At 63.2% G+C, this 57325-nt stretch carries 52 protein-coding genes, 2 tRNA genes and 1 pseudogene; 41 read left to right on the top strand and 14 right to left on the bottom strand.

Going from position 1 to position 57325, the window contains the following annotated elements:
* Positions 1–89: 89 nt before the first annotated feature.
* From NCR39_RS08585 to NCR39_RS08570, 4 genes are all read left to right on the top strand, one after another.
* Positions 90–1061 carry an acetyl-CoA carboxylase carboxyltransferase subunit alpha gene (locus NCR39_RS08585; protein ID WP_040051546.1) on the top strand — a complete coding sequence of 324 codons (972 nt, stop codon included), beginning with the start codon at positions 90–92 and terminating at the stop codon, positions 1059–1061.
* Positions 1062–1088: 27 nt separating this feature from the next.
* Entirely contained in the window at positions 1089–2513 is a 1425-nt protein-coding gene (tilS, locus tag NCR39_RS08580; RefSeq protein WP_250451807.1) for a tRNA lysidine(34) synthetase TilS, read from the top strand.
* A 333-nt stretch (positions 2514–2846) separates the two neighbouring features.
* Positions 2847–4097 (top strand): aspartate kinase, encoded by a 1251-nt coding sequence (locus NCR39_RS08575; protein ID WP_250451806.1) that lies wholly within the window; start codon positions 2847–2849, stop codon positions 4095–4097.
* Positions 4098–4242: 145 nt separating this feature from the next.
* Positions 4243–4335, top strand: a tRNA-Ser gene (locus NCR39_RS08570).
* A gap of 184 nt (positions 4336–4519) precedes the next feature.
* Here the strand turns inward: NCR39_RS08570 and loiP are convergent.
* A complete protein-coding gene (loiP, locus tag NCR39_RS08565) occupies positions 4520–5290 on the bottom strand; it encodes a metalloprotease LoiP (protein WP_250451805.1) in 771 nt (256 codons plus the stop codon).
* Between the two features lie 340 nt (positions 5291–5630).
* On the opposite strand from loiP, the gene NCR39_RS08560 reads away from it, so the two are divergent.
* Positions 5631–5990: a hypothetical protein gene (locus tag NCR39_RS08560; protein ID WP_250451804.1), complete on the top strand. Its 360-nt coding sequence runs from the start codon at positions 5631–5633 to the stop codon at positions 5988–5990.
* A 233-nt stretch (positions 5991–6223) separates the two neighbouring features.
* Positions 6224–6592 (top strand): hypothetical protein, encoded by a 369-nt coding sequence (locus NCR39_RS08555; RefSeq protein ID WP_250451803.1) that lies wholly within the window; start codon positions 6224–6226, stop codon positions 6590–6592.
* Positions 6593–6667: 75 nt separating this feature from the next.
* Here NCR39_RS08555 and fabI read toward each other — a convergent pair whose 3' ends face one another.
* Complete coding sequence (gene fabI / locus NCR39_RS08550) at positions 6668–7459, bottom strand: enoyl-ACP reductase FabI (RefSeq protein WP_040051554.1); 792 nt, start codon at positions 7457–7459, stop codon at positions 6668–6670.
* A gap of 325 nt (positions 7460–7784) precedes the next feature.
* Here fabI and NCR39_RS08545 point away from each other — a divergent pair, with 325 nt between their 5' ends.
* From NCR39_RS08545 to NCR39_RS08520, 6 genes are all read left to right on the top strand, one after another.
* A complete protein-coding gene (locus NCR39_RS08545; RefSeq protein ID WP_250452036.1) occupies positions 7785–9608 on the top strand; it encodes an extracellular solute-binding protein in 1824 nt (607 codons plus the stop codon).
* A 10-nt stretch (positions 9609–9618) separates the two neighbouring features.
* Positions 9619–10659, top strand: a complete 1041-nt coding sequence (locus NCR39_RS08540; protein WP_250451802.1) for a microcin C ABC transporter permease YejB — start codon at positions 9619–9621, stop codon at positions 10657–10659.
* A 2-nt stretch (positions 10660–10661) separates the two neighbouring features.
* Positions 10662–11774 carry an ABC transporter permease gene (locus NCR39_RS08535; protein ID WP_502800191.1) on the top strand — a complete coding sequence of 371 codons (1113 nt, stop codon included), beginning with the start codon at positions 10662–10664 and terminating at the stop codon, positions 11772–11774.
* Positions 11771–13369, top strand: coding sequence for an ABC transporter ATP-binding protein (locus NCR39_RS08530; RefSeq protein WP_250451801.1), 1599 nt, complete (start codon positions 11771–11773; stop codon positions 13367–13369). Before NCR39_RS08535 ends, NCR39_RS08530 begins: the two co-directional genes overlap by 4 nt.
* 147 nt (positions 13370–13516) lie before the next feature.
* Entirely contained in the window at positions 13517–14179 is a 663-nt protein-coding gene (locus tag NCR39_RS08525) for a C40 family peptidase (RefSeq protein WP_250451800.1), read from the top strand.
* Positions 14180–14557: 378 nt separating this feature from the next.
* Complete coding sequence (locus NCR39_RS08520) at positions 14558–16102, top strand: 2-isopropylmalate synthase (protein WP_250451799.1); 1545 nt, start codon at positions 14558–14560, stop codon at positions 16100–16102.
* Between the two features lie 66 nt (positions 16103–16168).
* Here NCR39_RS08520 and NCR39_RS08515 read toward each other — a convergent pair whose 3' ends face one another.
* Positions 16169–16684: a hypothetical protein gene (locus NCR39_RS08515; RefSeq protein ID WP_250451798.1), complete on the bottom strand. Its 516-nt coding sequence runs from the start codon at positions 16682–16684 to the stop codon at positions 16169–16171.
* Between the two features lie 155 nt (positions 16685–16839).
* On the opposite strand from NCR39_RS08515, the gene NCR39_RS08510 reads away from it, so the two are divergent.
* The 27 genes from NCR39_RS08510 (at position 16840) to NCR39_RS08380 (ending at position 43630) form a co-directional block, all read left to right on the top strand.
* Entirely contained in the window at positions 16840–18120 is a 1281-nt protein-coding gene (locus NCR39_RS08510) for a branched-chain amino acid ABC transporter substrate-binding protein (RefSeq protein ID WP_502800190.1), read from the top strand.
* 183 nt (positions 18121–18303) lie between these two features.
* Positions 18304–18573, top strand: a complete 270-nt coding sequence (gene rpsO / locus NCR39_RS08505) for a 30S ribosomal protein S15 (RefSeq protein ID WP_040051561.1) — start codon at positions 18304–18306, stop codon at positions 18571–18573.
* Between the two features lie 364 nt (positions 18574–18937).
* On the top strand, positions 18938–21073 hold the full coding sequence (pnp, locus tag NCR39_RS08500; RefSeq protein WP_250451797.1) for a polyribonucleotide nucleotidyltransferase: 2136 nt from the start codon (positions 18938–18940) through the stop codon (positions 21071–21073).
* A gap of 209 nt (positions 21074–21282) precedes the next feature.
* Positions 21283–22299 (top strand): NAD(P)H-quinone oxidoreductase, encoded by a 1017-nt coding sequence (locus NCR39_RS08495; protein WP_250451796.1) that lies wholly within the window; start codon positions 21283–21285, stop codon positions 22297–22299.
* Between the two features lie 187 nt (positions 22300–22486).
* Positions 22487–23260: a triose-phosphate isomerase gene (tpiA, locus tag NCR39_RS08490; RefSeq protein ID WP_250451795.1), complete on the top strand. Its 774-nt coding sequence runs from the start codon at positions 22487–22489 to the stop codon at positions 23258–23260.
* 80 nt (positions 23261–23340) lie between these two features.
* A complete protein-coding gene (gene secG / locus NCR39_RS08485; RefSeq protein ID WP_250451794.1) occupies positions 23341–23709 on the top strand; it encodes a preprotein translocase subunit SecG in 369 nt (122 codons plus the stop codon).
* 127 nt (positions 23710–23836) lie between these two features.
* Positions 23837–23921: transfer RNA gene (locus NCR39_RS08480), tRNA-Leu, on the top strand.
* A 176-nt stretch (positions 23922–24097) separates the two neighbouring features.
* Entirely contained in the window at positions 24098–24457 is a 360-nt protein-coding gene (locus NCR39_RS08475; protein ID WP_040051564.1) for an NADH-quinone oxidoreductase subunit A, read from the top strand.
* Between the two features lie 61 nt (positions 24458–24518).
* Positions 24519–24998 carry a NuoB/complex I 20 kDa subunit family protein gene (locus NCR39_RS08470; RefSeq protein WP_006052903.1) on the top strand — a complete coding sequence of 160 codons (480 nt, stop codon included), beginning with the start codon at positions 24519–24521 and terminating at the stop codon, positions 24996–24998.
* A gap of 20 nt (positions 24999–25018) precedes the next feature.
* Positions 25019–25621, top strand: a complete 603-nt coding sequence (locus NCR39_RS08465) for an NADH-quinone oxidoreductase subunit C (RefSeq protein WP_250451793.1) — start codon at positions 25019–25021, stop codon at positions 25619–25621.
* 9 nt (positions 25622–25630) lie between these two features.
* On the top strand, positions 25631–26884 hold the full coding sequence (locus NCR39_RS08460; RefSeq protein ID WP_250451792.1) for an NADH-quinone oxidoreductase subunit D: 1254 nt from the start codon (positions 25631–25633) through the stop codon (positions 26882–26884).
* A gap of 167 nt (positions 26885–27051) precedes the next feature.
* Positions 27052–27537, top strand: a complete 486-nt coding sequence (gene nuoE / locus NCR39_RS08455; protein ID WP_040051567.1) for an NADH-quinone oxidoreductase subunit NuoE — start codon at positions 27052–27054, stop codon at positions 27535–27537.
* The gene (gene nuoF / locus NCR39_RS08450; protein WP_250451791.1) at positions 27534–28856 is read left to right on the top strand and encodes an NADH-quinone oxidoreductase subunit NuoF; all 1323 of its coding nucleotides are present in this window, start codon (positions 27534–27536) and stop codon (positions 28854–28856) included. Before nuoE ends, nuoF begins: the two co-directional genes overlap by 4 nt.
* 49 nt (positions 28857–28905) lie before the next feature.
* Positions 28906–31242, top strand: a complete 2337-nt coding sequence (nuoG, locus tag NCR39_RS08445) for an NADH-quinone oxidoreductase subunit NuoG (RefSeq protein WP_250451790.1) — start codon at positions 28906–28908, stop codon at positions 31240–31242.
* Complete coding sequence (gene nuoH / locus NCR39_RS08440; protein WP_250451789.1) at positions 31242–32306, top strand: NADH-quinone oxidoreductase subunit NuoH; 1065 nt, start codon at positions 31242–31244, stop codon at positions 32304–32306. Before nuoG ends, nuoH begins: the two co-directional genes overlap by 1 nt.
* A 26-nt stretch (positions 32307–32332) precedes the next feature.
* Positions 32333–32821 (top strand): NADH-quinone oxidoreductase subunit NuoI, encoded by a 489-nt coding sequence (nuoI, locus tag NCR39_RS08435; protein ID WP_040051571.1) that lies wholly within the window; start codon positions 32333–32335, stop codon positions 32819–32821.
* A 208-nt stretch (positions 32822–33029) separates the two neighbouring features.
* Positions 33030–33728 (top strand): NADH-quinone oxidoreductase subunit J, encoded by a 699-nt coding sequence (locus NCR39_RS08430; protein ID WP_040051572.1) that lies wholly within the window; start codon positions 33030–33032, stop codon positions 33726–33728.
* A gap of 21 nt (positions 33729–33749) precedes the next feature.
* Positions 33750–34055 (top strand): NADH-quinone oxidoreductase subunit NuoK, encoded by a 306-nt coding sequence (nuoK, locus tag NCR39_RS08425; RefSeq protein WP_007588140.1) that lies wholly within the window; start codon positions 33750–33752, stop codon positions 34053–34055.
* Between the two features lie 17 nt (positions 34056–34072).
* Positions 34073–36142, top strand: coding sequence for an NADH-quinone oxidoreductase subunit L (gene nuoL / locus NCR39_RS08420; protein WP_250451788.1), 2070 nt, complete (start codon positions 34073–34075; stop codon positions 36140–36142).
* A gap of 13 nt (positions 36143–36155) precedes the next feature.
* Entirely contained in the window at positions 36156–37646 is a 1491-nt protein-coding gene (locus NCR39_RS08415; RefSeq protein WP_040051574.1) for an NADH-quinone oxidoreductase subunit M, read from the top strand.
* A 25-nt stretch (positions 37647–37671) separates the two neighbouring features.
* Positions 37672–39144, top strand: a complete 1473-nt coding sequence (gene nuoN, locus NCR39_RS08410; RefSeq protein WP_250451787.1) for an NADH-quinone oxidoreductase subunit NuoN — start codon at positions 37672–37674, stop codon at positions 39142–39144.
* Complete coding sequence (locus NCR39_RS08405; RefSeq protein WP_250451786.1) at positions 39144–39464, top strand: DUF2818 family protein; 321 nt, start codon at positions 39144–39146, stop codon at positions 39462–39464. The genes nuoN and NCR39_RS08405 overlap by 1 nt, the downstream gene beginning before the upstream one ends.
* A 46-nt stretch (positions 39465–39510) precedes the next feature.
* Positions 39511–40104, top strand: a complete 594-nt coding sequence (locus tag NCR39_RS08400) for an NUDIX domain-containing protein (protein ID WP_250451785.1) — start codon at positions 39511–39513, stop codon at positions 40102–40104.
* A gap of 205 nt (positions 40105–40309) precedes the next feature.
* Positions 40310–40759: a DUF1178 family protein gene (locus NCR39_RS08395; protein WP_250451784.1), complete on the top strand. Its 450-nt coding sequence runs from the start codon at positions 40310–40312 to the stop codon at positions 40757–40759.
* A gap of 52 nt (positions 40760–40811) precedes the next feature.
* Entirely contained in the window at positions 40812–42008 is a 1197-nt protein-coding gene (locus NCR39_RS08390; protein ID WP_250451783.1) for an acyl-CoA dehydrogenase family protein, read from the top strand.
* A gap of 10 nt (positions 42009–42018) precedes the next feature.
* The gene (locus tag NCR39_RS08385; protein ID WP_250451782.1) at positions 42019–43149 is read left to right on the top strand and encodes an acyl-CoA dehydrogenase family protein; all 1131 of its coding nucleotides are present in this window, start codon (positions 42019–42021) and stop codon (positions 43147–43149) included.
* A gap of 19 nt (positions 43150–43168) precedes the next feature.
* Positions 43169–43630 carry a MaoC family dehydratase gene (locus tag NCR39_RS08380; protein ID WP_250451781.1) on the top strand — a complete coding sequence of 154 codons (462 nt, stop codon included), beginning with the start codon at positions 43169–43171 and terminating at the stop codon, positions 43628–43630.
* Here NCR39_RS08380 and NCR39_RS08375 read toward each other — a convergent pair.
* The 7 genes from NCR39_RS08375 to NCR39_RS08345 all read right to left on the bottom strand — a co-directional run bounded on the left by NCR39_RS08375 (position 43619) and on the right by NCR39_RS08345 (position 50864).
* Positions 43619–44842 (bottom strand): acyl-CoA dehydrogenase family protein, encoded by a 1224-nt coding sequence (locus NCR39_RS08375; protein WP_250451780.1) that lies wholly within the window; start codon positions 44840–44842, stop codon positions 43619–43621. The two genes, NCR39_RS08380 and NCR39_RS08375, sit on opposite strands and share 12 nt — an antisense overlap.
* A gap of 22 nt (positions 44843–44864) precedes the next feature.
* Positions 44865–45962, bottom strand: a complete 1098-nt coding sequence (locus NCR39_RS08370; protein ID WP_250451779.1) for a phosphotransferase — start codon at positions 45960–45962, stop codon at positions 44865–44867.
* Between the two features lie 29 nt (positions 45963–45991).
* Positions 45992–46717: a histidine phosphatase family protein gene (locus NCR39_RS08365; RefSeq protein WP_250451778.1), complete on the bottom strand. Its 726-nt coding sequence runs from the start codon at positions 46715–46717 to the stop codon at positions 45992–45994.
* Positions 46718–46720: 3 nt separating this feature from the next.
* The gene (locus NCR39_RS08360; protein WP_250451777.1) at positions 46721–47509 is read right to left on the bottom strand and encodes an oxepin-CoA hydrolase, alternative type; all 789 of its coding nucleotides are present in this window, start codon (positions 47507–47509) and stop codon (positions 46721–46723) included.
* Positions 47506–49047 (bottom strand): 3-hydroxyacyl-CoA dehydrogenase, encoded by a 1542-nt coding sequence (locus NCR39_RS08355; RefSeq protein WP_250451776.1) that lies wholly within the window; start codon positions 49045–49047, stop codon positions 47506–47508. Before NCR39_RS08355 ends, NCR39_RS08360 begins: the two co-directional genes overlap by 4 nt.
* Before the next feature lie 61 nt (positions 49048–49108).
* Positions 49109–50290 (bottom strand): pyridoxal phosphate-dependent aminotransferase, encoded by a 1182-nt coding sequence (locus NCR39_RS08350; protein ID WP_250451775.1) that lies wholly within the window; start codon positions 50288–50290, stop codon positions 49109–49111.
* An 88-nt stretch (positions 50291–50378) separates the two neighbouring features.
* The gene (locus NCR39_RS08345) at positions 50379–50864 is read right to left on the bottom strand and encodes a putative toxin-antitoxin system toxin component, PIN family (protein WP_250451774.1); all 486 of its coding nucleotides are present in this window, start codon (positions 50862–50864) and stop codon (positions 50379–50381) included.
* Positions 50865–50920: 56 nt separating this feature from the next.
* Here NCR39_RS08345 and yaaA point away from each other — a divergent pair, with 56 nt between their 5' ends.
* A complete protein-coding gene (gene yaaA / locus NCR39_RS08340; protein WP_250451773.1) occupies positions 50921–51700 on the top strand; it encodes a peroxide stress protein YaaA in 780 nt (259 codons plus the stop codon).
* Between the two features lie 38 nt (positions 51701–51738).
* On the top strand, positions 51739–52914 hold the full coding sequence (locus NCR39_RS08335) for a M14 family metallopeptidase (RefSeq protein ID WP_250451772.1): 1176 nt from the start codon (positions 51739–51741) through the stop codon (positions 52912–52914).
* 97 nt (positions 52915–53011) lie between these two features.
* Here the strand turns inward: NCR39_RS08335 and NCR39_RS08330 are convergent.
* From NCR39_RS08330 to NCR39_RS08315, 4 genes and pseudogenes are all read right to left on the bottom strand, one after another.
* A pseudogene (locus NCR39_RS08330) lies at positions 53012–53635 on the bottom strand (BspC domain-containing protein); the annotation flags it as partial.
* A 138-nt stretch (positions 53636–53773) separates the two neighbouring features.
* The gene (locus NCR39_RS08325) at positions 53774–54448 is read right to left on the bottom strand and encodes an energy-coupling factor ABC transporter permease (RefSeq protein ID WP_250452033.1); all 675 of its coding nucleotides are present in this window, start codon (positions 54446–54448) and stop codon (positions 53774–53776) included.
* Positions 54449–54516: 68 nt separating this feature from the next.
* A complete protein-coding gene (locus NCR39_RS08320) occupies positions 54517–55326 on the bottom strand; it encodes a helix-turn-helix transcriptional regulator (protein ID WP_250451771.1) in 810 nt (269 codons plus the stop codon).
* 189 nt (positions 55327–55515) lie between these two features.
* Positions 55516–56727, bottom strand: coding sequence for a DUF2863 family protein (locus NCR39_RS08315; protein WP_250451770.1), 1212 nt, complete (start codon positions 56725–56727; stop codon positions 55516–55518).
* Positions 56728–57325: the final 598 nt, after the last annotated feature.

Here is a 57325-nt window from a genome sequence, read left to right as displayed (position 1 = left end):
ATCGATAGCTTCCGCGCGTATTTATCAGGGACGGACGCGGTTAGAATAAACGCCCTTGCGCCCCGCCCGTTGTTCTAGGACTCGAACACATGAAGACCACGTTTCTGGATTTCGAGCAGCCGATCGCTGAACTCGAAGCGAAGATCGAAGAACTCCGCTTCGTTCAGGACGATTCCGCTGTCGATATCTCGGAAGAAATCGAGCGGCTGTCGAAGAAAAGCCAGCAGCTCACGAAGGATCTGTACGCAAACCTGTCGCCGTGGCAGGTTTCGCAAATCGCGCGTCATCCGCAGCGTCCGTACACGCTCGACTACGTGAGCGAGCTGTTCACCGACTTCCACGAACTGCACGGCGACCGCGCTTATGCGGATGACCTCGCGATCGTCGGCGGTTTCGCGCGTTTCAACGGCCAGCCGTGCATGGTGATCGGCCATCAGAAGGGTCGCGATACCAAGGAACGCGCGCTGCGCAACTTCGGCATGCCGCGTCCGGAAGGCTATCGCAAGGCCGAGCGGCTCATGCGCCTCGCCGAGAAGTTCGGCATGCCCATCTTCACGTTCGTCGATACGCCGGGCGCATATCCGGGCATCGGCGCGGAAGAGCGCGGCCAGTCGGAAGCCATCGGGCGCAATCTCTACGTGATGGCCGAGTTGAAGACGCCGATCATCACGACGATCATCGGCGAGGGCGGTTCGGGCGGCGCGCTGGCAATCGCCGTCGCCGATACGGTCATGATGCTGCAGTTCTCCACGTACTCCGTGATCTCGCCGGAAGGCTGCGCGTCGATCCTGTGGAAGAGCGCGGCGAAGGCGCCGGAAGCGGCCGAAGCGCTCGGTCTGACGGCGCATCGCCTGAAGGCGCTGGGACTCATCGACAAGATCGTGAACGAGCCGCTCGGCGGCGCGCATCGCGATCCGAAGGGCATGGCCGCCATGCTGCGCCGTGCGCTCGCCGACTCGCTGCGTCAGTTCCAGGGCCTGAGCGTGCAGGAATTGCGCGATCGCCGCTTCGACAAGCTGATGGCCTACGGCAAGTTCAAGGAATCGCTGCCCGGCGCTTGAGCGGGCTTTCTCTCCTCACGATTTCTCGTGATCTCCGATACCGAAACCCCGGCCAGCCGCCTCGTGCTCGAGGCGGTGCGCGCGTCGGTTTCGGACGCCGCGCTCGCATCCCATGCGCGCTTGGCCGTCGCGTTGAGCGGCGGTCTCGATTCCACCGTTTTGCTCGATGCCGCCGTGCGCTGTCTCGGCGCGGCGCGCGTCGTCGCGCTTCATGTGCATCACGGGCTGAGTCCCAACGCCGATGCGTGGGCTGCGCATTGCGCGGCGTTCGCGGCATCGCTCGACGTGCAGTACGCGTCGCGTCATGTCGACGTGATGCGCGCGGGCGGCGAAAGCCTCGAAGCCGCCGCACGCGATGCGCGTTATCGCGCGCTCGACGAAATGTGCGACGAGCACGGCGCGGCCGCGCTCCTGATCGCGCATCACGCCGACGATCAGGCCGAGACGGTGCTGCTGCAATTGCTGCGCGGCGCGGGCGTCGCGGGCCTGGCGGCGATGGCGCCGCAGCGCATCGATGGCGCGACGCCGCGTCTGCGTCCGCTGTTGCGACTGCTGCGCGCGCAACTCGAGCAATACGCGCACGAGCGCGATCTGACCTGGATCGACGACGAATCCAACGCCGATACGCGCTACGCGCGCAATGCGCTGCGGCATGACCTGCTGCCGGTGCTCGCGGTGCATTTCCCCGGCTTTCGCGATGCGCTCGCGCGCACGGCGTCGCATGCGGCATCGGCGCAGCGGCTGCTGGACGAACTCGCGAAGATCGACATGGAAACCGCGCGCGGCGACGAAGCGGGCGCGCTCGCGCTCGACGCGTTGCTCGCACTCGACGACGAACGCGCCATCAACCTGTTGCGCTACTGGATGCGCGCGTGCGGCCTGCCGGCGGCATCGAGCGCGCGCATTGCGGACATGCTGCGTCAGCTTCGGCACGCGGCGCGCGCACGCGACGGTCACGCGCTGCGCGTCGATCATGCGGGTCAGTGCTTGCGCGTGTATCGCAATGCGTTGTTCTGGGAGCAGGGCGATAGCGCCGATCCGCCCGATCTCGACGACGGCGCGGCCATCGCCCGCGCACCGAGCGAGTTGCGCTGGCAAGGCGACGAAGTCTGGCGGCTGCCGCAGTGGCGCGGATCGTTCGTGTTCGAACCCGTCGATGCGCCCGGCGCGGATGTGATCGCCGAAGGCTTGTTGCGCGCGGCGCCGCTCGTCGCGCGATCGCGTGGCGGCGGCGAGCGCATGCGCCTCGCCACCGATGCGCCGAGCCGCACGCTGAAGAACCTCTTTCAGGAGCGCGGCGTGCCGGCGTGGAAGCGCGACGTGCCGCTGCTCTTCATGCGCGATGCGCTGCTGTTCGTGCCGCTCATCGGCGTGAACCGCGATGTCGCGCCGGACACCGCGCATGCTCCGCTACGCCGCATCGTGTGGCGGCCGGATTTGCTGCTCGCCTGACGCGGCACCGTTGCGTCCAAGCCGGTAAAATTACGTCTGCAAGCGCACAATCTTGTAATTTCGGCCTCGATCGGGTACCGTAGCCTGCTTGCCCGCTACGCGCTTTTGCGCGGCATCTCCGTTCAAAAGACGCGAATTTCGCCTGCAAACGCGCGCCATTGCCCTTGACGTACCTCTTGAGCACACTTGCGTGAGTTTCGACCGCAAGGCGGGCATGCAGCGGCATCCCGCGTATCGTTGCTGGCTTCACCCATCCCCGAAGCCGTCGAGCGCAACGCACAGCATCTTGCATTGAGCGCGTCAGCGCGGTTTTCCCTTCTGTTCAAAACGACAATGGCACTCATCGTACACAAATACGGCGGCACTTCGATGGGCTCGGTCGAGCGCATCAAGAACGTCGCCAAGCGCGTCGCCAAATGGCACAAGGCTGGCCACAAGATGGTCGTCGTGCCGTCGGCGATGTCCGGCGAAACCAACCGCCTGCTCGGTCTCGCGAAAGACATCACGGCGAACCCGGACCCGCGCGAACTCGACATGATTGCCTCCACGGGCGAGCAGGTCAGCGTGGGGCTGCTCGCCATCGCGCTGCACGCCGAAGGCCTCGACGCCGTGAGTTATGCCGGCTGGCAAGTGCCGATCAAGACGGACAGCGCGTTCACGAAGGCGCGCATCAGCGAGATCGACGGCGAGCGCGTGCTGAACGATCTCGACGCGGGCAAGGTCGTGGTCATCACGGGCTTCCAGGGCGTCGATCCGGACGGCCACATCGCCACGCTCGGACGCGGCGGCTCGGACACGTCGGCTGTCGCGATCGCGGCGGCGCTGAAGGCGGACGAATGCCTGATCTACACGGACGTCGATGGCGTCTACACGACCGATCCGCGCGTCGTCGACGATGCGCGCCGGCTCGATCGCGTGACTTTCGAGGAAATGCTGGAAATGGCGAGCCTGGGCTCGAAGGTTCTGCAGATCCGCTCGGTGGAGTTTGCCGGCAAGTATCAGGTGAAGACGCGCGTGCTCTCCAGCCTGACCGACCCGCTGATGGCACTCGATGAAGAGATGCACTCGGGCACCCTGATTACTTTTGAAGAAGACGAGAACATGGAAAAGGCAGTTATTTCTGGCATCGCGTTCCAGCGCGACGAAGCGCGCATCGCGGTCATGGGCGTGCCCGACAAGCCGGGCGTCGCGTATCAGATTCTCGGGCCGGTGGCCGATGCGAACATCGACATCGACATGATCATCCAGAACCAGAGCGTGAACGGCAAGACGGATTTCACGTTCACGGTCGGCCGCGGCGATTACCACCGCGCGCTCGAAATTCTGAACGGCCAGGTGAAGGGCCACGTTCAGGCGGAAACCGTGCTGGGCGATCCGAAGGTGTCGAAGGTGTCGGTGGTGGGCGTGGGCATGCGTTCGCACGTGGGCATCGCGAGCACCATGTTCCGCACGTTGTCGGAAGAGGGCATCAACATCCAGATGATCTCGACTTCCGAAATCAAGATTTCCGTGCTGATCGACGAGAAGTACACCGAGCTGGCCGTGCGCGCGCTGCACAAGGCGTTCGAGCTGGATCGCGCTTGATTGCGTTTGATTACGCTGGCTGGCGGCGGGGACAATCGAAGTCGATCGATTGGAAAAAAATCGTCATGTGAATTTGACCGCTGCCGGCGAACACGCTATTATCTCGATCTCGTTGCACTGCACTCCCGGTGCAACGAAAAGTTTGGGAGACGTGGCCGAGAGGTCGAAGGCACTCCCCTGCTAAGGGAGCATCTGGCTAAAAACTGGATCGAGGGTTCGAATCCCTCCGTCTCCGCCAGTGGTAGGAAGAAAGCCCCGTAAGTCGAAAGACTTGCGGGGCTTTTTGTTTCTGGTCGCACAAGAAAACGATTCGTTGTGCTTCTTTTTCGACGTGCGTATCTGACCTGCGATCACGAACCGCGAGCAACCTCCGCCCGCGCCATCGAGAACCGGCGGCATGGCAACCGCCGGCTCTATCGCTTTTACTTACTCGAAGCGATCCGCTCTTCGATATGCTTCGCGCGCGAAGGCGACGACGGGTGCGAGCTGAGCATGCTCGACTTGCCGCCATCCAGCGCCGCCAGTTTCTGGAACGCCGTCACGAGACCGGCCGGGTTGTAGCCCTTCTTCTTCTGCTGATCGAACGAGTAATCGTCGGCGGCGCTTTCCTGCGACTGCGAGAACTGCGCGTTGATGAACTTCTCCGACAGATCGCCAAGCTGCGAGGACGACAGGCTGCCGACCACGCCGCCAGCCTGCGACGCCACCGAGCGCGCCGCCGACGTCGCGTAGGCGAGCTGCATCGCCTTCTTCGTGTGGCCGAGCGCCACGTGGCCCATCTCGTGACCGACGACGCCGCGCACTTCGTCGTCGTTCATCATGTCCATCAGGCCGCTGTAGACGCGCACGCAGCCGTTCGCCATCGCCCACGCATTGACGTCCTTCGTGATGTAGACCTTGTAGTTGACCGGCACGCCGTTGATGTTGTCGCCGAGTTGCTTCGAAATGCGGTTCAGGCGCTGCGCGTACTGGCTCGATGCCGGCGCGATCTTGCTTTCGGCGTCCATCTGCGCGCAGGACTTGTCGGAGAGCGCGCGGACGTCGCCATCGCTGAGCGAGAACGCCTTGGTGGCCATCTGGCCCGACTGGAGCAGCGCGTCGGGGTTCATATTGGCGACGCTGCCGCACGATGCGAGCGTCACCACGGCCGCTGCGATAGCGGAAGCGCCCAATGCCAAGCGAGAAAATTTCATGGTCTACCTTGTGATCTGTTGTGATTGTCGGTCCGCAAGCGTTCGCGGACGGGCGCAATGCTCGTTGGGCGCCGCGTCGTAAGCTATCCGAAAATTCTTATTTTGCTGACGAAGGCAGATGGAAAGCCAGTCGTGATGTGAATCAGTGGCGCGTGGGAGGCGAATCAGTCGGCGGCAGGGAAATTCGATGCGCGGTGAGGTCCGCGACTTTCGGATAAATCCTTGCGTTTTCGTAAGTTCCGAGGCGGTAATAGGACGTTACTAAGTCAAACACTCGCCGCGCCATTCTTCGCTATAGTCGGTTCGACACAACAAACAACCCATCGAGGTAAGGCATCACATGAACAAGGTTTCGAAGGCTTCCATGGCCTACGCGCTCGTCATCGGCGGTCTGACGCTGTCCGGTGCGGCGATGGCGGGAGTTTCCGTGGGCGTGAACATCGGGGTTCCCGCGCCTGTGTATGTCGCGCCGGCGCCGGTCTACGCGCCGCCTCCGCCGCCCGTCGTGTATGCGCCCGCGCCGGTGTACGCGCAACCGGCCATCGTGATCGGCTGGCACGGCGATCGTTACTGGGACGGCCGCCGTTATTGGGATCGGGACGACTGGTATCGCCACAACGGACGCGGCCACGCGTACGGGCACGAGGAACACGGGGACCACGGCGACCACGGGGATCACGGGCACCACGGCTGGCACTGAGCCGCCAACGCTCCGGTCAATGAGAAAACCACCCGCGCGGGTGGTTTTTTGTTTCCGGCCGCCGATTACCGCGCCTCACACCGTTGGTCTGTGGCGACAGAATGTAACAAAAGGTAAGCTTTCCTCTGACATTACGTTCTGCGGCAAAGCAACTTACAAAGCTGAAATATCGCGCTGAAAGCTTGCCGTTATATTGAGTCGCACGCGAAAACCGGAATACGAGGACAAAAAACATGAAAGCCAAACTGACGGGGCGAATCTTCACGAGCGCGTCGATTGTCGCGGCATGCGCGGCGACCGCCGGCCTGGCCCACGCCGCCGATGTCCACGTGGGCGTCAACATCGGCGTGCCCGCGCCGGTGTACGTCGCGCCGACGCCGGTGTACGCGCCGCCTCCGCCGCCTGTCGTGTATGCGCCGCGGCCCGCGCCGATATATGCGCAACCGGCCATCGTGATCGGCTGGCACGGCGATCGTTACTGGGACGGCCGGCGCTATTGGAGCCGCGGCGACTGGGATCGGCATCACGGTCACGGGCGCGGGCACGACAAGCATGGCCACGGCCACGGAAACGGTCACGGCAACGGCCACGGGCGCCACTGAACGGCAAAAGGGCCGCTTCCAGACGAAAGCAGCCCTTTTTGCATGATCCGGACGGAGCGGCAAATGCCGCGAGCGTTACTCGCCGATGCCCGCCATTCCGCCGACGACCGCGTGGAAGCCGGAATCGACGTGCACGATTTCCGCGCTCACGCCGCTCGCCAGTTCCGACAGCAGGAACGCCGCGACGTTGCCCACTTGCTCGATCGTCACGTTGCGCTTGAGCGGCGCGTTGTCTTCGACGAAATCGAGAATCTTGCCGAAGCTCTTGATGCCGCTTGCCGCGAGCGTCTTGATCGGGCCGGCTGAAATGCCGTTCACGCGCACGCCCTTGCTTCCGAGCGATGCCGCGAGATAGCGCACGCTCGCCTCGAGCGATGCCTTCGCGAGACCCATCGTGTTGTAGTTCGGAATCGCGCGCTCGGCGCCGAGATAGCTCAGCGTGAGGAGCGACGCGTTGTCCGACAGCATCGACTGCGCGGCCTTGGCGAGCGCCGGGAAGCTGTATGCGGAGATGTCATGGGCGATGCGGAAGTTCTCGCGCGTCATGCCTTCGAGGAAGTCGCCCGCGATCGCTTCGCGCGGCGCGAAGCCGATGGAATGCACGATGCCGTCGAGCGTGCCCCAGCGTTCCTTCAGCGCGGCGAAGAGGGCGTCGATCTCCGCGTCGCTGCCCACGTCGCACGGATAGATCATGTCGCTGCCGAATTCCGTCGCGAATTCGGTGATGCGGTCCTTGAAGCGCTCGCCGACATACGTGAACGCCAGTTCCGCGCCTTCGCGCTTGCAGGCCTGCGCGATGCCGTATGCGATCGAGCGGTTCGACAGCAAGCCCGTCAGCAGAATTCGTTTTCCAGCGAGAAAGCCCATGAATGCTCCTTGAATGTCAGTGTCACGCGAGGCGCGCGGCGGGTCGCCGTTCATTGCGAGTGCGCGCTTCGCGTCGGGTGCAGGGCGCATCGGTTCGGCGAGGCGGGCAGGCATCGTGCTAAAGGGCCAGCCATGCGCCGAAACCGGATGGCGTTTTGATTGGGTAGAATTCTCTCACATCGACACTGCGGTCCGGCCTGTCTCACGGCTTCGCACGCTGCGTTATTCATCGTGCCGGGGCCATCATTCATCTCGCAAGGAGCCTATGACCGGGCTGACGACGACCGCCAAGCCGATCCCATCATCGCCCGCATGGGGCAAGTGCATGGCGCTCGCGCTCGCGGCATGGATCGCGTCGAGTTCGGGCATTCCGGCGCACGCCGCGCACGCCATCGCGCAATACGGCGAGCCGAAATATCCGCCCGGCTTCAGGCACTTCGATTACGTCAATCCCGACGCCCCGCGCGACGGCACGCTCGTGCTCGCGAATCCGAACCGCCTCACGAGCTTCGACAAGTTCAATCCGTTCACGCTGCGCGGCAATCCCGCGCCGGGTCTCGGGCTGATGTTCGAAAGCCTGACGACGGGCAGTTCCGACGAAGTGGCGAGCGCGTATTGCCTGCTTGCCGACGACATCGCCGTCGCGCCCGATGGCCTTTCGGCGACCTTCCACATCAATCCGAAAGCGCGCTTCACCAATGGCGATCCCGTCACGGCCGACGACGTCAAGTTCTCGTTCGAGACGCTGAAAAGCCCGAAGGCCGCGCCGCAGTTTTCCGTGTACTTCGGGCAGATCGCGCGCGCGGTCGTCGTGGACCGGTTGACGATCCGCTTCGAATTCAAGGTCGCGACGCGCGAAATGCCGCTGCTCGCGGGCGGCATGCCGGTGTTTTCGCGCAAGTGGGGCATGCGGGCGGACGGCACGCGCATTCCGTTCGATCAACTCGCGTTCGAGAAGCCGATCGCGAGCGGCGATTACGTCATCGACAGCTTCGACAACGGCCGCACGATCACCTACAAGCGCGATCCGAACTACTGGGGCAAGTCGCTGCCGGTGCGCATCGGCACGCACAACTTCGCGCGCATCGATTACAAGCTGTATTCGGACGCCACCGCGCGGCTCGAAGCGTTCAAGGCGGGCGAATACGACGTGCTCGTCGAGAATGTCGCGCGAAGCTGGGTGCGGCGCGACATCGGCAAGCGCTTCGACAGCGGCGAACTCATCAAGCGCGAGTTCGCGCATCACAACGGCACCGGCATGCAGGGCTTCTTCATGAACCTGCGCAGGCCGCTCTTCAAGGACGTGCGCGTGCGGCAGGCGCTGGATCTCGCGCTCGACTTCGAATGGCTCAATCGCCAGTTGTTCTTCAATCAGTACAAGCGCACGGACAGTTTCTTCGTCAATACGGATCTGCAGGCGAAAGGCACGCCGAGCGAAGGCGAGCTCGCCATTCTCGAACCGCTGCGCAAGAAGCTCGATCCCGCCGTGTTCGGCGAAATGCCGAAGCAGCCGGATACCGATCCGCCCGGCTCGCTGCGCGCCAATCTGATCAAGGCGCGCGAGTTGCTGGCGCAGGCCGGATGGACGTATCGCGATGGCGCGCTGCGCAACGCAAAGGGTCAGCCGTTCGTCTTCGAGATACTGGACGATACGGGCGGCGGGGCGTCGATGGAGCCGGTCGCCGCCGCGTTCGGGCGCAATCTGCAGAAGCTCGGCATCACGATGAACTTTCGCACCGTCGATTACGCGCTGATCCAGAAGCGCCTCGACGCGTTCGACTTCGACATGACGAGCGTGCGTCTGCCCGACGTGCAGGTGCCCGGCACCGAGCAGGTGTCGCGCTTCGCCAGCCGATACGCCGACGAGCAGGGTTCCGACAATCTAGCGGGCGTGAAGTCGCCGGCCATCGATGCGATCCTGCAAAAGGTCGTCGGCGCGCAGACGCGCGAGCAGCTCGTGGACGCCACGCACGCGCTCGATCGCGTGCTGATGAACGGCTACTACGTGGTGCCGCACTGGTACTCGGCGACGCATCGCGTCGCGTATCGCAACACGCTTGGCTATCCGGCGACGCTGCCGCTCTATTACACGGCGGACGAATGGGTGCTGTCGACGTGGTGGAAAAAGCCCGCCGGCGCTTCGAAATAAAGGACGAGCCATGTGGAGCTACATCGCCAAACGCATTCTGTTGATGATCCCGACGCTCATCGGCGTGCTCACGCTCACGTTCGTCGTGATCCAGTTCGTGCCGGGCGGCCCGGTCGAGCAGGCCGTGCACGACTTGCGGCGCGGCAACGCGGAAGGCGGCGCGGGCTTCGGGATGCGCGCGCATACCGGCGTCGATGCGCAGCAGATCGCGCAACTCAAGGCGCTCTACGGCTTCGACAAGCCGCCGCTCGAACGCTATCTCTCGATGCTCGGCAAGTTCGCGCGCTTCGATCTCGGCGACAGCTATTTCCGGCATCAGAGCGTGTGGTCGCTGATCGTGTCCAAGCTGCCGGTATCGATCAGCATCGGCTTATGGACGTTCTTCATCACGTATCTGATATCGGTGCCGCTCGGCATCGCGAAGGCGGTGAAAAACGGCTCGCGCTTCGATGTCGCCACGAGTCTGATCGTGCTCATCGGCTTCGCGATTCCCGGCTTCGTGCTGGGCGTGCTTTTGCTCGTGCTGTTCGGCGGCGGATCGTTCCTGCAGCTTTTCCCGCTGCGCAACCTGACTTCCGATAACTGGGCGACGCTCTCGCTCGGCGGGAAGATCGTCGATTATCTGTGGCACATCACGTTGCCCGTGGTGGCGTCGGTGGTGGGGAGCTTCGCCATCGTCACGATGCTCACGAAGAACGCGTTCCTCGACGAAATTCGCAAGCAGTACGTGCTGACCGCGCGCGCCAAGGGGCTTTCCGAGCGGCGGGTGCTGTGGAAGCACGTGTTCCGCAACGCGCTTTTGCCGCTGATCGTCGGCTTTCCGGCGGCGTTCATCGGCGCGTTCTTCACGGGCAGTCTGCTGATCGAAACGCTCTTTTCGCTCGACGGGCTCGGGCTGCTTTCCTACGAATCCGTGGTGCGGCGCGACTATCCGGTCGTGCTCGGCACGCTGTATCTTTTCACGCTGATCGGGCTCGCGACGAAGCTCATCTCGGACCTTTGCTATGTCTGGGTCGATCCGCGCATTCAATTCGAGCAACTGGAGCGCTGATCTTGAATCGAGCCGCATCGTCGCGCCGCGCCGCGACCGCCAGCGACGCCCAGCCGCTTTCGAACGAAGTCTCGATGACGCCCGGGCGGCGCGTGTGGCTGCGCTTCAGGCGCAATCGGCTGGGCTACTGGAGTCTCGTCGTGTTCGTCGCGGCGTTCGTGCTCAGTCTCGCCGGGCCGCTGTGGTCGAACGACAAGCCGCTCGTCGTGCGCTATCAGGGGCAGCTCTATTTTCCGCTCGTGAAGACGTACGCCGAGACGACGTTCGGCGGCGACTTCCCGACGCCAGCCGATTATCTCGATCCCTTCGTGCGCGACCGCTTCAACGCGCCGGGCAACTTCGCGGTGTATCCGCCGAATCACTATTACTACGACACGCTCAACTATTTCTCGAAGGGCTCGAATCCCGCGCCGCCATCGCGCGAAAACTGGCTCGGCACCGACGATCGCGGCCGCGATGTCTTCGCGCGGCTGCTTTACGGCTTTCGCGTGTCGGTGCTCTTCGCGCTGGTGCTGACCGCCATCGGCACGGTGCTCGGCGTGGTGGCGGGCGCGGTGCAGGGCTACTTCGGCGGAAGGACCGATATCGTCGGGCAGCGGCTCATCGAAATCTGGAGCGCGCTGCCGGAGCTTTACCTGCTCATCATCTTCGCGTCGATCTTCGAGCCGAGTCTCGTGCTGCTGATCGTGCTGTTGTCGCTGTTCGGCTGGATCGGCCTGTCGGATTACGTGCGCGCGGAATTCCTGCGCAATCGCACGCAGGACTACGTGCGCGCCGCCCGCGCGATGGGGCTCTCCAACTGGCAGATCATCTGGCGCCACGTGTTGCCCAATAGCCTGACTCCTGTGATCACGTTCCTGCCGTTTCGCATGAGCGGCGCGATTCTCGCGCTTACGAGCCTCGATTTTCTCGGCCTGGGCGTGCCGTCGCCGACGCCTTCGCTCGGCGAACTGCTCGCGCAGGGCAAGGCCAATCTCGACGCGTGGTGGATCTCGCTATCGACTTTCGGCGTGCTCGTCGCGACGCTGCTCCTGCTCACGTTCATGGGCGACGCGCTGCGCAACGCGCTCGACACGCGCATCGCGGATGCGGTGAAAGCGGGAGGCGGGCAGTGAACGAGCCTTTGCTTTCGATCAAGGACCTGCGCGTGCGCTTCGGCGACACGCTCGCCGTCGACGGCGTGAGCCTCGACATCCGCGCGGGCGAACGTGTCGCGCTCGTCGGCGAATCCGGTTCGGGCAAGAGCGTGACGGCGCTGTCGATCCTGCGCCTCATCCGCGACGCCGACGTGACCGGCTCGATCCGCTTCGCCGGCGAAGAGCTGCTCACGAAAAGCGAGCACGCGATGCGGGGCTTGCGTGGCTCCGACATCGCGATGATCTTTCAGGAGCCGATGACGGCGCTCAATCCGCTCTACACGGTGGGCGACCAGATCGGCGAAACGATCCAGCTTCACGACGGCGCGACGCCCCGCGAGGCGCGCGCGCGGGCGATCGCGCTGCTCGCGCGCACGGGCATCACGGAGCCGGAGCGGCGTGTGGACAGCTATCCGCATCAGCTTTCGGGCGGGCAGCGTCAGCGCGTGATGATCGCGATGGCGCTCGCGTGCCGTCCGCGTCTCCTGCTCGCCGACGAACCGACGACCGCGCTCGATGTGACCATCCGCGCGCAGATCGTCGAATTGCTGCTGGAGTTGCAGCGCGATGAAGCCGAGAAGCGCGGCCTGGCGGTGCTGCTCATCACGCACGATCTGAATCTCGTGCGGCGCTTCGCCGAGCGCGTCGCGGTGATGGAAAAGGGCGTGCTCGTCGAAAGCGGCGCGGTGGACACGCTCTTCGAGGCGCCGCAGCATCCGTACACGCAACGCCTGTTGCAGAGCCGGCCGAAGCGCAGCGTGCTGCCGGTGCTGCCGATCGCGCCCGTGCTGCTCGACGCGAAAGACGTCCGCGTGGAATATCCGACGCGGCTTCCGGGCGTCGCGGGATGGTTCAAGCGCGGCCGCTTCAAGGCGGTCGACGACGTCACGCTCTCGGTGCGTCAGGGCGAAACGCTCGGGATCGTCGGGGAATCGGGTTCGGGCAAGTCGACGCTCGCGATGGCTTTGCTCGGCCTGCAGCGCATCTCGCACGGCAGCGTGGAATTCCAGGGCAAGCCGCTCGGCGATTTTCGCGGACGCGAAAAAACCGTGCTGCGTTCGAATCTGCAGGTCGTGTTTCAGGATCCGTTCAGCTCGCTGTCGCCGCGGCAGACCGTGGAGCGGATCGTCGGGGAAGGGCTCGCGCTGCATCGGCCGGAACTGGACGCGGCGGCCCGGCGCGCGAAAGTCATCGCCGTGTTGCGCGAGGTCGGACTGGACCGCACCGCGCTCACTCGCTATCCGCACGAGTTCTCCGGCGGCCAACGCCAGCGCATTGCCATCGCGCGCGCGCTCGTGCTCGAGCCGAGTATTTTGATTCTCGACGAACCGACGAGCGCACTCGATGTCTCAATCCAGACTCAAGTTCTGGCGCTGCTCGCCGATATACAGCGAAAGCACAACCTTGGGTACGTGTTCATTAGCCACGATCTGCAGGTGATCGGCGCGATGGCGCACCGGGTGGCGGTGATGCGAGATGGAAATGTCGTCGAAGCGGGTGACGTAGAGAAGATTTTTGCGAAACCGTCCGACGAATACACACGAAAGCTGCTGGCGGCAGCCCTGAATTCCTAAAAATCTTTCTTTTTCGCCAATTGCGTGTGCGTGTCCATTGTATTTTTCTATTTCTTTTGACAGTTAAATACTTTGTGGCTAGTATGCGTTCAACTTTTCGCATATCTCACTGATTTTTCAGTCTTTAATTGTAAATCCTACCGACCGATGCAGCCACTAACGTTGACTCAGACATGCGCGCGCGCGGCCGCCGGCATGTTGATCGGCCTCCTGATGAGCACCACTTCCGTCGCGTTCGCCGACGAAGTCAGCAATAACAGCCAAAATGCCGGCAACGGCAGTTTCACCGCTTCCAAAGCCATCGATGTGGCAGCCACGCCGGACACGGCGAGCGCGCCCGGCGGCGCGAAGGCGTTTCTTTCCGGCATGGCGAGCAAGGCGGGCGACGTCGTCGTCGGCGCGCTCAACATGATCGGCGTGCGTTATCGCTGGGGCGGCAACACGCCGGACTCCGGTCTCGATTGCAGCGGCTTCGTGCGTTACGTCTTCCAGGACACGCTCGGCATGACGCTGCCGCGCCGCGCCGAAGAAATGAGCCGCGTCGGCGAAAAGGTCCGCGTGTCGGATCTGAAGCCGGGCGATCTCGTCTTTTTCAACACGATGCGCCGCTCGTTCTCGCACGTGGGCATTTATATCGGCGACAACAAATTCGTGCATTCGCCGTCGACGGGCAGCACCATCCGCGTCGACGACATGGAAAGCGGCTACTGGGAACAGCGTTTCCAGGGCGCGCGCCGTATCGAGAATGCGCAGATCGGCGACGGCAGCGAATTGCGTCAGCGCGTGAGCGCAACGCTCGGCGGATACTGATCGCCGCTCGCGTCGGATCAAGAAAAGCCTGCTTCCTCGTGAACGCAGGCTTTTTTTTCGCGCATGCGTTTTGTCCCAAGCGCGTTTGGCGCAAGCGCGCTGCCTATGGACGCCATCGGAAAGCCTCATTGCACGCGCTTCTAAAAGCCGTTATAGTTTTCGAATGAACTTTTCTTCGTTCCCCCTCTCGTCTTTCCTGGCTGGTGCGTCGCTACGCGCACTATCGCTACTAGCGCCGCTCGCGCGCTGATTCTTCTCGCCTCCCGTCTGCTCGTTCAAGGTTTTCGACGCCAGCGGTGGCGCGAACACCCGGATTCCGTTTTGTCGTTTCATCCCGATATTCCCGACAATCAATAAATCTCCCCACAGGAGCCGAACATGGCAGCAGACAAGTTGATCATCTTCGATACGACCTTGCGCGACGGCGAGCAGTCCCCCGGCGCTTCGATGACGAAGGACGAGAAGATCCGCATCGCGAAGCAACTGGAGCGCATGAAGGTCGACGTGATCGAAGCGGGTTTCGCCGCCAGCTCGAACGGCGACTTCGACGCGATCCACACGATCGCATCGCTCGTGAAGGACAGCACGGTTTGCTCGCTCGCCCGCGCCAACGACAAGGACATCCAGCGCGCCGCCGATGCGCTCAAGCCCGCCAACCAGTTCCGCATCCACACGTTCATCGCCACTTCGCCGCTGCATATGGAGAAGAAGCTGCGCATGTCGCCGGAGCAGGTTTATGAGCAGGCGCGGCTCGCGGTGCGTTTCGCGCGCAAGTTCACCGACGACGTCGAGTTCTCGCCGGAAGACGGCAGCCGCTCGAATATCGACTTTCTGTGTCGCGTGCTGGAAGCGGTGATCGATGAAGGCGCGCGCACCATCAATATCACCGATACGGTCGGCTACGGAGTTCCGGAGCATTACGGCAATCTCGTCAGGACGCTGCGCGAGCGCGTGTCCAATTCCGACAAGGCCATCTGGTCGGTTCACTGCCATGACGATCTCGGTCTCGCGGTCGCCAACTCGCTCGCGGGCGTGCAGATCGGCGGCGCGCGTCAGGTCGAATGCACGATCAACGGCCTCGGCGAGCGCGCAGGCAATACGTCGCTCGAAGAAATCGTGATGGCGGTGAAGACGCGCAAGGACTACTTCGGCCTCGATGTCGGCATCGATACGACGCAGATCGTGCCGACGTCGAAGCTCGTGTCACAGATCACCGGCTTCGTCGTACAGCCGAACAAGGCGGTGGTCGGCGCGAACGCGTTTGCGCACGCATCGGGCATCCATCAGGACGGCGTGCTGAAGGCGCGCGACACGTACGAAATCATGCGCGCGGAAGACGTGGGCTGGAGCGCGAACAAGATCGTGCTCGGCAAGCTGTCCGGCCGCAACGCGTTCAAGCAGCGTCTGGAAGAACTCGGCGTGGCGCTCGAATCCGAAGCCGACGTGAACGCCGCGTTCGCGCGCTTCAAGGATCTCGCCGACCGCAAGGCCGAAATCTTCGACGAAGACATCATGCAGATCGTCTCCGAGGAATCGGCGGAAGCGCAGGCCAAGGAACACTTCCGCTTCGTCTCGATGAAGCAGCATTCGGAGACCGGCGAGCAGCCGCAAGCGAAGGTCGTGTTCGCGGTCGAAGGCGCGGAAGTGACCGGCGAAGCGCGCGGCAACGGTCCCGTCGATGCGACGCTGCACGCGATCGAATCGAAGGTGGACAGCGGCGCCGAACTGGTGCTGTACTCGGTCAACGCGATCACCACCGGCACGCAGGCGCAGGGCGAAGTGACGGTGCGTCTGTCGAAGAGCGGGCGGATCGTGAACGGCGTCGGCACGGATCCGGATATCGTCGCTGCGTCCGCGAAGGCGTATATCGCGGCGCTCAACAAGCTGCACTCGAAGGTCGAGAAGCTCAATCCGCAGCTTTGATGCGCGAGCGTCCGGCCTGAAGCAAAAAGCCCTCTGAACGAGGGCTTTTTTGCGTTTCGGGCGATGTCAGAAGAGACTGCGACGGTCGGGATCGTGCAGCGGATCGGGCGTTTTCTGCGTGAGCCGCAGGATGCCCTGGTCGTCGAAATAGAAGCTGTACATCATGTACCAGAAGTTCGCCTCCATATACCGGTACGTCCAGACTTCGCGCTTCATCAGCGGAAAGTACGACGTCTCCACGGGCCGGCCGAAGTTCACGAGCACGTCGTTCTTCGTCCACGTGCCGATCTGCGCCTTGTAGAACTCGTTGTCGTCGAGCACCTGACGCACGCTGACGATCCTGCCGGCGGCGTCGACATCGGCGGCGGTCGTGAATTCGCCGAGCGGCTGCGTCGGCCACATCAGGCGTTTGCCGCCGTTGGGCAGATCGTAGACTTCGCGCGGCGGGCCGAGTCGCGCGGTGATGGTCGATGCATCCGCGCCCGGCTGATAGTTCTGCCACGGCTGCGCGCAAGCCGACAGCAGAAGCGCCGCGCCCGCGCACAGAAGCGCGCCGCGCAGGCGGTTGAAAGAGTGCAGCATTGCAGCCTCCACGTGCTGGTTCTTCGCGACGGCGAAGATCATCGTTCATGTTTTCCCGTGATTTTGACACGCGACACGCGAACCATGCGCCGTGCGCCTTGCATCGTGGATGCGCGCCGGCCTATGATCCGCGCTTTCTTCTTTCGAAAAGTCCGATGGCAAGCGTTCAATTCAAGACGGCTTTGCGATGGCTCGCCGCATGCGTCGCGTCGATCTGCATGCAGGCGAGCGCCGCCGATCTGCCGCCGATCAAGCTCGCGATGATCGAAGGCATGTCCGGCCCGTTCGCGAACGCGGGCGCGGCGGTCGAGCGCAATCTGCGCTTCGGCGTCGAGCGCGTGAATGCGAAGGGCGGCGTCAGGCTCGCCGATGGCATGCATCCGCTGCAGCTCGTCGTGCTCGACGGCAAGGGCAGCAGCGAAGCGAGTCTCGTGCAGTTGCGCGCGGCGATCGACGAGAAAATCGGCTTCGTCATGCAGGGCAACAGCTCGGCGGTGGCGGCGGCGCTCGTCGCGGCCATCGACAAGCAGAACGCGCGCGAGCCGGATCATCGCGTCTTGTTCCTCAATTATTCCGCCGACGATCCCGCGCTCACCAACGACGCCTGCAGCTTCTGGCATTTCCGCTTCGACGCGCACGCCGGCATGCGCATGGACGCGCTCGCCGATGCGCTCGCCCGCGACCGCGCCGTGAAGAAGGTCTATCTGCTGAACCAGGACTACAGCTTCGGCCACGACGTCAGCCGCGAGGCGCGTCGCGCGTTGCAGGAGAAGCGGCCGGACGTCGCGATCGCGGGCGACGAATTTCATCCGATCGGGCGCGTGAAGGACTTCGCGCCGTACATTGCGAAGATTCGGGCGAGCGGCGCGGACGCGGTCATCACCGGAAACTGGGGCAACGACCTGACGCTGCTCGTGAAGGCAGCCCGCGAGCAGGGCTTGGACACGAAGTTCTACACGTTCTACGGCAACAGTCTCGGCGCACCCGCCGCGCTGGGCGATGCCGGCGTGAAGCGCGTGATCGCCGTCGCCGACTGGCATCCGAACGCGGGCGGCGCGGCGTCGGATTCGTACTATCGGGCGTTCCGGGCGCGCTTTCCGGCCGCATCGGACGATTACCTCGTGCTACGCATGCCGCTCATGATCGACATGCTCGCCACCGCCATGACGCGCGCCGGCAGCGCCGACCCGCTTGCCGTGGCGCGCGCGCTCGAAGGCATGCGCTTCGACGGCTACGGCTTCCATCCGTCGACGATGCGCGCGTCCGATCATCAGCTCATCCAGCCCCTTTACGTGATGGAGATGGACAAGGCGGGCGCGCCGGGCGTCCAGTTCGACAACGAAGGCTCCGGCTACGGCTTTCGCACGCTGCTCGCCGTTCCCGCGGATGCGACCGCGCCGGCGACCACGTGCAAAATGACGCGGCCCGCGCGATAGGCGCCGGAACCGTCCGCGTGACGAAGCGCGCTGTGCTATACTCTGCGCTTCGTTTTTGGCTCCCTGAGCGCTTCATGCGCCAGGAGCGAATCCGAAAGGAGACGGGCTCGGTCGAGTCCGTCGATGCAACCCACGGCACGGCCTTTCTTCCGTGACCGCCTGTCTGTTTCAAAGGAAAAGCAAATGTCCGTAGCAGAAATCAAGAAGTCCGACGTCGTCGCCGAGTACGCGCGCGGCGCCAACGATACCGGCTCCCCCGAAGTGCAAGTCGCACTGCTCACGAGCCGCATCAACGAACTGACCGTCCACTTCAAGGCCCACACGAAGGATCACCACAGCCGCCGCGGTCTGCTGCGCATGGTGAGCCGCCGTCGCAAGCTGCTCGACTACCTGAAGGGCAAGGATGCGGATCGTTATCGCTCGCTGATCGAAAAGCTGGGTCTGCGCAAGTAATTGGCCCATAACGTGGCTTCGCGGCCAGCGTTCTAACGAAGTGCCTGTGTCAGTTCGCTGATGCAGGCATTTTGTTTTTGCGCGATCCGCTCGCGAAGTGGTGCCCGATCGCAGATTTATCGTCGGCACGCGCAGTTTGCTTTTGCAGTTTTCGCTTTACCCGGATGAGTCATCCGGTTCGATACCCGGTCCAGCCTCGCGGCAGAGCTTTGTGTCATTCCAGCGCGGCACCGCGCCGCTTTTCGCGCGTCGCGCTGGAATGGCATAACACACCTCTCAAGCGTGGCTCGGGGCCGCCCAGCCCAGCGCCGCTTGAGCCTCATGCGCTCGATCGAAGGCGCGGCGCAACATAGAAGGAGTCGCAATGTTCAATAAGATCGTCAAAGAATTTAAGTGGGGACAACACAACGTCCGCCTCGAAACCGGTGAAATCGCGCGTCAGGCGAGCGGTGCGGTCATCGTCGACGTGGAAGACACCGTCGTGCTGGCGACCGTCGTCGGCGCGAAGACGGCGAAGCCGGGTCAGGACTTCTTCCCGCTGACCGTCGACTATCTCGAAAAGACCTACGCAGCAGGCAAGATCCCCGGCGGCTTCTTCCGTCGCGAAGGCCGTCCGTCGGAAGGCGAGACGCTCATCTCGCGCCTGATCGACCGTCCGCTGCGTCCGCTGTTTCCGGAAGGCTTCTATAACGAAGTGCAGGTCGTGATTCACGTCCTGTCGCTGAATCCGGACATCCCGGCTGACATTCCCGCGCTGATCGGCGCGTCCGCCGCGCTCGCCGTGTCCGGCCTGCCGTTCAACGGCCCGGTCGGCGCCGCGCGCGTCGCTTACATCAACAACGAGTACGTGCTGAACCCGACGCGCGCGCAGATGAAGGAATCGGCGCTCGATCTCGTCGTCGCCGGTACGGAGCGCGCGGTGCTGATGGTGGAATCCGAAGCGCAGCAGCTGTCGGAAGAAGTCATGCTCGGCGCGGTTGTGTTCGGCCACGACCAGATGCAAACCGCCATCGACGCGATCCACGAACTCGTGCGTGACGGCGGCAAGCCGGAATGGGACTGGCAGCCGGCCCCGAAGAACGAAGCGCTGATCGCGCGCGTGACGGAAATCGCGAAGCCGGAACTCGAAGCCGCTTACCAGTTGCGCAACAAGACGGCGCGTTCGACGAAGCTGAAGGAAGTCTACGCAGCGACGTCGGCGAAGCTGGAAGAAGAAGCCGCTGCGAGCGGCACGGCCGCCGCCGACAAGGCGACCGTCGGCAACGTGCTGTTCGACATCGAAGCGAAGATCGTCCGCACGCAGATCTTGAACGGCGAGCCGCGTATCGACGGCCGCGACACGCGCACGGTTCGTCCGATCGAAATCCGTACCGGCGTGCTGCCGCGTACGCACGGTTCGGCGCTCTTCACGCGCGGCGAGACGCAGGCGCTGGTCGTCGCCACGCTCGGCACGAAGGGCGACGAGCAAAGCATCGACGCGCTCGAAGGCGAATACCGCGAGCGCTTCATGCTCCACTACAACATGCCCCCGTTCGCGACGGGCGAAACCGGCCGCGTCGGTTCGCCGAAGCGTCGTGAAATCGGTCACGGGCGTCTGGCCAAGCGCGCGCTGGTCGCGTGCCTGCCGAGCGCCGACGAATTCGGCTACTCGATCCGCGTTGTCTCGGAAATCACCGAGTCGAACGGTTCGTCGTCGATGGCTTCGGTCTGCGGCGGCTGTCTCGCGCTGATGGACGCCGGCGTGCCGATGAAGGCGCACGTCGCGGGCATCGCGATGGGCCTGATCCTCGAAGGCAACAAGTTCGCGGTTCTGACGGACATCCTCGGCGATGAAGATCACCTGGGCGACATGGACTTCAAGGTGGCCGGCACCGCGCAAGGCGTGACCGCGCTGCAGATGGACATCAAGATCCAGGGCATCACGAAGGAAATCATGCAGGTCGCGCTCGCGCAGGCGAAGGAAGGCCGCATGCACATTCTCGGCAAGATGACGACCGCCGTGCCGGGCACGAACACGGAACTGTCCGACTACGCGCCGCGCATGATCACCATCAAGATCAATCCGGAGAAGATCCGCGACGTGATCGGCAAGGGCGGTTCGGTGATCCGCGCGCTGACGGAAGAAACCAACACGACCATCGACATTTCGGACGACGGCGTGGTGACCATCGCGAGCACGAGCGCCGAAGGCATGGCCGAGGCGAAGAAGCGCATCGAGAACATCACGGCCGAAGTGGAAGTGGGCCAGGTCTACGAAGGTCCGGTGCTCAAGCTGCTGGATTTCGGCGCGATCGTGAACATCCTGCCGGGCAAGGACGGTCTGCTGCACATCTCGGAAATCGTCAACGAGCGTGTGAAGGACATCAACGACTATCTGAAGGAAGGCCAGATCGTGAAGGTCAAGGTCATCCAGACGGACGAGAAGGGCCGCGTGCGCTTGTCGGCCAAGGCGTTGCTGAACGAAGCCGCGCAGGCGGAGCCGACGCAGCCGCAGCAGTAATGCGGTAAGGTGTCGACGGGCGGCTCGCTGCTGCGAGCCGGCCGTTTTCATGTACGAGGGCGATCGGGCTATGCATTGTCCGATGCGTCATCGGACTCGATGGCAGTGTGGAGCGCGGATTGCTTTTCGCGTGCGCACTGCCATCCGGTTCGAGCCGTTTCCATCGCCGTTTCCATCGATCCAACTTGCCACGCGTTCAGGGGAAAGCTATGAAGGCCATCGAAATCACTGAGTTCGGCGCACCCGAAGTGCTGAAACCGGGCGAGCGGCCGATGCCCGAAGCGGGCAAATGCGAAGTGCTGATCAAGGTGTCGGCTTCGGGCGTTAACCGGCCGGACGTCTTTCAGCGCAAGGGCGCCTATGCGCCGCCGCCAGGCGCGTCGGATCTGCCGGGGCTGGAAGTGGCGGGGGAAATCGTCGATGGCGACTTCGATCCGAAGCACAACCCGTTCGGTCTCAAGAAGGGCGATCGCGTGTGCGCGCTGCTCGCGGGCGGCGGTTATGCGGAATACGCGGTCGCGCCGCTCGAGCAATGTCTGCCCGTCCCGGCGGGTCTTTCCGATGTCGAAGCCGCGTCGTTGCCCGAGACGTTCTTCACCGTGTGGAGCAACGTGTTCGAGCGCGCGCATCTGGGCGCGGGCGAAAACGGCGAGGAAGAGACGCTGCTGGTGCAGGGCGGATCGAGCGGCATCGGCGTGACGGCGATCCAGATCGCGCGCGCGCTCGGCTTTCGCGTGTTCGCCACCGCCGGCAGCGATGAAAAGTGCCGCGCGTGCGAGGCGCTCGGCGCGGAACGCGCGATCAACTACAAGACGGAAGATTTCGTCGAAGTGGTGAAGTCGCTGACGAACGATCGCGGCGTCGACGTCATTCTCGACATGGTCGCCGGCGACTATCTGCCGCGCGAGCTGAAGGCGCTGGCCGATGGCGGTCGCATCTGCGTGATCGCGCTGCTCGGCGGTGCGAAGGCCGAAATCAATCTGAACGACATCCTGCGCCGCCGGCTCGTCATTACCGGCTCGACGCTGCGTCCGCGTCCCGTCGCATTCAAGGCGAAGATCGCGGCGAAGCTGAAAGAGCGCGTGTGGCCGGAGATCGAAGCCGGGCGCATCAAGCCGGTGATCCACCAGGTTTTTCCGGCGCGCGAAGCAGCCGCTGCGCACGCACTGATGGAAAGCAGCACGCATGTCGGCAAGATCGTGCTCGACTGGCGCGAGGACGCCTAGCGGAGCCTCAGCGAAACCGACGGTTTTGGCGGTTTGACCGGTTTCGCCGTATCACAGTAAAATCGCCTGTTTTGTGAGCAGTTTGCAGTTCGTAGCGCTTCATTCCAATAACAAGGCGGCCAAGCGGCAAACAGGCCGTCTGATCGATAACAGGGGCGGCTCTCGCAAGCCGTCGAGCGACGAGACAATGTCCAGAGAACGAGCAAAACTGGTGGTGGGCAACTGGAAGATGCATGGTCGCATCAAGGACAACGCGGCCCTGCTGACCGAAGTCGCCGCGGGCGCATCGGCTTTGCAGAACGAAGTGAGCGTCGGCGTGTGCGTGCCGTGTCCGTATCTCGCGCAATCGCAGGCGCTTCTCGCAGGTTCGGTGGTGCGGTGGGGCGTGCAGGACGTGTCGGCGCATGCGCAAGGCGCGTACACCGGAGAAGTCGCCGCGGAAATGGCGGCCGACTTCGGCGTGACGTATGCGATCGTCGGACATTCGGAGCGGCGCGCGTATCATCGCGAGTCGCCCGAACTCGTCGCGGCGAAGGCGCGTCGCGCGCTGGATGCGGGGCTCACGCCCATCGTGTGTATCGGCGAAACGCTCGACGAGCGGGAATCCGATGCGACGGAGCAGGTCATCGGCGCGCAGCTCGACGCCGTGCTTCTCGTGATGAGCGAGGAAGAAGCGGCACGCATCGTCATCGCCTATGAACCGGTGTGGGCGATCGGCACGGGCAAGAGCGCAACCGCCGAGCAGGCGCAGAGCGTTCACGCGTTCGTGCGGGCGAAGCTGGTCGAGAAGGGCGCGGCTGCGGCGAGCGTGCCGGTGTTGTATGGCGGCAGCGTGAAGCCCGAGAACGCGCAGGAATTGTTCGGGCAACGGGACATCGACGGCGGGCTGATTGGCGGCGCGTCGCTGAAGTCGAAAGATTTTCTCGCGATCTGCCAGGCGGCGCGAACCGCGTTGCAGTGAGCGGTCGAGAGCAGGGCAGTAAATAGAGTACGTCGCGACACGTGAGTGTCACGGAAACATCAAGATCCAGGTGAGTTGAAATGCTGTATTTGAAGACATTGATTATCGTCGTCCAGTTGCTGTCGGCGCTTGGCGTAATCGGGCTCGTGCTGTTGCAACACGGCAAGGGCGCGGACATGGGCGCGGCGTTCGGCAGCGGCGCCTCGGGCAGTCTGTTCGGCGCGACCGGATCGGCAAACTTTCTTTCGCGCACCACCGCCGTTCTCGCAGCGATCTTCTTCATCACGACGCTCGCGCTGACGTACATCGGAAGCTACAAGCCGCAGGCCTCGGCAGGCGTGCTGGGCGGCGCGGCTCCGGTGCCCGCATCGGCTCCTGCGGCGGGTGCTTCGGCTCCGGCGGCATCGGCGCCTGTTGCGTCCGCGCCGGGCGCTGATGTGCCGAAATAACGTCCGGAACATTTTTTCGCGAATTTCGTGTTTTATGCGTTGAACAATTCTTGAGGCCTAGTTATAATTCAAGTCTTGAAGCGATTCGCGGCAATTAAGAAGTTGTTTTCCCGGATTGCAGTACAGTGCCGACGTGGTGAAATTGGTAGACACGCTATCTTGAGGGGGTAGTGGCGAAAGCTGTGCGAGTTCGAGTCTCGCCGTCGGCACCAAAAGTTATCCAATGCCAGCCGCTTGCATCGCTTCGGCTGGCATTGTCACTTCTGGAGTACCCTTACGTTACCGCGTGTATCGTGAGCGGTCCCAAGTGAATCCCACCGCCGGGTGGTCCGTCCCGGCAGATGTATCCAATCATCGACTGACCGAATCAACCAATCTGAGGATAGCCTTGAACCTCGCACCCTATTACCCCGTCTTCTTGTTTCTTCTGGTGGGCCTTGGTTTAGGTATAGCGTTGGTCAGCATTGGCAAGATTCTCGGTCCCAACAAGCCCGATACCGAAAAGAACGCGCCTTACGAGTGCGGCTTCGAAGCGTTCGAAGACGCGCGTATGAAGTTCGATGTGCGTTACTATCTCGTCGCAATTCTCTTCATCATTTTCGACCTTGAGACGGCGTTCCTGTTCCCGTGGGGCGTAGCGCTGCGCGACATCGGCTGGCCCGGCTTCATGGCCATGATGATCTTTCTGCTCGAATTCCTGCTCGGCTTCGCCTACATCTGGAGAAAAGGCGGGCTGGACTGGGAGTAACGGGTAGATCACCGGATTCATGGGCGGCTTTGGCTGGCTGCTCATCTGGAGTGGAAATCAAATGAGTATCGAAGGGGTCTTGAAGGAAGGCTTTGTCACCACCACGGCTGACAAGCTGATCAACTGGACGCGCACCGGCTCGCTGTGGCCGATGACGTTCGGTCTCGCGTGCTGCGCGGTCGAGATGATGCATGCGGGCGCCGCCCGTTACGACCTGGACCGCTTCGGCGTGGTGTTTCGCCCGAGTCCGCGTCAGTCGGACGTCATGATCGTGGCCGGCACGCTGTGCAACAAGATGGCGCCTGCACTTCGTAAGGTGTACGACCAGATGGCCGAGCCGCGCTGGGTCATCTCCATGGGTTCGTGCGCGAACGGTGGTGGCTACTACCACTATTCGTACTCTGTCGTGCGCGGCTGCGACCGGATCGTTCCGGTCGACGTCTACGTTCCCGGCTGTCCCCCGACGGCCGAAGCGCTGGTCTACGGCGTGATCCAGTTGCAGGCGAAGATTCGCCGCACCAACACCATCGCCCGTCAATAAAGGCCCAAGCCTCCCCAATTATGGCAAGCAAACTCGAGACCCTGAAGGCGAACCTCGAGGCGGCATTTGGCGGCCGTCTCCAGAGCATCACCGAGTCGCTGGGTCAGTTGACGGTCGTCGTCAAGGCGGCCGATTACCTCGAAGTAGCAACGAAGCTGCGTGACGATCGCTCGCTCGGCTTCGAGCAACTCATGGACCTCGCCGGCGTCGACTATTCGACGTATGGCGACGGCGCTTACGAAGGCCCGCGCTTTGCGGCCGTTCTGCATCTTCTTTCCGTTTCGAACAACTGGCGTGTGCGCGTGCGCGTGTTCGCACCGGACGACGACGTGCCCATCGTCCCGTCGGTGGTCGACGTATGGTCGTCGGCGAACTGGTACGAGCGCGAAGCGTTCGACCTCTACGGCATCGTGTTCGAAGGTCATCCGGATCTGCGCCGCATTCTCACGGACTATGGCTTCATCGGCCATCCGTTCCGCAAGGACTTCCCGGTGACCGGCTTCGTCGAAATGCGCTACGACCCGGAAGAGAAGCGCGTCGTGTATCAGCCCGTGACGATCGAGCCGCGCGAAATCACGCCGCGCGTGATCCGCGAAGATCGCTACGGTGGCCTGAAACATTAAGAGAGCGTCATGGCAGAGATCAAGAACTACACGCTGAATTTTGGCCCGCAGCACCCTGCCGCGCACGGGGTGTTGCGCCTCGTGCTGGAACTCGACGGCGAAGTCATTCAGCGCGCGGACCCGCATATCGGTCTGCTGCATCGCGCGACCGAAAAGCTCGCGGAAAGCAAGACCTTCCTTCAGTCCGTGCCGTACATGGACCGTCTCGACTATGTGTCGATGATGTGTAACGAGCACGCTTACGTGCTCGCCATCGAAAAGCTGCTCGGCATCGACGTGCCGGTTCGCGCGAAGTACATCCGCGTGCTGTTCGACGAAATCACGCGCGTCCTGAACCACCTGATGTGGATCGGTTCGCACGCGCTCGACGTCGGCGCGATGGCGGTGTTCCTCTACGCGTTCCGTGAGCGCGAAGACCTGATGGACGTCTACGAGGCGGTGTCGGGCGCGCGCATGCACGCGGCTTACTATCGTCCGGGCGGCGTGTATCGCGATCTGCCGGACGCGATGCCGCAATACAAGGTCTCGAAGATTCGCAATGCGAAGGCGCTCGAGAGAATGAACGAGAACCGCCAGGGTTCGCTGCTCGACTTCATCGACGACTTCTTCACGCGTTTCCCCGGTTATGTCGACGAGTATGAAACGCTGCTCACCGACAACCGTATCTGGAAGCAGCGTCTCGTCGGTATCGGCGTGGTGAGTCCGGAGCGTGCGTTGCAACTCGGCATGAGCGGCGCGATGCTGCGCGGCTCGGGCATCGAGTGGGATCTGCGCAAGAAGCAGCCGTACGAAGTCTATGACCAGTTGGACTTCGACATTCCGGTCGGCGTGAACGGCGACTGCTACGACCGCTATCTGGTGCGGGTCGAGGAAATGCGTCAATCCACGCGCATCGCCAAACAGTGCATTGCCTGGCTGCGCGCGAATCCCGGCCCTGTGATGATCGATAATCACAAGGTTGCGCCGCCGTCGCGCGTCGGCATGAAGAGCAACATGGAAGAGCTGATTCACCATTTCAAGCTCTTCACCGAAGGCTTCCACGTGCCCGAAGGCGAGACGTACGCCACGATCGAGCATCCGAAGGGCGAGTTCGGCATCTATCTGATTTCGGACGGCGCGAACAAGCCGTATCGCCTGAAGATCCGCGCGCCCGGTTATGCGCACCTCGCCTCGCTCGACGAGATGGCGCGAGGCCACATGATCGCCGACGCCGTGACGATCATCGGTACGCAGGACATCGTGTTCGGCGAGATCGATCGCTGATCCATCGCCCGCTGGCAGCACGGCGCGCTCGTCGGGCCGCCGTCGCCGGAAGTCGAAGCGGGAAGCGTAGAAGCAATTACAGGAAACCGCAGGACGCCAGGTCTGCCGCAATACGATGCTCGCGGCAGGTTTTCGTTCGGTAGGAATTGAAAGAGTCGTGTCTGAAAATGATCTCAGCTGAAGGCCTGAAAGAAATCGATCGTGCGATCGCCAAGTATCCCGCCGAGCAAAAGCAGTCGGCGGTGATGGCGGCGCTCGCTGTCGCTCAGGAGGAGCACGGATGGCTGTCGCCGGAACTGATGAAGTTCGTCGCCGACTATCTGAGCATGCCGCCTGTCGCGGTGCAGGAAGTCGCCACGTTCTACACGATGTACGAGCTCGCGCCGGTCGGTAAGCACAAGATCACGCTCTGCACGAACCTGCCTTGCCAGCTGGGTCCGGACGGCGGTTCCGACAGCGCGGCGGAATATCTGAAGCAGAAGCTCGGTATCGACTTCGGCGAGACCACGCCCGACGGCAAATTCACGCTGAAAGAAGGCGAGTGTTTCGGTTCGTGCGGCGATGCGCCCGTGATGCTGGTGAACAATCACCGCATGTGCAGCTTCATGAGCCGCGAGAAGATCGACCAGTTGATCGAGGAACTTTCGAAATGACGTCACTCCACGATCGTCACATCAAGCCGCTGATCCTCGCCGGCCTCAACGGCGAGAACTGGCATCTCGAAGATTACGTCGCGCGCGGCGGCTACAAGCAACTGCGTCGCATTCTCGAAGAAAAGATTCCGCCCGAGCAGGTGATCGCCGACGTCAAGGCGTCGGGTCTGCGCGGCCGTGGCGGTGCGGGCTTCCCGACCGGTCTGAAGTGGAGCTTCATGCCGCGTCAGTTTCCGGGGCAGAAGTATCTCGTCTGCAACTCGGACGAGGGCGAGCCGGGCACGTTCAAGGACCGCGACATCCTGCGCTGGAATCCGCATTCGCTGATCGAAGGCATGGCCATCGGCGCGTACGCGATGGGCATCACCGTCGGCTACAACTACATCCACGGCGAGATTTTCGAGGTCTATCGCGTGTTCGAAGCGGCGCTGGAAGAAGCGCGCGCGGCCGGCTATCTCGGCGCGAACATCCTCGGCTCCGGCTTCTCGTTCGAACTGTATGCGCACCACGGTTACGGCGCGTACATTTGCGGCGAGGAAACGGCGCTGCTCGAATCGCTCGAAGGCAAGAAGGGCCAGCCGCGCTTCAAGCCGCCGTTCCCGGCGAGCTTCGGCGTGTACGGCAAGCCGACCACGATCAATAACACCGAAACGTTCGCGGCGGTGCCGTTCCTGCTGGAAATCGGCCCGCAGAATTATCTGGAACTCGGCAAGCCGAACAATGGCGGCACGAAGATTTTCTCGGTGTCGGGCGACGTGAATCTTCCGGGCAACTACGAAGTTCCGCTCGGCACGCCGTTTTCGACGCTGCTGGAACTCGCGGGCGGCGTGCGCGGCGAATCGGTGAAGGCGGTGATCCCGGGCGGATCGTCCGCGCCGGTCGTGCCGGGCGCGGCCATGCTCGCCACCGACATGGACTACGATGCGATCGCCAAGCAGGGCTCGATGCTCGGCTCGGGCGCGGTCATCGTCATGAACGAGACGCGCTGCATGGTGCGTTCGCTGCTGCGCCTGTCGTACTTCTATTACGAAGAGTCGTGCGGTCAGTGCACGCCGTGCCGTGAGGGCACGGGCTGGCTGTATCGCGTGGTGCATCGCATCGAGCATGGTCTCGGGCGCAAGGAAGACCTGGATCTTCTGAACTCGGTCGCCGAAAACATCATGGGCCGCACGATCTGCGCGCTCGGCGATGCGGCGGCCATGCCCGTGCGCGGCATGCTGAAGCACTTCTGGAACGAATTCGAATATCACGTCGAGCACAAGCAGTGTCTCGTCGGCGGGCACGCGCATCATGCGGCGTCCGAAGCGCTTACCGCGTAATCAGGCGCACAGTCAGTTGCGCGAAAGAGGTTGAGGACCATTCCCCATCATGGTTGAACTAGAAATTGACGGCAAGACGGTCGAGGTGCCTGAAGGCAGCATGGTGATCCAGGCTGCGCATAAGGTCGATACGTACATCCCTCACTTCTGCTATCACAAGAAGCTGTCGATCGCGGCGAACTGCCGGATGTGCCTCGTCGAAGTCGAGAAGATGCCGAAGGCCGTCCCCGCGTGCGCGACGCCCGTTTCGGCGGGCATGGTCGTGCGCACCACGTCCGACAAGGCCGTGAAGGCCCAGCAGTCGGTGATGGAATTCCTGCTGATCAACCACCCGCTGGATTGCCCGATCTGCGATCAGGGCGGCGAGTGCCAGCTGCAGGACCTGGCCGTCGGTTACGGCAAGTCGCAATCGCGCTATAGCGAAGAAAAGCGCGTGGTGTTCCACAAGAACGTCGGTCCGCTCATCTCGATGGAAGAGATGACGCGCTGCATCCACTGCACGCGCTGCGTGCGCTTCGGCCAGGAAGTCGCCGGCGTGATGGAGCTCGGCATGCTGGGTCGCGGCGAGCATTCGGAAATCACGTCGTTCGTCGGCAAGACGGTGGATTCGGAACTGTCGGGCAACATGATCGACCTGTGCCCGGTCGGCGCGCTCACGAGCAAGCCGTTCCGCTACAGCGCGCGGACGTGGGAACTGTCGCGCCGCAAGTCGGTGAGTCCGCACGATTCCGTCGGCGCGAACCTGGTCGTTCAGGTGAAGAACAACCGCGTGATGCGCGTTCTGCCGATGGAAAACGAAGCCATCAACGAATGCTGGATCTCGGACAAGGACCGCTTCTCGTACGAAGGCCTGAACAGCGACGAGCGTCTCACCACGCCGATGCTGAAGCAGGGCGGCAACTGGATCGAAACCGACTGGCAGACCGCGCTCGAATACGTGGCGAAGGGCATCAAGGGCATCAAGGCGGATCATGGCGCGAACGCCATCGCCGCGCTCGCCACGCCGCACAGCACGGTCGAGGAACTGCATCTGCTGAAGGCGCTGGCTGAAGGCGTGGGCACGCCGAACGTCGATTTCCGTCTGCGCCAGAGCGATTTCTCCGCGCCGGTCGGTGCGGGCGCGCCGTGGCTCGGCGTGAAGATAGCGGACCTGTCGAACATCGACACGGCGTTCGTGATCGGCTCGTTCCTGCGTCGCGATCATCCGCTGTTTGCCGCGCGTCTGCGCCAGGCGGCGAAGAACGGCGCGAAGCTTACGTTCCTGAACGCAAGCAACGACGATTCGCTGATCCCGACCGCGCATCGCCTGGTGGCGGCGCCGTCGGCGTGGCTCGACCAGCTGGCCGGCATTGCGGCGGCGGTATCGGAAGCGCGCGGCGTCGCGTTGCCCGAAGCATTCGCGGGCCGCGAAGCATCGGCGGCGGCGAAGGACGTTGCGGCCTCGCTGTCGGCGGGCGACACGCGCGTCGTGCTGCTCGGCAACGTCGCGGTTCAGCATCCGGATTTCGCACAGATTCAGGCCGCAGCGCAATGGATCGCCGATAACACCGGCGCCACGCTCGGCTTCCTGACGGAAGGCGCGAACTCGGTCGGCGCGTATCTCGTCGATGCCTTGCCGGGCGAAGGCGGCCTCGACGCACGCCAGGTGTTCGAACAGCCGCGCAAGGGCTACGTGCTGCTGAACGCCGAACCGGAATTCGACACGGCGAACCCGGCGCAAGCCATCGCCGCGCTGAAGGCCGCGGAAATGGTCGTCGTGATGTCGCCGTTCAAGCACGGCATGGACTATGCGGACGTGCTGCTGCCCATCGCGCCGTTCACGGAAACGTCGGGCACGTTCGTCAACGCGGAAGGCACGGCGCAGTCGTTCAACGGCGTGGTGCGCGGTCTCGGCGATACGCGTCCGGGCTGGAAGGTCCTGCGCGTGCTGGGCACGATGCTCGGCCTGCCGGGCTTCGAGTTCGATACGGCCGAAGAAGTGCGCATCGCCGCGCTCGGCACGGGCGATCTCACTGCGCGTCTGTCCAACACGACGACGGTCGCGGCGAAGCGCGCGGCGTCGAACATCGCGGTGAACGGCGGCTTCGAGCGTCTCGCCGATGTGCCGATCTATCACGCCGACGCGCTCGTGCGCCGCGCACCGTCGCTGCATCTGACCGCAGCGGCGCGCGATGCGAACGTCGCGGGCCTGCCGACGACGCTCTTCGACAAGCTCGGCCTGAAGGACGGCGACGCGGTGCGCATCAAGCAAGGCAATCTGTCGGTGGTGGTGCCTGCGGTCCGTGACGCCAATCTGGCGGAATCGGTGATCCGCGTGGCGTCGGCCACCACGGCTGGCGCCGCACTCGGCGGCCTGTTCGGTGAACTGGTAGTGGAGAAGGCGTAATGGGCTTGTTCGATACGATCAACGCAGGCGGCACGCAGCTTCTGGGCGTTGCATGGCCGACCGTGTGGGCGCTCGTGCGCATCCTCGTGGTCGCGGTGGCGATCCTGCTGTGCGTCGCTTACCTGATTCTCTGGGAGCGCAAGCTCATCGGCTGGATGCACGTGCGTCTCGGGCCGAATCGCGTCGGTCCGGCGGGCTTGCTGCAGCCGATCGCGGACGTGCTGAAGCTGCTGCTGAAGGAAGTCATTCAGCCGACGCAGGCCAGCAAGTGGATCTACGTGATCGCGCCGATCATGACCGTGGTGCCGGCGTTCGCCGTGTGGGCGGTCATTCCGTTCCAGGCGAAGGCGGTGCTCGGCAACATCAACGCGGGCCTGCTGTACATCATGGCGATCTCGTCGATCGGCGTGTACGGCGTGATTCTCGCGGGCTGGGCGTCGAACTCGAAGTACGCGTTCCTCGGCGCGATGCGCGCAGCGGCGCAGATGGTGTCCTACGAAATCTCGATGGGCTTCGCGCTCGTCGTCGTGCTGATGGTCGCGGGCACGCTGAACATGTCGGACATCGTCGCTTCGCAGCAGCGCGGCATCTTCGCGAGCTTCGGCGTCAACATCCTGTCGTGGAACTGGCTGCCGCTGTTGCCGATGTTCGTCGTGTACTTCATCTCGGGCATCGCTGAAACGAACCGCCATCCGTTCGACGTGGTGGAAGGCGAATCGGAAATCGTCGCGGGCCACATGATCGATTACTCGGGCATGGCGTTCGCGCTGTTCTTCCTCGCCGAGTACATCAACATGATCGTGATCTCGGCGATCGCAGCGACGCTGTTCCTGGGCGGCTGGGACGCGCCGCTCGGCTTCCTGTCGTTCATCCCGGGCGTATTCTGGTTCGTGCTGAAAGTCTTCTTCCTGCTGTCGATCTTCATCTGGGCGCGCGCGACTTTCCCGCGTTACCGCTATGACCAGATCATGCGTCTCGGCTGGAAGGTGTTTCTGCCGGTGTCGGTCGTGTGGGTGGTCGTGGTCGGCTTCTGGATCATGTCGCCGCTCAACATCTGGAAGTAACGGCGAAAGAGCGGACGAAAACCATCATGAATGCAATTCAGAACTTCTTTAAGACCTTCTTCCTGACCGAACTGCTGAAGGGTCTGGCGCTGACGGGCCGTTACACGTTCCAGCGCAAGATCACCGTGCAGTTCCCGGAAGAAAAGACGCCGGTTTCGCCGCGCTTCCGTGGCCTGCATGCGCTGCGCCGCTACGAGAACGGCGAAGAGCGCTGCATCGCGTGCAAGCTGTGCGAAGCGGTGTGCCCGGCGCTCGCGATCACCATCGAGTCGGAAACGCGCGCGGACAACACGCGCCGCACGACGCGCTATGACATCGACCTGACCAAGTGCATCTTCTGCGGTTTCTGCGAAGAAAGCTGCCCGGTCGATTCGATCGTCGAGACGCACATTCTCGAGTATCACGGCGAAAAGCGCGGCGATCTGTATTTCACGAAGGACATGCTGCTTGCAGTGGGCGATCGTTACGAGAAGGAAATCGCCACATCGAAGGCGGCCGACGCTCCTTACCGTTGATGCGACTCCGATGCCCGCGCCGCGCCGAGAACGAGAAGTCATGTCTTGCGCGAAGCCGGTATCGGAATCGATGCGATTTTGCTGTTGCTGTTCGGCAAACCGCGGCGCACGCGAAGGGCGGTTCGTGCTGCCCGAGAAAGTGAAACAGGACGCGCCGCGCGCCGACACACACCATGGCTGATGATGGCCTAACGATGAACCGGTAATCATGGAATTCACAACCGTACTGTTCTATATCTTCGCGCTGCTGCTGACCGTGTCCGCGCTGAAGGTGATCACCTCGCGCAATCCGGTGTCGTCCGCGCTCTTTCTCGTGCTCGCGTTCTTCAACGCGGCCGCGATCTGGATGCTGCTGCAAGCCGAATTCCTCGCGATCCTTCTGGTTCTCGTGTATGTCGGCGCCGTGATGGTGCTGTTCCTCTTCGTCGTGATGATGCTGGACATCAACATCGACGTGCTGCGACGCGACTTCCGTCGCTTCGTGCCGCTCGCGACCATCGTGGGCGCGATCATCGTGATCGAAACGGCGCTGATTCTGTGGCACGGCTACGGCGCGACCGTCACGCCGCTGCGCGACGCAGGCACGGCAGCGGCGGGCGCGGGCGTCAGCGGCGCGGCGCTCATGCCGAACACGCAACTCATCGGCAAGGTCATCTACACCGATTACATCTTCGCGTTCGAGATCGCGGGTCTGGTGCTGCTGGTCGCCATCATCGCGGCGATCTCGCTGACCATCCGCGACAAGAAGGACAAGAAGACGCAAACCGTCAGCAAGCAGGTCAAGGTGCGCCGCGAAGATCGCGTGCGCCTCGTGAAGATGCAGGCGGAGACGCAAGCGCCGGACGCAGCCGTGGAACCCGCCGTGACGGGCAACGTCGGCGCGGGCACGGTCGACAACAAAGGCTGAGCAGAGAGGAGAAATCAAAACATGTTGAGTCTTGCCCATTACCTCGTGCTCGGCGCGATCCTGTTCGCGATCAGCATCGTGGGGATCTTCCTGAACCGCCGCAACGTCATCATCATCCTGATGGCGATCGAGCTGATGCTGCTCGCGGTGAATACCAATTTCGTCGCGTTCTCGCACTATCTGGGCGACGTGCACGGCCAGATCTTCGTGTTCTTCGTCCTGACCGTGGCCGCTGCCGAAGCCGCGATCGGTCTCGCGATTCTCGTGACCCTGTTCCGTAGCCTCGACACGATCAACGTCGAGGATCTCGATCAGCTCAAAGGTTAATTTCAGGCTAGGCTGTTATGTCCACGACACTCAACGAAAACCTCCTGCTTGCGATCCCGCTTGCGCCGCTCGCGGGCTCGCTGATCGCCGGGCTGCTCGGGAAGGCGGTAGGGCGCAAGGGCGCGCATCGCGTGACCATTCTCGGCGTCTTCATCGCGTTCATTCTGTCCGCGATCGTCTACTACGACGTGCTGAACGGCGCGAGCTTCAACGGCACCATCTATCAGTGGATGTCGCTCGGCTCGCTGAAGATGGAAGTCGGCTTCCTGGTCGACTCGCTCACCGCGATGATGATGGTGATCGTCACCTTCGTCTCGCTGATGGTGCACATCTACACCATCGGCTACATGGCGGAGGAGGACGGCTACCAGCGCTTCTTCTCGTACATCTCGCTCTTCACGTTCTCCATGCTGATGCTCGTCATGAGCAACAACTTCCTGCAGCTGTTCTTCGGCTGGGAAGCGGTGGGTCTCGTGTCGTACCTGCTGATCGGCTTCTACTACACGCGTGAAAGCGCGATCTACGCCAACATGAAGGCGTTCATCGTGAACCGCGTCGGCGACTTCGGATTTCTGCTGGGCATCGGCCTGTTGCTCGCATTCGCCGGATCGCTCAATTACGGCGATGTCTTCGCGCAAGGCGAGAAGCTCGCGAGCATGCAGTTCCCGGGCACGAGCTGGGGCCTGCTGACGGTGGCATGCATTTGCCTCTTCATCGGCGCGATGGGTAAGTCCGCGCAGTTCCCGCTGCACGTGTGGCTGCCCGATTCGATGGAAGGCCCGACGCCGATCTCCGCGCTGATTCACGCGGCGACCATGGTGACGGCCGGCATCTTCATGGTGACGCGCATGTCGCCGCTCTTCGAACATTCGGATGCGGCGCTTTCGTTCGTCACGGTCATCGGCGCGATCACCGCGCTCTTCATGGGCTTCCTCGGCGTCGTCCAGAACGACATCAAGCGCGTCGTCGCTTATTCCACGCTGTCGCAGCTCGGCTACATGACGGTCGCGCTGGGCGTGTCGGCATATCCGGTCGCCGTGTTCCACCTTGGCACGCACGCGTTCTTCAAGGCGCTGCTGTTCCTCGGCGCGGGTTCGGTCATCATCGGCATGCACCATGACCAGGACATGCGCAACATGGGCGGCCTCGCCAAGTACATGCCGATCACGTGGATCACGTCGCTGATCGGATCGCTCGCGCTGATCGGCACGCCGTTCTTCTCGGGCTTCTATTCGAAAGATTCGATCATCGATGCAGTGAAGCTCTCGCATCTGCCGGGTTCGGGTTTCGCGTACTTCGCGGTGGTGGCGAGCGTGTTCGTCACGGCGCTGTACTCGTTCCGCATGTACTTCCTCGTGTTCCATGGCGAGGAGCGTTTCCGCGGTCCGAAGCACCCCGACTCGCCGATGGGCGCCGAAGCAGCCGTGCACGGCCACGATGACCACGGCCACGGTCATGGTCACGACGACCACGGTCACGGCCACGCGCACGAGCCGCACGAAAGCCCGTGGGTGGTCACGCTTCCGCTGATCCTGCTGGCAATTCCGTCGGTGGTCATCGGCGCGATCATGGTCGGCCCGATGCTCTTCGGCGACTTCTTCTCGCACGGCGTGGTGTTCGACAAGGTGATCTACATCGCCGAGAACCACGAAGGCATGCGCGAAATGGCCGACGAATTCCACGGCTGGTTCGCCATGGGCCTGCATTCGGTCGCCGGCTTGCCGGTGTGGCTCGCGCTCGCAGGCGTGGTCGTCGCGTGGTTCCTGTACATGAAGCGTCCGGATCTGCCGCCGGTCATCCGCCGCCGCTTCGGTCCCATCTACACGCTGCTCGACAACAAGTACTACTTCGACAAGATCAATGAAGTGGTCTTCGCGAAGGGCGCCATCGCGATCGGCCGCGGGCTGTGGAAAGAGGGCGATGTGGTCGTCATCGACGGCATCGTCAATGGCAGTGCGCGGTTCATGGGCTGGTTCGCCGGTGTGATCCGCTTCCTTCAATCCGGTTACATCTATCACTACGCGTTCGCCATGATTATCGGCATGTTGGGGCTCTTGACCCTGTTTGTGACGCTCGGCGGCAAATAAGGCGAGGGATCCTATGCACTCTTTTCCGATTCTCAGTGTCGCGATCTGGTTGCCGATCGTCTTCGGTCTCCTGGTTCTCGCTGTAGGCAATGACCGCAACCCGGCGCCCGCGCGCTGGGTCGCGCTGATCGGCTCCGTTCTTGGCCTCATCGTCACCATTCCGCTGATCACGGGCTTCGATTCGTCGACCGCCGCGCTGCAGTTCGTCGAACAGTCGAACTGGATCGAGCGCTTCAACATCACGTACCACCTGGGCGTGGACGGCATCTCGATGTGGTTCGTCGTGCTGACCGCGCTGATCACGGTCATCGTCGTGATCGCCGGCTGGGAAGTGATCACCGAGCGCGTGTCGCAGTACTTCGCGGCGTTCCTGATCCTCTCGGGCATCATGATCGGCGTGTTCTCGACGGCCGACGGCATGCTGTTCTACGTGTTCTTCGAAGCCACGCTCATTCCGATGTACATCATCATCGGCGTGTGGGGCGGTCCGAACCGTGTGTACGCAGCGTTCAAGTTCTTCCTGTACACGCTCGCCGGCTCGCTCCTGATGCTGGTCGCGCTGCTGTACCTGTACACGCAGACGCACACGTTCGACCTCGCCACGTGGCAAGCCGCGAAGATCGGCATGACGCCGCAGGTGCTGCTGTTCATCGCGTTCTTCCTCGCGTTCGCCGTGAAGGTGCCGATGTGGCCGGTCCACACGTGGCTGCCGGACGCGCACGTGGAAGCGCCGACGGGCGGCTCCGTCGTGCTGGCGGCGATCATGCTGAAGCTCGGCGCGTACGGTTTCCTGCGTTTCTCGCTGCCGATCGCGCCGGACGCAAGCCACTTCCTCGCGCCGGTCGTCATCACGCTGTCGCTGATCGCGGTGATCTACATCGGCCTCGTGGCGATGGTGCAGGCGGACATGAAAAAGCTCGTCGCGTATTCGTCGATCGCGCACATGGGCTTCGTCACGCTCGGCTTCTTCATCTTCAGCCAGCTGGGCGTGGAAGGCGCGATCATCCAGATGATCTCGCACGGCTTCGTCTCGGGCGCGATGTTCCTGTCCATCGGCGTGCTGTACGACCGCGTCCACTCGCGTCAGATCGCGGATTACGGCGGCGTCGTGAACACCATGCCGAAGTTCGCGGCGTTCTCGATGCTCTTCGCCATGGCCAACTGCGGCCTGCCGGGCACCTCGGGTTTCGTCGGCGAGTTCATGGTGATTCTGGCTGCCGTGAAGTTCAACTTCTGGATCGGCTTCCTCGCCACGTTCACGCTGATTCTCGGCGCGGCGTACACGCTGTGGATGTACAAGCGCGTGTACTTCGGCGCGGTCGCGAACGACCACGTCGCGAAACTGGCGGACATCAACAAGCGTGAGATGTTCATGCTCGTCGTGCTCGCGCTGTTCACGCTTTACATGGGCCTGCATCCGAAGCCCTTCACCGACGTGATGCACGAGTCGGTGGCAAACCTGCTCTCCCACGTCGCGCAGTCCAAGCTGCCGCTGGATCAGTAACGCCGTGCGGAGGAACTAAAAGATCATGCAAAACGCCCCTATGAGTGTGCTGTTGCCCGACGCGATCCTGATGGCCGCGGTCGTCGTGGCCTGGTTGAACGACACGGTGTTCGGCCCGTCGAGCCGTCGCGTCACTTATCTGATCTCGCTCGTGTCGACGATCGTCGTCGGCGTGTGGTTCGCCTTTACCGCGCTCGATCCGACGCCGCATTACTTCTTCTCGCGCATGTATATCGTGGATCCGTTCGCGAGCGCGATGAAGGCCGTCGTGACGCTCGGCTTCGCGGTATCGATCATCTATTCGCGCCAGTATCTGGAAGACCGCGATCTGTTCCGCGGCGACTTCTTCCTGCTCGGCCTGTTCTCGCTGCTCGGCCAGTGCGTGATGATTTCGGGCAACAACTTCCTGACGCTGTATCTCGGTCTGGAACTGATGTCGCTGTCGCTGTACGCGGTCATCGCGCTGCGCAAGGACTCGCCGCAGTCGAACGAATCGGCGATGAAGTACTACGTGCTCGGCGCGCTCGCGTCCGGTTTCCTGCTCTACGGCATCTCGATGCTGTACGGCGCGACCGGCTCGCTCGAACTGAACGAAGTGCTGAAGGCGGTGGCGTCGGGCCGCATCAACGACGCCGTGCTGCTCTTCGGCGTGATCTTCATCGTCGCGGGCGTGGCATTCAAGATGGGCGCGGTGCCGTTCCACATGTGGGTGCCCGACGTCTATCAAGGCGCGCCGACTGCCATGACGCTGCTCACCGGCGGCGGACCGAAGGTCGCGGCATTCGCGTGGGGTTTGCGCTTCCTGGTGATGGGCCTCTTGCCGTTCGCGGTGGACTGGCAGGAAATGCTGGTGATCATGGCGGCGCTGTCGCTGATCGTCGGCAATATCACGGGTATCGTGCAGCGGAACATCAAGCGGATGCTGGCTTACTCGGCCATCTCGAACATGGGCTTCGTGCTGCTGGGCCTGCTCGCCGGCGTCGTGGACGGCAAGGTGACGGGCGCGGCGGGCGCATACAGCTCGGCGATGTTCTACAGCATCATCTATCTCGTGACGACGCTCGGCACGTTCGGCGTGGTCATGCTGCTGGCGCGCCGCGACTTCGAAGCCGAAATGATCGACGACTTCAAGGGCCTGAATCAGCGTAGCCCGGTCTTCGCGTTCGTGATGATGGTGATGATGTTCTCGCTCGCCGGCATTCCGCCGACGGTCGGCTTCTACGCGAAGCTCGCCGTGCTCGAAGCGACGATGAACGCCGGCCTCACGTGGCTCGCCGTGCTGGCCGTCCTGACCTCGCTGGTCGGCGCGTTCTACTACCTGCGTATCGTCAAGCTGATGTACTTCGACGCGCCGCAAGACGCATCGCCGATCATGGCCGGTGGACTCAATCGTTCGCTGCTCGCGTTCAACGGTCTGGCTGTGCTCGTGCTCGGCCTCGTGCCGGGTCCGCTGATGTCGGCGTGCCTGCAAGCCATCTCGCATACGCTGCCGCTGTAATGTCGGCTGCGGGCTGGTTCATCGTGCTGTTGGCGCTCGTGGGCGCCAACATCCCGTTCCTGAATCAGCGGCTCTTCGCCGTCGTGCCGTTGCGCCTTCCCGCGCCAACGGGACGCAAGGCGGCGAAGAAGAGCGCGTGGATCAGGATCGGCGAGTTGATCGTTCTTTATTTCGTCGTCGGCGCTCTTGGCTTCATGCTCGAAGCGCAGGCCGGCAACCGCTTCGAACAGGGATGGCAGTTCTATGCCATTACCTTCAGTCTCTTCGTGGTGCTCGCGTTTCCGGGCTTCACGTATCAATATCTCGTCAAACGCCGCTGACGGTTCGGCCGTCAGCGGCTTGTTTGCTTCCAACTCAGGGTTCAGCATGGCAGATCTCACGTCCGTTCCCGATAGCGACGATGGCCTCATCGAGAAGAAGGTCGAAAGCGTCACGCTGCACGAAGGCAAATTCCTGACGCTCAAGCGCGATACCGTCGCGTTGCCCGACGGCAAGCACGCAACGCGCGAGTTCGTGCTGCATCCCGGCGCGGTGATGATCCTGCCGGTTTTCGACGATGGCCGCGTGCTGCTGGAGCGCCAGTTCCGCTATCCGGTCGGCCGCGTGCTGCTGGAATTTCCGGCGGGCAAGATCGATCCGAACGAGGACGAACTCACGTGCGCCAAGCGCGAGTTGCAGGAAGAGACGGGCTACAGCGCACGCGAGTGGACGTTTCTGACGCGCGTTCATCCGGTGATTTCGTATTCGACCGAATTCATCGATCTGTACTTGGCCAAAGGTCTCACTGCCGGCGATGCCAGGCTCGACGAAGGCGAGTTCCTCGAAACGTTCATCGCCGATCACGAGCAGCTCATGGCGTGGGTGAAAGACGGAACGATCAGCGACGTGAAGACGATCATCGGCGCATTCTGGCTGGAAAAGATCCGCTCCGGCGAGTGGCAGCCGAGCGAGCCGGTCTAAACGCGAGCCATTACCCGACGCATTTCTTTTGAAGGCGGCCATGTGGCCGCTTTTGTCGTTTTGATGCAGCGGTACGTTAAGCGTCGCATGCGGCGAACGGCTAGAATCAAAAGACCGTTCCGCGATCGATCAGTATCGTCTTATGTAACGAACGACCGTTCACAATTCGCGATAGCGAGATTAAACTCCAACGAAGCCCCACAGCATGAAGGTCCTCGATTTAAAGTGCGCGCACGAACATCGGTTCGAAGGCTGGTTCGCCTCCGCCGATGAGTTCGAATCGCAATTGGCGCGCAAGCTGGTCGCGTGTCCCGTTTGCTCGGCAACCGATGTCAGCCGCATGCCTTCTGCGCCGCGGCTGAATCTGTCGTCGGCACGCGGCGATGCGCCCGCGCCCGCGCAGCAACCGAAAGCCGCACCCGAAGCCGCCGCGCTTCAGGCCCGCGCGCTGCAGTTCATGCGTGAGTTGATCGAGAAGACCGAGAACGTGGGCGAGCGTTTCGCGGAAGAGGCGCGGCGCATTCATTACAACGAAGCACCGGCGCGCAACATTCGCGGCGTCACGACGCCCGAAGACGCGCACGCCTTGCTCGAAGAAGGCATCGACGTGATGCAGTTGCCCGTACCGGCCTCACTGAAGGAGCCGCTGCAGTAAAGCACGAGCGCGGCGTCTCCGGTGGCTTCGGCACAAAAAGGAGACACCGCGCATGGACCTCGATTATTCCCCCGCCGACGACGCCTTCCGGGCCGACGTCCGCGCCTGGCTCGAAGCCAATCTGCCGCGCGTCCTGCGCGACAGAGTTCTCAATCACAAACGCCTGAATCGCGACGACTACGCCACCTGGCACAAGCTGCTCGGCGCGCGCGGCTGGTCGGCGGTCGCGTGGCCGCGCGAATATGGCGGTCCGGGCTGGGACGCGACGCAGCGCCATATCTGGGACGAGGAATGCGCGCGTGCGGGCGCGCCGATCGTGCTGCCGTTCGGTGTGTCGATGGTCGCGCCCGTGCTGATGAAATACGGCAGCGACGCGCAAAAGTCCTATTTCCTGCCGCGCATTCTCGATGGCTCCGACTGGTGGTGCCAGGGCTATTCCGAACCCGGCTCCGGCTCCGATCTCGCGTCGTTGCGCACACGGGCCGATCGGCAGGGCGATCACTACATCGTCAATGGACAGAAGACGTGGACGACGCTCGGCCAGCACGCCGACATGATGTTCTGCCTCGTGCGCACCGACCCGCAAGCCAAGAAGCAGGAGGGCATCTCGTTCCTGCTCATCGACATGAGAACGCCGGGCATCACCGTGCGTCCGATCATCACGCTCGACGAAGACCACGAAGTCAACGAAGTGTTTTTCGAGGACGTGAAGGTGCCGCTCGCCAATCTCGTCGGCGAGGAGAATCGCGGATGGACCTACGCGAAGTTCCTGCTCGGCCACGAGCGCACGGGCATTGCGCGGGTAGGGCAATCGAAGCGTGAGCTGGCGTTTCTCAAGCGCCTCGCGCTCGATCGGAACAGGCAGGGCAAACCGCTGCTGCACGATCCGCTGTTCGCGGCCAAAGTCGCGGCGCTCGAAATCGAATTGATGGCGCTCGAAGTGACGGTGTTGCGCGTCGTCGCGAGCGAGGCGGGCGGGAAGGGGCCGGGTCCGGAAGCGTCGATGCTCAAGATCAAGGGCACCGAAGTGCAGCAGGCGTTGACCGAACTGATGGTCGAGGCAATCGGCCCGCAGGCCGCCGTCTTCGATCCCGCGTTCCTCGAAGGCGAGCGCGAGACCAGCATCACGGGCGACGATGACGCCGCGCCGCTCGCCGCGTACTACTTCAACTTCCGCAAGACATCGATTTATGGCGGATCGAACGAGATTCAGAAGAACATCATCGCGCAGATGATTCTGGGACTTTGAGGAGCGGCGCATGAACTTCGATTTCAGCGATGAACAGCAGCAGTTTCGCGATGCGCTGCGCCGCTATCTCGACCACGAATACGGCTTCGATGCGCGGCAGAAGATCGTGGCGTCGGAGGCGGGCATCGATGACGCGCATTGGCGCGCGTTCGCCGAACTCGGCGTGCTCGCGCTGCCGGTGCCCGAAGCGCAAGGCGGTTTCGACGGCGGTCCGGTCGATATGCTCGTGGTCATGCAGGAACTCGGGCGCGCGCTCGTCGTCGAGCCGGTGTGGGCGACGGTGGTCGGCATCGAAGCGTTGCGGCTCGTCGCATCGAAGGAAAGCACGATAGCAAGCGGCTTGCTCGAACGCGCGGCGCGAGGGGACATTCGGCTCTCCGTCGCGTTCGACGAACCACACGCGCGTTATGACCTCTTCGATCTGCGCTCGAGAGCCACGCTCGCTGACGGCGACTACACGATCACCGGCGTGAAATCGGTCGTGCGGCACGGCGCGCAGGCCGATTATTGGATCGTGCCGGCGCGCATCGAGGGCGAAATCGCGCTGTTCGTCGTGGCGCGCGACGCGGCGAACGCGGCCATCACCGAATACCGCACCATCGACGGTCAGCGCGCCGCGACGCTCGCCTTCCACGCGACGCCCGCCACGCGCCTCGACGGCCGTGGAACCGGCGCGGCGACGCTCGAACGCATCGCCGATTACGCGACGTTCCTGCTATGCGCCGAAGCGCTCGGCGCGCTCGATGCGCTCAATCGCGCGACCGTCGAATATACGAAGGAACGCCAGCAGTTCGGCGTGCCGATCGCGCGTTTCCAGGCGTTGCAGCATCGCATGGTCGACATGCTCATTCACACCGAGCAGGCGCGCTCGATCACCTATCTCGCCGCCGCGCGCTACGCAAACGCGGACGCCGTCGCCCGCGCGCAGGCCGTATCGGCGGCGAAGGCGCGCGTCGGGCAGGCCGCGCGCTTCGTCGGCCAACAGGCGGTGCAGTTGCACGGCGGCATGGGCGTGACGAACGAATTGCCCGTCGCGCACTGGTTCAAGCGGCTTTCGATCATCGAGACGACGCTCGGCGACGTGGATCATCACCTCGCGCGCTTCGCTTCGTCGCCCGCGTTTTCTCTCATCGACATTTGACGTTCACGAGGACCTTTGCATGACCTACAGCTTTGAAGACTTCGAAGTGGGCGCGGCAGTGACGCTCGGCGCGCACACCTTCACGCGCGAGGAGATCGTGGAATTCGCGAGCCGTTACGATCCGCAGCCGTTTCATCTTTCCGACGAAGCGGGCAGGGCGTCGCATTTCGGCGGGCTGGTGGCGAGCGGCTGGAACACGTGCTCGGCGATGATGGGCATTCTCGTGCGCGACATGCTCGCCGATTCGACATCGATGGGATCGCCCGGTCTCGACAACATCCGCTGGCTGAAGCCGGTGCGCGTCGGCGATTCGGTGCGCCTGACCGTGCGCGTGCTCGACAAGCGCGTGTCGAAGAGCAAGCCGGATCGCGGCATCGTGTCGACGCGCTGGGAAGCGCACAATCAGGATGGCGAACTGGTTTTGACGGTCGATTCCGCCGCGCTCTTCGGCCTGCGCGATTCCGGCGCGTCAGCTTCCTGACGCGTATTTCGCCAGTTCCAGCTTGGCGATCGCGTTGCGGTGGACTTCGTCGGGTCCGTCGGCGAGGCGCAGCGTCCGCGCCGACGCATACGCATACGCGAGCGGAAAATCGTCGCTGACGCCGCCCGCGCCGTGCGCCTGAATCGCCCAGTCGATGACCTGACACGCGACGTTCGGCGCGACGACCTTGATCATCGCGATCTCGCCGCGCGCGCCTTTGTTGCCGACGGTATCCATCATGTACGCGGCTTTCAGCGTCAGCAGCCGCGCCTGTTCGATCATGATCCGCGCCTGTGCGATGCGTTCCTGCGTCACGCCGTGCTGCGCGATCGGCTTGCCGAACGCGACGCGCGCGAGCGTGCGCTTCGTCATCAGTTCGAGCGCGCGTTCGGCGAGGCCAATCAGGCGCATGCAATGGTGAATGCGTCCCGGCCCGAGCCGCCCCTGCGCGATCTCGAAGCCGCGTCCGACGCCTAGCAGCAGATTCGCGGCGGGCACGCGCACGCCGTCGAGCGTGATGTCCATGTGACCGTGCGGCGCGTCGTCGTAACCAAACACATTGAGCGGACGATGCACCGTGATGCCCGGCGCATCGGCGGGGACGAGAATCATCGATTGTTGCGCGTGCTTCGGCGCGTCGGGGTCCGTCTTGCCCATCACGATGAACACCTTGCAGCGCGGATCGCCCGCACCGGACGACCACCACTTGTGGCCGTCGATGACGTAGCTGTCGCCGTCGCGCACGATGCTGCATCGGATATTCGTCGCATCCGACGACGCGACTTCCGGCTCCGTCATCAGAAACGCCGAACGGATCTCGCCGCGCAAGAGCGGTTCGAGCCATTGCGCCTTCTGCGCATCCGTGCCGTAGCGCTCGATCGTTTCCATGTTGCCGGTATCGGGCGCGCTACAGTTGAAGACTTCGGGCGCCCACGGCACGCGCCCCATGATTTCGCAGAGCGGCGCGTATTCGAGGTTCGTCAGGCCCGCGCCTCGCTCCGACGCGGGCAAGAAAAGATTCCACAAGCCTTCGCTGCGCGCGTGTTCCTTGAGATTCTCGATGAGGCGCGTCGGTATCCACGCGTTGCCGGCCGCGCGATTGGCCGCGATTTCGTCGATGAACGCGCGCTCGTTCGGATAGATATGCGCGTCGAAGAACGCGAGCAGCCTCTCGCGCAACGCGTTCACCTTGGGCGTGTAATCGAAGTTCATGCCGGTGTCTCCTCGTTCGTCGTTATCGTCCGACTTTCTGCGCGTATTGCCACGCGAGTTCGGCCATGGGGCGCGCGCGGCGTCCGGCGTCGATGGCTTGCGCGCTGGCGGCGGTGCCATCGGTGACGCGCTTCATGATGCCTTGCAGAATCGCCGCGATGCGGAACATGTTGTACGCGAGATAGAAGTTCCAGTCGCCTTCGATCTCGAAGCCTGTGCGTTCGCAATAGCGCGCGACATACGCCGCTTCATCGGGGATGCCGAGCGCCGTCCAGTCGAGGCCCGCGATGCCGCGAAACTGCGACGGATCGACATGCCACGCCATGCAGTGATACGCGAAGTCGGCGAGCGGGTCACCGAGCGTCGAGAGTTCCCAGTCGAGCACGGCGAGCACGCGCGGTTCGTCGCGATGAAAGATCAGGTTGTCGAGCCGGAAGTCGCCGTGCACGATGCTCGCCTTTCTGTCGGACATAGGCGGAATGTGCTGCGGGAGCCAGTCGATGAGCCGGTCCATCGCGTCGATTTTTTCTGTCTGCGACGCGACGTATTGCTTGCTCCAGCGCCCGATCTGCCGCTCGAAGTAATTGCCCGGCTTGCCGTAATCGGCGAGTCCGGCGGCTTCGGCATCGACCGTATGGAGCGCGGCGATCACGCGGTTGGTTTCGTCGTAGATCGCGGCGCGTTCGGCTGGCGTCATGCCGGGCAGCGACGGGTCCCACAGCACGCGGCCTTCGACGAATTCCATCACGTAGAACGCGCGGCCCATCACGCTTTCGTCCTCGCAAAGCGCCAGCATGCGCGCGACGGGTACGTCGGTGGCGGCGAGCGCGTCCATCACGCGATACTCGCGTTCGATCGCATGCGCCGATGGCAACAACTTCGCGGCGGGGCCGGGCTTCGCGCGCATCACATAGCTGCGCGACGGCGTGACGAGCTTGAATGTCGGATTCGACTGGCCGCCCGCGAACTGCTCGACGGCGAGCGGTCCCGCGAATCCATCGACGTGCGATGCGAGCCACGCGGCGAGCGCATCGGTATCGAAGCGCTGCCGCTCGTTCACCGGGCGCGTGCCTTCGAATGCTGAAAAATCGGAGTGCTTGTTCGTGTCGTTGTCGGGCATCGTCTCCTCCGTTTTGTGGTGAAGCGCCGTCAGTTCATGTCGCTCGCCTTGAACCGGACGAATTGCGCGTAGAGCAGTTCCATCGTCGTGTTGCGCACGTCGGCGTGCAGCGGCGAGGGCGGCGAATGATTGATCGCGTGGACCACCCAGTCGCCGGGTTTGCCGCCGACATCGAGCGCGTTGATGCAGCCCGTCGCCTGCGACAGATGCCCGTAGAACGCGCGTCCGCCCGCAGTGATCGCATGCGACAGCAACGCGCGATTCACGCCGCCGTGGAGCACGAGCAGCACCGTGTCCCACGCGGCGTCGGCGCGCAGTTTGGTCATCGCGGGCAGCGCGCGGTCGAGCAATTGCCCGATGGTTTCGCCGCCGAGAAACTGCGTTTCTTCGGGCACGACGCCGTCGAACACCGAGAGAAACGCGCGCTCGATATCGCTCGTCGACAGATTCGCGAGCCGTCCGCCGCGTATCTCCTGCCACTCGGGCCAGATCTCGATTTCCGCCGATTGCCCCGTTTCCGCCAGCACGCGCTGCGCCGTTTCGACCGTGCGCGGCAAGCCGCTCGCGATCACGCGGTCAAAGCGAATCTTCTGCGCCGCGAACTCGCGGCCCGCCGCGCTCGCTTCCTCGCGGCCGCGTTCGTTGAGCGGCACGCTTTCGGGATCGATCGCGCGGCCGGTGTCGTCGAAATACGTGACGTCGCCGTGCCGCATCAGGAAGATGCGCCGCCGCTTCGGCAATTCGTAGTGAGCCATGGTTTAGCGATAGTTCGGCTGGCGCTTTTCGAGGAACGCGGTGATGCCTTCGAGCGCATCGCCGTGATGAAGGGCATCGACGAAAGCATCGCGTTCCATGTCGAGATGCGCGGCGAGCGGCTGCACGTCCGCCGCGTTGATCAGCGACTTGATGCGCGCGAGCGCTTTCGGCGACACGCTGCCGAGATCGTCGGCCCAGGCGATGGCGGCATCGAGCGCAATGCCTTTCTTCGTCAGCCGGTTCACGACGCCGACTTCATGCAGACGCACCGCGCCGATCGGCTTGGCTTCGAGCAGCACTTCGCTCGCGAGCGTGCGCGGCAACGTGCGCGAAAGGAACCACGAGGCGCCGCCATCGGGCGTCAGGCCGACGCGCGCATACGACATGACGAACTTCGCGTCGTCGGCGGCGACGATCAGGTCGCACGCGAGCGCGAGCGAAAATCCCGCGCCGGCTGCTGCGCCTTCGACCGCCGCGATCACCGGTTTCGTCGATGCGCGCAACGCGCTGATCCATTCCGCGAGCAGATCGATGCTTTGTGCCTGCACCGACGGTTCCTTCGCGCGATTCTCCAGCAGCCGGTTCAGATTGCCGCCCGCGCAGAAGAAGTTGTCGGCGCCCGTCAGCACGATCGCGCGCACGGAGTTGTCGCGCTCGGCGGTCGAAAGCGCCTCGATGCCCGCCGCGTACATGTCCGGATGCAGCGCGTTGCGCGCGCCCGGATTCGAGAGCTTCAGCACGAGCGTGGTGTCGCTGCCGGCGGGGCGGTGTGTCAGGAGTTCGGCGCTCATCGAAGTTCCTCTGTGTGGGTGAGCGAAAGGCCGAGCTGCGCGCGGCGCGTGAGCCACGGAGAAGGGCGGTAGCGCGGATCGCCGAGCACGCTCTGGATGTTGCGCAGAATCGTGAGGATGGTCGCCGCGCCGAGCGAATCGCCGAGCGCGAGCGGGCCGCGCGGATAGCCGAGCCCGAGCGTCACGGCGAGGTCGATGTCCGCAGGCGTCGCGATGCCCTGTTGCGCGATATCGCAGCCGATGTTGACGATCGTCGCCACGACGCGTTGCGCGACGAAGCCCGTCGAATCGCGGATGACGGTGACGGGCACGCCGTCGGCGGCGAAGAGCGCGTGGGCGGCGTCGCGCATGGCGGGCGTGGTCGCGGGCGTCGTCATGATCGTGCGGCGCGCGACGGTATCGAGCGGAAAGAGCGTATCGACGGCGACGACGCGCGTGGCGTCGAGATGCTCGGCCACGGCGGTCGTGGTTGCATCGAAACCGAGCGGCGTGACGATGATCAGCGAATCCGGTTCGGGCGTGTTGCCGCAGTCGATGTGAACATTCGCGTCGTGCTTCGCGATCACCTTCAGCACTTGCTCGCGCGCCGCGTGCGATGCGCGGCTGATCCACACGCGCGCCGGCAGTTGCGTGGGCGCGGGCGCTTCTTCGGGCACCTGCTGCTTGCCATCGACATAACGATAAAAGCCTTCGCCCGCCTTGCGCCCGATCAGCCCGCCCGCGAGCCGCGTGCCGGTGATCGGCGACGGCGTGAAGCGCGGTTCTTCGTAGAACTGATGATAAATGGATTCCATCACCGGATGCGAGACGTCGAGCGCGGTCAGATCGAGCAGTTCGAACGGCCCGAGCCGGAAGCCCGCCTGCTCGCGCATGATGCGGTCGATGTCCGCGAAACTCGCGACGCCTTCGCTCGCCACGCGCAAGCCTTCGGTATTCATGCCGCGCCCGGCGTGGTTGACGATGAAGCCCGGCATGTCCTTCGCGCGCACCGGCATGTGACCGATGCGGCGCGCGAGTTCCATCAGCGCGTCGCCGGCGCGCGGGTCGCCGCGCAGGCCGTCGATGACTTCCACCACGCGCATCAGCGGCACGGGGTTGAAGAAGTGAAAGCCCGCGACGCGCTCCGGTTTCGCGCAGTCCGCCGCGATCGCGGTAATCGAGAGCGACGAAGTATTCGACGCCAGAATGCACGACTCGCCGACGACCGCTTCCAGTTCGCGAAAGACTTTTCGCTTGATCTCGATGTTCTCGACGATCGCCTCGACGACCGCGCCGCAATCGGCCAGTTCGCTGACGTTTCGCGCATCGTGAACGCGGGCGAGCGCGGCGTGCGCGTCGGCTTCCTTGATCTTGCCTTTGGCCGCGAGCTTGTCGAACGTCTCGGATAGATACGCGCGGGCGGCGTCGAGCGCGGCGGGGTTCGAATCGTGGAGACGCACATTCAGGCCGGCGAGCGCGGCGATCTGCGCGATGCCGCGCCCCATCGCGCCGCTGCCGACAATGCCGAGCGTCTCGATCTTGTATTCCTGCGGACTCATGATGCGTTCTGTCTCCTCGATGTGCTCTGTCTGATCTGGATGTCCGGCAGCGAGTCGCGCGTCAGAGCTTGCTGAGCCGCTCCAGCGCGAGCGCGAGCGTTTCTTCCTTCTTCGCGAAGCAAAAGCGCACGACGCCCGATTCGTGGCTCTCGTGATAGAACGCCGACACCGGAATCGCCGCGACGCCGATCTCGCTCGTGAGCCATTGCGAGAAGTCGGCTTCGGGCATGTCGCTGATCGCCGAATAATCGACGCACTGGAAGTACGTGCCGTCGCACGGCAGCAGCGAGAATCGCGTGTTCGCCAGGCCCGCGCGGAAGAAGTCACGCTTCTTCTGATAGAACGCGGGAAGCTCGATGTACGGCTTCGGGTCTTCGAGGTAATGCGCGAGACCGATCTGCATCGGCGTGTTCACGGTGAACACGTTGAACTGATGCACCTTGCGGAATTCGGCGGTCAGCGCGACGGGCGCGGCCACATAGCCGATCTTCCAGCCGGTCACATGAAACGTCTTGCCGAAGCTCGACACCACGAAGCTGCGCTCCGCGAGTTCCGGATAGCGCGAGACGCTTTCGTGCGGCGCGTCGTCGTAGACCATGTGTTCGTAGACTTCGTCGGAGACGATCAGCACGTTGGTGCCGCGCACGATGTCTTCGAGCTTGCGCATGTCCGCTTCGCGCCAGACGCGGCCGGTCGGATTGTGCGGCGTGTTGATCATCAGCAGGCGCGTCTTCGGCGTGATCGCGGCGGCGATCTTGTCGAAGGGCAGCGCGTAGTCCGGCGCTTCGAGCGACACGAACACCGGCTTGCCGCCCGCGAGTTCGATCGCGGGCACGTAGCTGTCGTACATCGGCTCGATCACGACGACTTCATCGCCCGGATGCACGCAGCACAGCACGGCGGTGAGCAGCGCCTGCGTCGCGCCGGCGGTGACGGTGATCTCGCGGTCGGCGTCATAGGCGCGGCCGTAGAGCGCTTCGATCTTGCGCGCGATGGCCTGACGCAGCGGCGCGGCGCCGGCCATCGGCGGATACTGGTTGTGGCCGTCGCGCATCGCGGCCGAGACGGCATCGACGATGCGCGCATCGCAATCGAAATCGGGGAAGCCCTGGCCGAGATTCACTGCGCCCTTTTGCGCGGCGAGCGCGCTCATCACGGTGAAAATGGTCGTGCCGACGTTCGGCAGGCGCGAAGGGAAGGACAGCTCGGGTGACGCTTCAGGCATTGCGTGCATGGCGTTCATGGAGATTGTTGGACGTGGGCTGTGCTTGTTGGGCTATGCGTTTCGGCTATGCGTTTCAGCTATGCGTTTCAGCTATTCACGCGCACGATCAGACGACTTCGGCGGTGCGCGCCTCTGCTTCGAGCGCCGCGACGAACGGCTTCGGCTCCGCGATGCGAAACGCGAAGTCTCGCGCCACGCGCCGCGCGAGCTTCAGCACCGCGCGATCCTTCGATACGAGCCAGTCCGCATTCGATGCATGCGCGAGTTCGAGAAACTTCTGGTCGTCGCGGTCGCGGCACTTCGGCAACGGACGCTCGTCCGGCGATGCTTCCGGCGCGACGAGCCGCGACAGCAGCGCGAGCGTATTGAGCGCCGCGGCCTTGTCGATGCCGAGACGCACGAATTGCGGATAGTCGAGCACGTGCGTGAGTTCGGCGAGGCAGCGGGCGTCGATGAGCGCATCGAGCGTGCGCGCTTCGAGCGCGGCGCGGATCGGCCGGGTGGCGGGGTCGTCGAACACGAGGATATCGATCCACACGTTCGAATCGAGCACGACGCGCGGTTTTTGCGGTGACGCGGCGGAATTATCCATTCGATACAATCAGGGGTTTATGCCTATCTTCGTCGGCGAAGCGCCGGCGAGCCTCCATGATAATCGTTCTCTCGCCCGCCAAATCGCTCGACTACGAGACGCCCGCACACATCCGGAAACACACGCTGCCCGAATTCGTCGATGACGCCGCCGAACTCATCCAGGGCCTGCGGCAGCTTTCGCCGCAGCAGATCGGCGGGATGATGGGCATCTCGGATCAGCTCGCCGTGCTCAACTTCCAGCGCTACGCCGAATGGTCGAAGACTTTCGACGCGAACAATTCGAAGCAGGCGGTGCTCGCGTTCAACGGCGACGTGTACGAAGGCTTCGCGGCGAAGACGCTCAATTCCGCCGATCTCGATTTCGCGCAGAACCACGTGCGCGTGCTGTCGGGGCTTTACGGGCTGCTGCGGCCGCTGGATCTGCTGCAGCCGTATCGGCTGGAAATGGGCACGAAGCTGCAGAACGCGCGCGGCAAGGATCTTTACGCGTTCTGGGGCGAGCGCATCACGGCGGCGCTCAACGAGCAGTTCAGGCGGCAGCGCGGCGCGCGGGTGCTCGTGAATTGCGCATCGGAAGAGTACTTTAAGTCGGTGAAGCCGAAGCTGCTCGACGTGCCGGTGGTGTCGCCCGTGTTCGAGGACTGGAAGGGCGGGCGCTACAAGATCATCAGCTTTCACGCGAAGCGCGCGCGCGGTTTGATGGCGCGCTATGCGGTGCAGAACCGGATCGACCAGCCCGAGGCGCTGAAGGGCTTCGACAGCGAAGGCTACCGGTTCGATGAAGCAGCGTCGAACGACACGACTTACGTGTTTCGCCGCCGCGTCGCGGAGTGACATTTCACGCGTTCCGACGCGGCACAAAGGACATCGACATGAGCATTTCCATCACCAGCAACTTCGACGCGGGCGCAATCGAGATCATCGACGCCAGCAACCCGGCGGACATCCGCCTTCGCGTGCGTCCGGATACGCGCGCGGATTTCGCGCAGTGGTTCTACTTTCGCGTGTCGGGCGCGCGGGGCGAGCGCCTCGCGATGACGTTCGAGAACGCGTCGAAGTGTGCGTTCCCCGATGGCTGGCGCGACTATCAGGCGGTCGCGAGCTACGACCGCGTGAACTGGTTCCGTGTGCCGACGCGGTATGACGGCACGGTGCTGACCATCGATCACACGCCGGACTTCGATCGCATTTATTACGCGTACTTCGAGCCGTACAGCGAGGAACGTCATTCCGAATTTCTCGGCGCGCTTCAGCAGATGCCGCACGCGACGCTGACGGAGCTGGGCCGCACGGTCGAAAATCGGCCGATGTCGGTGCTCACGCTGGGCTTAACGAACGACGCGAACGACGCCGGAGCGCAGAAGAAGAACGTGTGGATCATCGCGCGCCAGCATCCGGGCGAGGCGATGGCGGAATGGTTCGTCGAAGGACTCGTGAAGCGCCTGGCGGGATGGGGCGACTGGTCGGGCGATCCCGTCGCGCGTGCGCTGTTCGATCGCGCGGTGTTTCATATCGTGCCGAACATGAATCCGGATGGCAGCGTGCTCGGCAATCTGCGGACGAACGCGGCGGGCGCGAACCTGAATCGCGAATGGATGGAGCCGAGCGCCGAGCGCAGCCCCGAAGTGCTGCTCGTGCGCGATGCGATCCGCGCGACGGGCTGCGACATGTTCTTCGACATTCACGGCGACGAAGGCCTGCCGTATGTGTTCGTGGCGGGATCGGAGATGCTGCCTGGCTTCACTGAGCAGCAGCTCAAGGAGCAGAAGACGTTCGTCGGATTCTTCAAGCAGGCGAGTCCGGATTTCCAGGACGTCTACGGCTACGAAGCGAGCCGGTATCAGACGGACGCGTTGAAGCTCGCGTCGAAGTACATCGGCAACGAATACAAATGTCTATCGCTGACGCTCGAGATGCCGTTCAAGGACAACGCGAATCTGCCCGACGAGCGCGTCGGCTGGAGCGGAGAACGGAGCGCGGCGCTGGGCGCGTCGATGCTGCAGGCGATCCTTTGGCACTTGCAGACATTTGCCGGAGACGCCGCGTAAGCTGTTCGAACGTTACGTCACGGTAAGCCAGGCAAAAAGGGCGTGGGCCTCCTGCGCTTGGCCCCCCCCTTGGGGTTTGCGCGGGTCCCGAGTATACGTGTTTTTTAGATGTCTTATTTGAGCGGGGCGCGTTAATCGATTTTTCCGGCGTCCTGGTCGTGCTCTTCGCCTTCCCCGACGATGCCGACTTGGTCTTCGCGCCGTGCTTGCCCGTCGCCTTGTGCCCGGTTCCCCGTGACGAGCCTCGCGCGGCGGGTGCTTCGGCGTGCGCACGCAAAGGCGGCACCGGGTCGTTCCAGCCGAACGCCAGCATCTGGCTGCCGACATAGCCGCAGCGGAATTTGAGCGGCGTGGGTTCGCGCTCGCCGCTCTTCGGCATGCCTTCGCCCTCGACGGTCACAACGTTGTCGACCTTGATGCGCTGCTTCTTTTCATCGAACGAGTCGTTCCACGGCTCGATGGTGGAATGCGACGAATCGAACGAGGAGGCCGGGAATTCGACATGGTCGAATGCCGTCGATGTGCCGGCGATGAAGTTGCCGTGTGCGGCGCAATCCGCCACGAGCGGATTGGCGTTGTAATCGGTGACGAAGTGGTGAATCAGTTCGTTGCGCTCGTCGAGCGTATCGGCAAAGGCGGACACCGCGCATGCAAGCCATGCGCATACCGCGAACCGGCCGACGAGCCGCATGAGCCGGCGCGGTGCGTAGTTACTTTCCATCAATTTGGCGCTAAGAAGACACGGGCAAGTAAGATGCCTCGTGTGGGGAAGGAGTTCAATCTTATCGTACTTTGTGCACGCTCCGAACCGCGCGCAGTCCCGGACGGTGTGATGGAAGCGAGCGAGAAATCGCTCCGTTCAGACGCGCGGGCCGCGATCGAGCCGATAACGGCGCACGTCGTAGGTGGTGATCCACGCGGGTTTGTACACCGTGATCAGAATGGTGAGCAGCCCGGTGAAAAGCGCCTCGCCCGTGCCGAGCAGCAGCGAGCCGCGCGTGAAAGCCGCGGGAACGTTGATCGGGCCGCCGGATAGCGCTGTTTCGAGCAGTATCGTCGCGCCGCACGCAGCGGCGACCGCCGCAGCCGATGCCACGAACCCGTGGCCCACGATGAACGTGAAAAGATTCCGAGGCAGCCACGCGTTGGAGAGCCGTTGCAGGAGCGTCGACACTCCAACGGGAAGCGCGCCGAAAAGCAGGTACGTGGTTGCAACGGAGAGCCACGACGCATCGAGCACCACGGCCGCAAGCCCTGTGCTGGCGGCCGTGCCGAGAAGCGCAAGCCGCCAGTCGAAGAGCGTGACCATCAGCGTCGCGCCCAGCAGGTGGATGACGGGTCCGTCGTCGAACCAGGCATTGCACGCCCATAGCACCGTTACCGACACGATGACGCCCAGCCACACGTGCTGAAGCGTAGCGTCCTGCAGGCGGCTGAACGGCCGCTGCACGAGCACGAGTGCGAGCAGCCCCACGGCGACAATCCAACTGCCGGCGGTCAGCCAAAGCGGTAGCGGTGTATAGAAGAACCCCATGCCTTGCATATTACTCGTTGCGTGTGAAACGTGTGCGCAATCCACGAACCCGCTTTCGGCGATTGTTGCTAGAACGAGGCCTCGGGCTCCGCGGCCATCGGCAGGGACACCGCCCCGCCGCCCACGAGCGACGGATACTTAGTGCGCCGCTGACGAAGCGGAATGACGTTGGACGCGCCGGGCGTCGGCCGGGGCGCCCGTTGCCGCTCGATGCGCAGGATCTCGAGGTGCGAATTCTGCACACCGTTGTAGATCGCGACCGCAGCCGCGCGATTCGTCGCGCCGAGTTGCTGGAAGATGCTCGCAAGGTGGATCTTCACCGTGCCCTCGCTGATGCCGAGGGTCTTCGCGATCATCTTGTTCGTGCTTCCCATGTGAACGCAGCGCATGATCTGCTGCTGTCGCGGCGACAAGGTCGTATGCACCGGCGCGCTGGGCGGAAGTGCCGCAGCGGTTCGAAAGCGACGCAGGGGAAGAAGACGCAGCGGCTCGAGATCGATGACGTCGGGCGGAATATAGTGCCCGCCGACGAGCACCATTTCGAACGCACGGAGAATCAGGATCGGCTCGAGAGTCCGCGGAATGACGCCCATGGCGCCCGCTCCCAACAGCATATAGACCTGTGCAGCCCCGCAGCGGTCCACCATGATCGCGGCAGGCACCCCCGGCGCATGGTCGAGCAGCGTCTCCAGCTCGCTCGCGCGCGAGGTTTCGGTCCAATCGATGACGATCATGCTGGCCTGACAGCGCTTCATGACTGAGGCGGCTTGCCGCCAGTCTTTCGCTTCGGTGAACTGTGCTTGACGCGCCACACGGCGTAGCAATGTTTTCAGGCCCGCACGGCGCTCCGCGTCCGAACCCATGATGATAATTTTCATGCTTTACCTCATTTCAATACGTCCGACGCCAATTCGCGACGGGTCTCGGCACCAACGACTGTGTCGGCACAGCGTCATATTGACAAACTTCCGGCGTTTGCGCGCCTCGACCGAATGGCATAGGCAAAATGGACAAAACCCCGCACGAGGGCGGGGTTGGGTCTTTGCAGAGGCGAACCGCGATGGCGGTCAGTGGAAGTGAGGCTGCGCTGGCTCGGCGTCTTCGGGCATTTCCGCGTGAACGATTTCGCCTAGCGGATCGGCATAGAGCGGTACGCCGCAGTCGTCGCAGAACTCCGGCTCGAAGCGCCCGGCGTGGCGGCGCACGTCCGAGATGCCTGCTTTGCGCAGCAGTTCGACAATTTCCTCGACAGGGCCGTCCGCGCCTTCGATCTCGGCTTCGTCTTCCATGCCGACGTCCGCGTTCTCGCGGCCATACAGCGGCCAGACGACGCCGTAGATCACATCGTTGCTGCCCCGGCGCGTGAAGCCGATACGATATTCGTCAATGCGCCGCTCTCCGAAACCCGCAATCACCGCCCGCAATTCCTGCGGCGCGGTGCCGAGCGTATCGAACAGATAACGCACGGCGGTACGAACCGTGTGCGGACGAACCTGCTCGTCGGCATCACGACAGGCGGAATAGTAGGCATCCGGCAGCAAACATTCGAACTCGCAGCCCGGCAGCATGGTCGCGAAGGTCGCTCCGCCTTGAGCATTCCATTGTTCGAGACATTGGCTGCGCTCGATCCGCGTTTTGTTTTCATCCTCTTGCCAGCGGAAGAAGGCCGCGCCCGCAGGCACGATAGCAACCGCGAGCAGAAAGCGCGGATCGGCGAGAATCGGCGAGGTCTCCGGCAGATCGGAAAGGTTCAGGCGAGCGGTGGCGCCGCCGAGCGCCGCCTGCATCAATTGCTGCGCGAGACGCGCCGTATCGACGTGATGCCGCGGCAACTGATCGATGCTATAGAAGTACGGAGCAATGGCGACGCGCGCGCCCGCCGCCAGGACGTGCGCCTGCAATTGCGTGCGCAGGGCGTCGACGGTGTCGCTCTTCAACGAGCCCGAAGGGATGGCGTAGCGCGTCCACGCGAGCACCGGCGCCGCGATCAACAGCGCTTCGTGCGGCGCGCCGTCGATGTCGATGCGGAACGACTCGCTATGCGTTTCGGCCATGTCGGCGAGTGCGCCATATGCATCGGGATGGTTTTGCTGAAGGTGATCGAGCGCGGCGTCGAGCGTCGTCTGGTTGCCGTTGCGCACGAGTTTGGCGATCAGCGTGTCGAGGCGGCTTTCCCAAAAGCGATCTTCGACGCGGCTGCCCGAGGCGAAGAGCGCGAGGGAGAGACTGACGAGTTTGTCCGCGTCTGGGGGAATACGTTTTGCGGTTCGCGTGCGCATATCGATACGAGTTATTGGGGCGGGTAACCTTTTATTGTAGTCGCTCGAGCGGATGTTTTACCGGCTCGTTCGTCGGCCGAGTGGATAGGTCACGAAGCGGCACATCCGGACCTCTCGCGGGCGCAATCGACACGCTGGAATGGCTGCCATAAATTTTTGTGTTGGAACGCTTGCATATCGCACATCGACTCACTAGAATTCCGTTCCTTCGCGATTCACTGAACGCGGAGGAAGCGGGAGCAAGCAGTTTCGTGAGTGCGTGTGAGAGCGATGCAAAGGTTTCTCAAGCGCAGTCAGCAAGTAAAAGCGGTTCAAAAACTTGTTGACAGACTCCGAAGCGATGTTCATAATCTCGTTTCTCTGCTGCTGATGCAGCAAACGCCAGACGGAAGCGGCGCTGAGCAAGGTGCTCGGTGCGGTGAGGTAAGAAGTCAGGCGATGTGCTCTTTAAAAACTAACAGCCGATAAGTGTGGGCGCTTGATGGCGAGTGCGGCCGGTTCTTCGGAATCGGCAATAGCATAAGTAATCAAGAGTCTCACACGAAGTATTAAGAGGAAGGTTTTTGTCTTAGGACAATAATCATCGTCAGTACGTTGA

Origin of the sequence: Caballeronia sp. ATUFL_M2_KS44 (genome assembly GCF_023630965.1) — a bacterium.
In the GTDB taxonomy this organism is placed as follows: Bacteria; Pseudomonadota; Gammaproteobacteria; order Burkholderiales; family Burkholderiaceae; genus Caballeronia; species Caballeronia concitans.
Note: the sequence above shows the minus strand (reverse complement) of the source record. Positions and strands in the feature narration are given on the sequence as shown.

Coding starts and splice junctions, on each gene's coding strand:
- NCR39_RS08380 (WP_250451781.1), top strand. CDS start 43,169: ATGACCTACAGCTTTGAAGACTTCGAAGTGGGCGCGGCAGTGACGCTC.
- NCR39_RS08575 (WP_250451806.1), top strand. CDS start 2,847: ATGGCACTCATCGTACACAAATACGGCGGCACTTCGATGGGCTCGGTC.
- NCR39_RS08385 (WP_250451782.1), top strand. CDS start 42,019: ATGAACTTCGATTTCAGCGATGAACAGCAGCAGTTTCGCGATGCGCTG.
- NCR39_RS08360 (WP_250451777.1), bottom strand. CDS start 47,509: ATGAGCGCCGAACTCCTGACACACCGCCCCGCCGGCAGCGACACCACG.
- nuoN (WP_250451787.1), top strand. CDS start 37,672: ATGCAAAACGCCCCTATGAGTGTGCTGTTGCCCGACGCGATCCTGATG.
- NCR39_RS08400 (WP_250451785.1), top strand. CDS start 39,511: ATGGCAGATCTCACGTCCGTTCCCGATAGCGACGATGGCCTCATCGAG.
- NCR39_RS08315 (WP_250451770.1), bottom strand. CDS start 56,727: ATGCGCACGCGAACCGCAAAACGTATTCCCCCAGACGCGGACAAACTC.
- NCR39_RS08325 (WP_250452033.1), bottom strand. CDS start 54,448: ATGGGGTTCTTCTATACACCGCTACCGCTTTGGCTGACCGCCGGCAGT.
- nuoH (WP_250451789.1), top strand. CDS start 31,242: ATGGGCTTGTTCGATACGATCAACGCAGGCGGCACGCAGCTTCTGGGC.
- nuoF (WP_250451791.1), top strand. CDS start 27,534: ATGACGTCACTCCACGATCGTCACATCAAGCCGCTGATCCTCGCCGGC.
- rpsO (WP_040051561.1), top strand. CDS start 18,304: ATGTCCGTAGCAGAAATCAAGAAGTCCGACGTCGTCGCCGAGTACGCG.
- NCR39_RS08355 (WP_250451776.1), bottom strand. CDS start 49,047: ATGAGTCCGCAGGAATACAAGATCGAGACGCTCGGCATTGTCGGCAGC.
- NCR39_RS08390 (WP_250451783.1), top strand. CDS start 40,812: ATGGACCTCGATTATTCCCCCGCCGACGACGCCTTCCGGGCCGACGTC.
- NCR39_RS08510 (WP_502800190.1), top strand. CDS start 16,840: ATGGCAAGCGTTCAATTCAAGACGGCTTTGCGATGGCTCGCCGCATGC.
- NCR39_RS08545 (WP_250452036.1), top strand. CDS start 7,785: ATGGCGCTCGCGCTCGCGGCATGGATCGCGTCGAGTTCGGGCATTCCG.
- nuoL (WP_250451788.1), top strand. CDS start 34,073: ATGTCCACGACACTCAACGAAAACCTCCTGCTTGCGATCCCGCTTGCG.
- NCR39_RS08405 (WP_250451786.1), top strand. CDS start 39,144: ATGTCGGCTGCGGGCTGGTTCATCGTGCTGTTGGCGCTCGTGGGCGCC.
- NCR39_RS08370 (WP_250451779.1), bottom strand. CDS start 45,962: ATGCCCGACAACGACACGAACAAGCACTCCGATTTTTCAGCATTCGAA.
- NCR39_RS08495 (WP_250451796.1), top strand. CDS start 21,283: ATGAAGGCCATCGAAATCACTGAGTTCGGCGCACCCGAAGTGCTGAAA.
- NCR39_RS08470 (WP_006052903.1), top strand. CDS start 24,519: ATGAGTATCGAAGGGGTCTTGAAGGAAGGCTTTGTCACCACCACGGCT.
- NCR39_RS08415 (WP_040051574.1), top strand. CDS start 36,156: ATGCACTCTTTTCCGATTCTCAGTGTCGCGATCTGGTTGCCGATCGTC.
- NCR39_RS08375 (WP_250451780.1), bottom strand. CDS start 44,842: ATGAACTTCGATTACACGCCCAAGGTGAACGCGTTGCGCGAGAGGCTG.
- NCR39_RS08430 (WP_040051572.1), top strand. CDS start 33,030: ATGGAATTCACAACCGTACTGTTCTATATCTTCGCGCTGCTGCTGACC.
- NCR39_RS08520 (WP_250451799.1), top strand. CDS start 14,558: ATGGCAGCAGACAAGTTGATCATCTTCGATACGACCTTGCGCGACGGC.
- NCR39_RS08350 (WP_250451775.1), bottom strand. CDS start 50,290: ATGAACGCCATGCACGCAATGCCTGAAGCGTCACCCGAGCTGTCCTTC.
- NCR39_RS08585 (WP_040051546.1), top strand. CDS start 90: ATGAAGACCACGTTTCTGGATTTCGAGCAGCCGATCGCTGAACTCGAA.
- fabI (WP_040051554.1), bottom strand. CDS start 7,459: ATGGGCTTTCTCGCTGGAAAACGAATTCTGCTGACGGGCTTGCTGTCG.
- NCR39_RS08335 (WP_250451772.1), top strand. CDS start 51,739: ATGAGCATTTCCATCACCAGCAACTTCGACGCGGGCGCAATCGAGATC.
- NCR39_RS08555 (WP_250451803.1), top strand. CDS start 6,224: ATGAAAGCCAAACTGACGGGGCGAATCTTCACGAGCGCGTCGATTGTC.
- NCR39_RS08525 (WP_250451800.1), top strand. CDS start 13,517: ATGCAGCCACTAACGTTGACTCAGACATGCGCGCGCGCGGCCGCCGGC.
- tpiA (WP_250451795.1), top strand. CDS start 22,487: ATGTCCAGAGAACGAGCAAAACTGGTGGTGGGCAACTGGAAGATGCAT.
- NCR39_RS08395 (WP_250451784.1), top strand. CDS start 40,310: ATGAAGGTCCTCGATTTAAAGTGCGCGCACGAACATCGGTTCGAAGGC.
- nuoE (WP_040051567.1), top strand. CDS start 27,052: ATGATCTCAGCTGAAGGCCTGAAAGAAATCGATCGTGCGATCGCCAAG.
- NCR39_RS08465 (WP_250451793.1), top strand. CDS start 25,019: ATGGCAAGCAAACTCGAGACCCTGAAGGCGAACCTCGAGGCGGCATTT.
- NCR39_RS08320 (WP_250451771.1), bottom strand. CDS start 55,326: ATGAAAATTATCATCATGGGTTCGGACGCGGAGCGCCGTGCGGGCCTG.
- NCR39_RS08515 (WP_250451798.1), bottom strand. CDS start 16,684: ATGCTGCACTCTTTCAACCGCCTGCGCGGCGCGCTTCTGTGCGCGGGC.
- loiP (WP_250451805.1), bottom strand. CDS start 5,290: ATGAAATTTTCTCGCTTGGCATTGGGCGCTTCCGCTATCGCAGCGGCC.
- NCR39_RS08345 (WP_250451774.1), bottom strand. CDS start 50,864: ATGGATAATTCCGCCGCGTCACCGCAAAAACCGCGCGTCGTGCTCGAT.
- pnp (WP_250451797.1), top strand. CDS start 18,938: ATGTTCAATAAGATCGTCAAAGAATTTAAGTGGGGACAACACAACGTC.
- nuoK (WP_007588140.1), top strand. CDS start 33,750: ATGTTGAGTCTTGCCCATTACCTCGTGCTCGGCGCGATCCTGTTCGCG.
- nuoI (WP_040051571.1), top strand. CDS start 32,333: ATGAATGCAATTCAGAACTTCTTTAAGACCTTCTTCCTGACCGAACTG.
- NCR39_RS08560 (WP_250451804.1), top strand. CDS start 5,631: ATGAACAAGGTTTCGAAGGCTTCCATGGCCTACGCGCTCGTCATCGGC.
- NCR39_RS08460 (WP_250451792.1), top strand. CDS start 25,631: ATGGCAGAGATCAAGAACTACACGCTGAATTTTGGCCCGCAGCACCCT.
- NCR39_RS08540 (WP_250451802.1), top strand. CDS start 9,619: ATGTGGAGCTACATCGCCAAACGCATTCTGTTGATGATCCCGACGCTC.
- NCR39_RS08365 (WP_250451778.1), bottom strand. CDS start 46,717: ATGGCTCACTACGAATTGCCGAAGCGGCGGCGCATCTTCCTGATGCGG.
- yaaA (WP_250451773.1), top strand. CDS start 50,921: ATGATAATCGTTCTCTCGCCCGCCAAATCGCTCGACTACGAGACGCCC.
- secG (WP_250451794.1), top strand. CDS start 23,341: ATGCTGTATTTGAAGACATTGATTATCGTCGTCCAGTTGCTGTCGGCG.
- nuoG (WP_250451790.1), top strand. CDS start 28,906: ATGGTTGAACTAGAAATTGACGGCAAGACGGTCGAGGTGCCTGAAGGC.